General features: G+C 49.7%; 76 protein-coding genes and 1 pseudogene (1 of these 77 cut by a window edge). 33 read left to right on the top strand and 44 right to left on the bottom strand.

All coding sequences use genetic code 11. The features are described 5' to 3' along the window. From O4H47_RS00385 to O4H47_RS00375, 3 genes and pseudogenes are all read right to left on the bottom strand, one after another. Positions 1 to 739: the 5' portion of an SDR family NAD(P)-dependent oxidoreductase gene (locus O4H47_RS00385; protein WP_269391947.1), read on the bottom strand. The gene continues 35 nt to the left of window position 1, outside the view; 739 of the gene's 774 nt are visible here — the first part of the coding sequence; its start codon is at positions 737 to 739; its stop codon lies beyond the left edge, outside the window. After that, complete coding sequence (locus O4H47_RS00380; protein ID WP_269391946.1) at positions 739 to 2262, bottom strand: ArnT family glycosyltransferase; 1524 nt, start codon at positions 2260 to 2262, stop codon at positions 739 to 741. The genes O4H47_RS00385 and O4H47_RS00380 overlap by 1 nt, the downstream gene beginning before the upstream one ends. A 69-nt stretch (positions 2263 to 2331) precedes the next feature. Next, a pseudogene (locus O4H47_RS00375) lies at positions 2332 to 2796 on the bottom strand (NuoB/complex I 20 kDa subunit family protein); the annotation flags it as partial. Between the two features lie 150 nt (positions 2797 to 2946). On the opposite strand from O4H47_RS00375, the gene O4H47_RS00370 reads away from it, so the two are divergent. Beyond that, a complete protein-coding gene (locus O4H47_RS00370; protein ID WP_269391945.1) occupies positions 2947 to 3858 on the top strand; it encodes a helix-turn-helix domain-containing protein in 912 nt (303 codons plus the stop codon). Here the strand turns inward: O4H47_RS00370 and O4H47_RS00365 are convergent. The 22 genes from O4H47_RS00365 to O4H47_RS00260 all read right to left on the bottom strand — a co-directional run bounded on the left by O4H47_RS00365 (position 3852) and on the right by O4H47_RS00260 (position 18014). Further along, on the bottom strand, positions 3852 to 5342 hold the full coding sequence (locus tag O4H47_RS00365; RefSeq protein WP_269391944.1) for an ArnT family glycosyltransferase: 1491 nt from the start codon (positions 5340 to 5342) through the stop codon (positions 3852 to 3854). The two genes, O4H47_RS00370 and O4H47_RS00365, sit on opposite strands and share 7 nt — an antisense overlap. Positions 5343 to 5828: 486 nt before the next feature. Next, a complete protein-coding gene (locus O4H47_RS00360; protein WP_269391943.1) occupies positions 5829 to 6218 on the bottom strand; it encodes a hypothetical protein in 390 nt (129 codons plus the stop codon). Beyond that, positions 6215 to 6475, bottom strand: coding sequence for a hypothetical protein (locus tag O4H47_RS00355; RefSeq protein ID WP_269391942.1), 261 nt, complete (start codon positions 6473 to 6475; stop codon positions 6215 to 6217). Before O4H47_RS00355 ends, O4H47_RS00360 begins: the two co-directional genes overlap by 4 nt. A gap of 1 nt (position 6476) precedes the next feature. Then, the gene (locus O4H47_RS00350; protein WP_269391941.1) at positions 6477 to 6905 is read right to left on the bottom strand and encodes a hypothetical protein; all 429 of its coding nucleotides are present in this window, start codon (positions 6903 to 6905) and stop codon (positions 6477 to 6479) included. Beyond that, entirely contained in the window at positions 6898 to 7074 is a 177-nt protein-coding gene (locus O4H47_RS00345) for a hypothetical protein (protein WP_269391940.1), read from the bottom strand. The genes O4H47_RS00350 and O4H47_RS00345 overlap by 8 nt, the downstream gene beginning before the upstream one ends. Next, positions 7071 to 7673, bottom strand: a complete 603-nt coding sequence (locus O4H47_RS00340; protein WP_269391939.1) for a hypothetical protein — start codon at positions 7671 to 7673, stop codon at positions 7071 to 7073. Before O4H47_RS00340 ends, O4H47_RS00345 begins: the two co-directional genes overlap by 4 nt. A gap of 48 nt (positions 7674 to 7721) precedes the next feature. Beyond that, complete coding sequence (locus O4H47_RS00335) at positions 7722 to 8726, bottom strand: DUF5131 family protein (protein ID WP_269391938.1); 1005 nt, start codon at positions 8724 to 8726, stop codon at positions 7722 to 7724. Then, the gene (locus O4H47_RS00330) at positions 8726 to 10069 is read right to left on the bottom strand and encodes an AAA family ATPase (RefSeq protein WP_269391937.1); all 1344 of its coding nucleotides are present in this window, start codon (positions 10067 to 10069) and stop codon (positions 8726 to 8728) included. Before O4H47_RS00330 ends, O4H47_RS00335 begins: the two co-directional genes overlap by 1 nt. Next, positions 10062 to 10631, bottom strand: a complete 570-nt coding sequence (locus tag O4H47_RS00325) for a J domain-containing protein (RefSeq protein WP_269391936.1) — start codon at positions 10629 to 10631, stop codon at positions 10062 to 10064. The genes O4H47_RS00330 and O4H47_RS00325 overlap by 8 nt, the downstream gene beginning before the upstream one ends. A gap of 202 nt (positions 10632 to 10833) precedes the next feature. After that, positions 10834 to 11139 carry a hypothetical protein gene (locus O4H47_RS00320; RefSeq protein WP_269391935.1) on the bottom strand — a complete coding sequence of 102 codons (306 nt, stop codon included), beginning with the start codon at positions 11137 to 11139 and terminating at the stop codon, positions 10834 to 10836. Between the two features lie 132 nt (positions 11140 to 11271). Further along, positions 11272 to 11466, bottom strand: coding sequence for a hypothetical protein (locus tag O4H47_RS00315; protein ID WP_269391934.1), 195 nt, complete (start codon positions 11464 to 11466; stop codon positions 11272 to 11274). Continuing rightward, positions 11466 to 11744 carry a hypothetical protein gene (locus tag O4H47_RS00310; RefSeq protein WP_269391933.1) on the bottom strand — a complete coding sequence of 93 codons (279 nt, stop codon included), beginning with the start codon at positions 11742 to 11744 and terminating at the stop codon, positions 11466 to 11468. Before O4H47_RS00310 ends, O4H47_RS00315 begins: the two co-directional genes overlap by 1 nt. Continuing rightward, positions 11741 to 12037: a hypothetical protein gene (locus O4H47_RS00305; protein WP_269391932.1), complete on the bottom strand. Its 297-nt coding sequence runs from the start codon at positions 12035 to 12037 to the stop codon at positions 11741 to 11743. Before O4H47_RS00305 ends, O4H47_RS00310 begins: the two co-directional genes overlap by 4 nt. After that, a complete protein-coding gene (locus tag O4H47_RS00300; RefSeq protein ID WP_269391931.1) occupies positions 12034 to 12435 on the bottom strand; it encodes a hypothetical protein in 402 nt (133 codons plus the stop codon). The genes O4H47_RS00305 and O4H47_RS00300 overlap by 4 nt, the downstream gene beginning before the upstream one ends. Next, positions 12435 to 13532: an ATP-dependent DNA helicase gene (locus O4H47_RS00295; protein ID WP_269391930.1), complete on the bottom strand. Its 1098-nt coding sequence runs from the start codon at positions 13530 to 13532 to the stop codon at positions 12435 to 12437. Before O4H47_RS00295 ends, O4H47_RS00300 begins: the two co-directional genes overlap by 1 nt. Beyond that, the gene (locus tag O4H47_RS00290; RefSeq protein WP_269391929.1) at positions 13529 to 13999 is read right to left on the bottom strand and encodes an HNH endonuclease; all 471 of its coding nucleotides are present in this window, start codon (positions 13997 to 13999) and stop codon (positions 13529 to 13531) included. Before O4H47_RS00290 ends, O4H47_RS00295 begins: the two co-directional genes overlap by 4 nt. After that, a complete protein-coding gene (locus O4H47_RS00285; protein ID WP_269391928.1) occupies positions 13986 to 14198 on the bottom strand; it encodes a hypothetical protein in 213 nt (70 codons plus the stop codon). Before O4H47_RS00285 ends, O4H47_RS00290 begins: the two co-directional genes overlap by 14 nt. Beyond that, positions 14195 to 15085, bottom strand: coding sequence for a recombinase RecT (locus O4H47_RS00280; protein ID WP_269391927.1), 891 nt, complete (start codon positions 15083 to 15085; stop codon positions 14195 to 14197). The genes O4H47_RS00285 and O4H47_RS00280 overlap by 4 nt, the downstream gene beginning before the upstream one ends. Further along, on the bottom strand, positions 15082 to 16047 hold the full coding sequence (locus O4H47_RS00275; protein ID WP_269391926.1) for a PD-(D/E)XK nuclease-like domain-containing protein: 966 nt from the start codon (positions 16045 to 16047) through the stop codon (positions 15082 to 15084). The genes O4H47_RS00280 and O4H47_RS00275 overlap by 4 nt, the downstream gene beginning before the upstream one ends. After that, entirely contained in the window at positions 16047 to 17102 is a 1056-nt protein-coding gene (locus tag O4H47_RS00270) for a hypothetical protein (RefSeq protein ID WP_269391925.1), read from the bottom strand. The genes O4H47_RS00275 and O4H47_RS00270 overlap by 1 nt, the downstream gene beginning before the upstream one ends. 25 nt (positions 17103 to 17127) lie before the next feature. Beyond that, positions 17128 to 17691: a Rha family transcriptional regulator gene (locus O4H47_RS00265; protein WP_269391924.1), complete on the bottom strand. Its 564-nt coding sequence runs from the start codon at positions 17689 to 17691 to the stop codon at positions 17128 to 17130. Continuing rightward, entirely contained in the window at positions 17688 to 18014 is a 327-nt protein-coding gene (locus O4H47_RS00260) for a hypothetical protein (RefSeq protein WP_269391923.1), read from the bottom strand. Before O4H47_RS00260 ends, O4H47_RS00265 begins: the two co-directional genes overlap by 4 nt. Positions 18015 to 18448: 434 nt before the next feature. Here O4H47_RS00260 and O4H47_RS00255 point away from each other — a divergent pair, with 434 nt between their 5' ends. Then, on the top strand, positions 18449 to 18988 hold the full coding sequence (locus O4H47_RS00255; RefSeq protein ID WP_269391922.1) for a hypothetical protein: 540 nt from the start codon (positions 18449 to 18451) through the stop codon (positions 18986 to 18988). A 4-nt stretch (positions 18989 to 18992) separates the two neighbouring features. Here the strand turns inward: O4H47_RS00255 and O4H47_RS00250 are convergent, their stop codons facing one another. Next, positions 18993 to 19688, bottom strand: a complete 696-nt coding sequence (locus O4H47_RS00250) for an XRE family transcriptional regulator (protein WP_269391921.1) — start codon at positions 19686 to 19688, stop codon at positions 18993 to 18995. Positions 19689 to 19762: 74 nt separating this feature from the next. Here O4H47_RS00250 and O4H47_RS00245 point away from each other — a divergent pair, with 74 nt between their 5' ends. From O4H47_RS00245 to O4H47_RS00185, 13 genes are all read left to right on the top strand, one after another. Continuing rightward, positions 19763 to 19990: a YdaS family helix-turn-helix protein gene (locus tag O4H47_RS00245; RefSeq protein ID WP_269391920.1), complete on the top strand. Its 228-nt coding sequence runs from the start codon at positions 19763 to 19765 to the stop codon at positions 19988 to 19990. 81 nt (positions 19991 to 20071) lie between these two features. Continuing rightward, entirely contained in the window at positions 20072 to 20476 is a 405-nt protein-coding gene (locus O4H47_RS00240) for a hypothetical protein (RefSeq protein ID WP_269391919.1), read from the top strand. 24 nt (positions 20477 to 20500) lie between these two features. After that, positions 20501 to 20857: a hypothetical protein gene (locus tag O4H47_RS00235; protein ID WP_269391918.1), complete on the top strand. Its 357-nt coding sequence runs from the start codon at positions 20501 to 20503 to the stop codon at positions 20855 to 20857. Between the two features lie 11 nt (positions 20858 to 20868). Beyond that, the gene (locus tag O4H47_RS00230) at positions 20869 to 21279 is read left to right on the top strand and encodes a hypothetical protein (RefSeq protein ID WP_269391917.1); all 411 of its coding nucleotides are present in this window, start codon (positions 20869 to 20871) and stop codon (positions 21277 to 21279) included. Then, positions 21279 to 21890, top strand: coding sequence for a hypothetical protein (locus O4H47_RS00225; RefSeq protein ID WP_269391916.1), 612 nt, complete (start codon positions 21279 to 21281; stop codon positions 21888 to 21890). The genes O4H47_RS00230 and O4H47_RS00225 overlap by 1 nt, the downstream gene beginning before the upstream one ends. Beyond that, on the top strand, positions 21887 to 22183 hold the full coding sequence (locus O4H47_RS00220) for a hypothetical protein (RefSeq protein ID WP_269391915.1): 297 nt from the start codon (positions 21887 to 21889) through the stop codon (positions 22181 to 22183). The genes O4H47_RS00225 and O4H47_RS00220 overlap by 4 nt, the downstream gene beginning before the upstream one ends. Beyond that, positions 22183 to 23325 (top strand): hypothetical protein, encoded by a 1143-nt coding sequence (locus O4H47_RS00215; RefSeq protein WP_269391914.1) that lies wholly within the window; start codon positions 22183 to 22185, stop codon positions 23323 to 23325. The genes O4H47_RS00220 and O4H47_RS00215 overlap by 1 nt, the downstream gene beginning before the upstream one ends. Further along, on the top strand, positions 23325 to 23948 hold the full coding sequence (locus O4H47_RS00210) for an SAM-dependent methyltransferase (RefSeq protein ID WP_269391913.1): 624 nt from the start codon (positions 23325 to 23327) through the stop codon (positions 23946 to 23948). Before O4H47_RS00215 ends, O4H47_RS00210 begins: the two co-directional genes overlap by 1 nt. Further along, positions 23945 to 24232 (top strand): hypothetical protein, encoded by a 288-nt coding sequence (locus O4H47_RS00205; protein WP_269391912.1) that lies wholly within the window; start codon positions 23945 to 23947, stop codon positions 24230 to 24232. Before O4H47_RS00210 ends, O4H47_RS00205 begins: the two co-directional genes overlap by 4 nt. Continuing rightward, positions 24225 to 26579, top strand: coding sequence for an AAA family ATPase (locus O4H47_RS00200; protein WP_269391911.1), 2355 nt, complete (start codon positions 24225 to 24227; stop codon positions 26577 to 26579). The genes O4H47_RS00205 and O4H47_RS00200 overlap by 8 nt, the downstream gene beginning before the upstream one ends. Before the next feature lie 8 nt (positions 26580 to 26587). Further along, positions 26588 to 26938, top strand: coding sequence for a hypothetical protein (locus tag O4H47_RS00195; protein ID WP_269391910.1), 351 nt, complete (start codon positions 26588 to 26590; stop codon positions 26936 to 26938). A gap of 3 nt (positions 26939 to 26941) precedes the next feature. Continuing rightward, on the top strand, positions 26942 to 27460 hold the full coding sequence (locus O4H47_RS00190) for a hypothetical protein (RefSeq protein ID WP_269391909.1): 519 nt from the start codon (positions 26942 to 26944) through the stop codon (positions 27458 to 27460). Further along, positions 27460 to 27684 (top strand): hypothetical protein, encoded by a 225-nt coding sequence (locus O4H47_RS00185; RefSeq protein WP_269391908.1) that lies wholly within the window; start codon positions 27460 to 27462, stop codon positions 27682 to 27684. The genes O4H47_RS00190 and O4H47_RS00185 overlap by 1 nt, the downstream gene beginning before the upstream one ends. Here O4H47_RS00185 and O4H47_RS00180 read toward each other — a convergent pair. The 18 genes from O4H47_RS00180 to O4H47_RS00095 form a co-directional block, all read right to left on the bottom strand. Beyond that, positions 27635 to 29017: a helicase HerA-like domain-containing protein gene (locus tag O4H47_RS00180; protein ID WP_269391907.1), complete on the bottom strand. Its 1383-nt coding sequence runs from the start codon at positions 29015 to 29017 to the stop codon at positions 27635 to 27637. The genes O4H47_RS00185 and O4H47_RS00180 overlap by 50 nt on opposite strands. A 41-nt stretch (positions 29018 to 29058) precedes the next feature. Further along, the gene (locus O4H47_RS00175; RefSeq protein ID WP_269391906.1) at positions 29059 to 29529 is read right to left on the bottom strand and encodes a hypothetical protein; all 471 of its coding nucleotides are present in this window, start codon (positions 29527 to 29529) and stop codon (positions 29059 to 29061) included. 54 nt (positions 29530 to 29583) lie between these two features. Continuing rightward, complete coding sequence (locus tag O4H47_RS00170; protein WP_269391905.1) at positions 29584 to 29961, bottom strand: hypothetical protein; 378 nt, start codon at positions 29959 to 29961, stop codon at positions 29584 to 29586. A gap of 5 nt (positions 29962 to 29966) precedes the next feature. Continuing rightward, complete coding sequence (locus O4H47_RS00165; protein WP_269391904.1) at positions 29967 to 30248, bottom strand: hypothetical protein; 282 nt, start codon at positions 30246 to 30248, stop codon at positions 29967 to 29969. Next, the gene (locus tag O4H47_RS00160; protein WP_269391903.1) at positions 30245 to 30811 is read right to left on the bottom strand and encodes a hypothetical protein; all 567 of its coding nucleotides are present in this window, start codon (positions 30809 to 30811) and stop codon (positions 30245 to 30247) included. Before O4H47_RS00160 ends, O4H47_RS00165 begins: the two co-directional genes overlap by 4 nt. 76 nt (positions 30812 to 30887) lie before the next feature. Beyond that, positions 30888 to 32033, bottom strand: a complete 1146-nt coding sequence (dnaN, locus tag O4H47_RS00155) for a DNA polymerase III subunit beta (RefSeq protein WP_269391902.1) — start codon at positions 32031 to 32033, stop codon at positions 30888 to 30890. A 73-nt stretch (positions 32034 to 32106) separates the two neighbouring features. Continuing rightward, positions 32107 to 32358, bottom strand: a complete 252-nt coding sequence (locus tag O4H47_RS00150) for a hypothetical protein (protein ID WP_269391901.1) — start codon at positions 32356 to 32358, stop codon at positions 32107 to 32109. Then, positions 32358 to 32564, bottom strand: coding sequence for a hypothetical protein (locus tag O4H47_RS00145; protein ID WP_269391900.1), 207 nt, complete (start codon positions 32562 to 32564; stop codon positions 32358 to 32360). Before O4H47_RS00145 ends, O4H47_RS00150 begins: the two co-directional genes overlap by 1 nt. Continuing rightward, positions 32561 to 32719 (bottom strand): hypothetical protein, encoded by a 159-nt coding sequence (locus O4H47_RS00140; RefSeq protein ID WP_269391899.1) that lies wholly within the window; start codon positions 32717 to 32719, stop codon positions 32561 to 32563. Before O4H47_RS00140 ends, O4H47_RS00145 begins: the two co-directional genes overlap by 4 nt. Then, positions 32716 to 32913: a hypothetical protein gene (locus O4H47_RS00135; RefSeq protein ID WP_269391898.1), complete on the bottom strand. Its 198-nt coding sequence runs from the start codon at positions 32911 to 32913 to the stop codon at positions 32716 to 32718. Before O4H47_RS00135 ends, O4H47_RS00140 begins: the two co-directional genes overlap by 4 nt. Next, positions 32910 to 33149 carry a hypothetical protein gene (locus O4H47_RS00130; protein WP_269391897.1) on the bottom strand — a complete coding sequence of 80 codons (240 nt, stop codon included), beginning with the start codon at positions 33147 to 33149 and terminating at the stop codon, positions 32910 to 32912. The genes O4H47_RS00135 and O4H47_RS00130 overlap by 4 nt, the downstream gene beginning before the upstream one ends. Beyond that, positions 33146 to 33625, bottom strand: coding sequence for a hypothetical protein (locus tag O4H47_RS00125; protein ID WP_269391896.1), 480 nt, complete (start codon positions 33623 to 33625; stop codon positions 33146 to 33148). The genes O4H47_RS00130 and O4H47_RS00125 overlap by 4 nt, the downstream gene beginning before the upstream one ends. A gap of 34 nt (positions 33626 to 33659) precedes the next feature. After that, entirely contained in the window at positions 33660 to 33788 is a 129-nt protein-coding gene (locus O4H47_RS00120; protein ID WP_269391895.1) for a hypothetical protein, read from the bottom strand. Then, positions 33788 to 33946, bottom strand: coding sequence for a hypothetical protein (locus O4H47_RS00115; protein ID WP_269391894.1), 159 nt, complete (start codon positions 33944 to 33946; stop codon positions 33788 to 33790). The genes O4H47_RS00120 and O4H47_RS00115 overlap by 1 nt, the downstream gene beginning before the upstream one ends. Before the next feature lie 90 nt (positions 33947 to 34036). Continuing rightward, complete coding sequence (locus O4H47_RS00110; RefSeq protein WP_269391893.1) at positions 34037 to 34939, bottom strand: hypothetical protein; 903 nt, start codon at positions 34937 to 34939, stop codon at positions 34037 to 34039. A gap of 47 nt (positions 34940 to 34986) precedes the next feature. Further along, positions 34987 to 35184, bottom strand: a complete 198-nt coding sequence (locus O4H47_RS00105) for a hypothetical protein (protein ID WP_269391892.1) — start codon at positions 35182 to 35184, stop codon at positions 34987 to 34989. Then, positions 35181 to 35468 carry a hypothetical protein gene (locus O4H47_RS00100; RefSeq protein WP_269391891.1) on the bottom strand — a complete coding sequence of 96 codons (288 nt, stop codon included), beginning with the start codon at positions 35466 to 35468 and terminating at the stop codon, positions 35181 to 35183. Before O4H47_RS00100 ends, O4H47_RS00105 begins: the two co-directional genes overlap by 4 nt. Further along, entirely contained in the window at positions 35461 to 35772 is a 312-nt protein-coding gene (locus O4H47_RS00095; RefSeq protein WP_269391890.1) for a hypothetical protein, read from the bottom strand. Before O4H47_RS00095 ends, O4H47_RS00100 begins: the two co-directional genes overlap by 8 nt. A 664-nt stretch (positions 35773 to 36436) precedes the next feature. Between O4H47_RS00095 and O4H47_RS00090 the strand changes: the two genes are divergently transcribed. The 18 genes from O4H47_RS00090 to O4H47_RS00005 form a co-directional block, all read left to right on the top strand. Further along, a complete protein-coding gene (locus O4H47_RS00090) occupies positions 36437 to 37018 on the top strand; it encodes a hypothetical protein (protein ID WP_269391889.1) in 582 nt (193 codons plus the stop codon). A 294-nt stretch (positions 37019 to 37312) separates the two neighbouring features. Continuing rightward, positions 37313 to 37603: a hypothetical protein gene (locus O4H47_RS00085; protein ID WP_269391888.1), complete on the top strand. Its 291-nt coding sequence runs from the start codon at positions 37313 to 37315 to the stop codon at positions 37601 to 37603. A 75-nt stretch (positions 37604 to 37678) separates the two neighbouring features. Continuing rightward, positions 37679 to 37882: a hypothetical protein gene (locus O4H47_RS00080; protein ID WP_269391887.1), complete on the top strand. Its 204-nt coding sequence runs from the start codon at positions 37679 to 37681 to the stop codon at positions 37880 to 37882. Between the two features lie 3 nt (positions 37883 to 37885). Next, positions 37886 to 38473 carry a helix-turn-helix domain-containing protein gene (locus tag O4H47_RS00075; RefSeq protein ID WP_269391886.1) on the top strand — a complete coding sequence of 196 codons (588 nt, stop codon included), beginning with the start codon at positions 37886 to 37888 and terminating at the stop codon, positions 38471 to 38473. Beyond that, positions 38406 to 40256 carry a phage terminase large subunit family protein gene (locus O4H47_RS00070; RefSeq protein WP_269391885.1) on the top strand — a complete coding sequence of 617 codons (1851 nt, stop codon included), beginning with the start codon at positions 38406 to 38408 and terminating at the stop codon, positions 40254 to 40256. Before O4H47_RS00075 ends, O4H47_RS00070 begins: the two co-directional genes overlap by 68 nt. 4 nt (positions 40257 to 40260) lie before the next feature. After that, positions 40261 to 41994 (top strand): phage portal protein, encoded by a 1734-nt coding sequence (locus tag O4H47_RS00065; RefSeq protein ID WP_269391884.1) that lies wholly within the window; start codon positions 40261 to 40263, stop codon positions 41992 to 41994. Beyond that, positions 41994 to 42236, top strand: coding sequence for a hypothetical protein (locus O4H47_RS00060; RefSeq protein WP_269391883.1), 243 nt, complete (start codon positions 41994 to 41996; stop codon positions 42234 to 42236). Before O4H47_RS00065 ends, O4H47_RS00060 begins: the two co-directional genes overlap by 1 nt. Before the next feature lie 9 nt (positions 42237 to 42245). After that, positions 42246 to 43514, top strand: a complete 1269-nt coding sequence (locus O4H47_RS00055; RefSeq protein ID WP_269391882.1) for a S49 family peptidase — start codon at positions 42246 to 42248, stop codon at positions 43512 to 43514. Between the two features lie 24 nt (positions 43515 to 43538). Beyond that, entirely contained in the window at positions 43539 to 44207 is a 669-nt protein-coding gene (locus O4H47_RS00050; RefSeq protein ID WP_269391881.1) for a head decoration protein, read from the top strand. Positions 44208 to 44218: 11 nt separating this feature from the next. Continuing rightward, positions 44219 to 45241, top strand: coding sequence for a major capsid protein (locus tag O4H47_RS00045; RefSeq protein ID WP_269391880.1), 1023 nt, complete (start codon positions 44219 to 44221; stop codon positions 45239 to 45241). Beyond that, a complete protein-coding gene (locus O4H47_RS00040; RefSeq protein WP_269391879.1) occupies positions 45241 to 45627 on the top strand; it encodes a hypothetical protein in 387 nt (128 codons plus the stop codon). Before O4H47_RS00045 ends, O4H47_RS00040 begins: the two co-directional genes overlap by 1 nt. A 12-nt stretch (positions 45628 to 45639) precedes the next feature. Continuing rightward, positions 45640 to 46410, top strand: a complete 771-nt coding sequence (locus O4H47_RS00035) for a hypothetical protein (RefSeq protein ID WP_269391878.1) — start codon at positions 45640 to 45642, stop codon at positions 46408 to 46410. Next, a complete protein-coding gene (locus O4H47_RS00030; RefSeq protein WP_269391877.1) occupies positions 46403 to 46972 on the top strand; it encodes a phage baseplate assembly protein V in 570 nt (189 codons plus the stop codon). Before O4H47_RS00035 ends, O4H47_RS00030 begins: the two co-directional genes overlap by 8 nt. Before the next feature lie 10 nt (positions 46973 to 46982). After that, on the top strand, positions 46983 to 47180 hold the full coding sequence (locus O4H47_RS00025; RefSeq protein WP_269391876.1) for a hypothetical protein: 198 nt from the start codon (positions 46983 to 46985) through the stop codon (positions 47178 to 47180). Beyond that, the gene (locus O4H47_RS00020) at positions 47180 to 47560 is read left to right on the top strand and encodes a hypothetical protein (protein ID WP_269391875.1); all 381 of its coding nucleotides are present in this window, start codon (positions 47180 to 47182) and stop codon (positions 47558 to 47560) included. Before O4H47_RS00025 ends, O4H47_RS00020 begins: the two co-directional genes overlap by 1 nt. 15 nt (positions 47561 to 47575) lie before the next feature. Beyond that, positions 47576 to 48439, top strand: coding sequence for a baseplate assembly protein (locus O4H47_RS00015; protein ID WP_269391874.1), 864 nt, complete (start codon positions 47576 to 47578; stop codon positions 48437 to 48439). Beyond that, the gene (locus tag O4H47_RS00010) at positions 48429 to 49694 is read left to right on the top strand and encodes a phage tail protein I (protein WP_269391873.1); all 1266 of its coding nucleotides are present in this window, start codon (positions 48429 to 48431) and stop codon (positions 49692 to 49694) included. The genes O4H47_RS00015 and O4H47_RS00010 overlap by 11 nt, the downstream gene beginning before the upstream one ends. A gap of 9 nt (positions 49695 to 49703) precedes the next feature. After that, positions 49704 to 52039, top strand: a 2336-nt coding sequence (locus O4H47_RS00005) for a hypothetical protein (RefSeq protein WP_269391872.1), incomplete at its 3' end; no start/stop codon positions are given.

The following is a 52039-nucleotide window of genomic DNA, read 5'->3' as shown; positions in this document are numbered from 1 at the left end:
CCAGTTTTGACCAAAGACCTTGATAAATCCAGACAGGGAGTAAACCCAACAGTTTCATGGGCCAAATTAGACGTTTGGGAAAGGCAATCAAAAACCGCCGTGGTTTGCCAAGGCCGCGCCAAATGCGCGTAGTGGCTTCATCAACAGACATCAAAAATGGCATGGGAAATGTATTGCCTTGCGTCAGTTCTGTTTCAACGAAACCGGGCAAAATCAGCTGCACATCTATGTTGTGGGCCGCCAACTCGATTTTCATCAACTCCGCATAATAGTGCAATGCCGATTTCACCACGCCATACGAACGAGTACCGGGCAAGGCACGAAATCCAACTGGCGATCCGACCAAGGCGATATGCCCCGCCTTACGCGCCTTCATATGCTCAAGCACCGGTTCCAACGCAGCTGTTGCCCCTAACAGGCCAACAGCCATGCCATTTGCCATACTGAGATGGGCTGATTGGTCTGTGCTGGAGCGGACGGCGCAAAACACCACCAAATCCAATCGCTCAAATGTCGCAAGCACATCTGTGGCGCATTTTTGGGCGGCATTGGGATCAGCCACATCAAGTGGGAAAGGGGTCAGATCGGTATGCTGCTCAGCTAATTCATCTAACCGCTCAGCACGTCTTGCCGAAATGGCAACCCGATAGCCTTCGTTGGCCAAACGAACAGCAAGTGATGCGCCCAAACCAGAGCTCGCGCCAATGATCCACGCTGTTGGTTTTGCGCTCTTTTCCATTATTCTTTCACAAGCGTTGTGGCCCGCGGTTTGTAGTTCGTGCCCAGATATAATTCGTATTTCAAAAGCGGAAAACCAAACTGTTGAACCTCAAATTCGCCCACCTTTTCAAGTGAAGCAAATCGACTTTCCATTTCTTCTAAATGGCCAAATTCATCCTGCAAAATGAGCGCTGTTCCGCCCGCGATTTTGTTGCGATCCTCCCAAATATCAAATTGAGAGGGCCGCACCTCAATCGCAGTAATATCTGTTCGTTGCATGGCAAAAGACAGCTGCGAAGCAGATTGAAAACGCGTAGCGGCCAAAAAGGTTGGCTGATGCTCTTGCTCTGCTTCAGCAACAAACTCGGCAATACCCGACCAACCATAAACCGTTCCCGCTTCAATATCGCGCTGCCCCATCAAATTGGCGATTGGCACAACAGTGTAGTTAAAGCACACCAATGTCGCGACAATAACACCAAACCAAATGTGCGAAATTGCCAACCACTTGCGCATTGCTAGAACGGGCAGCATCACAAGCATCAAAATGTAGGAAAGGTCGCTCCAATACCAAAGGGTGAACGAAAACAAAGAGATGAACATGAAAGTGCTAGTCGACATGACTGTGACAAGGCGCGCAATCCAAATGCCCATGCCAATGAAATTGTCTTCAGTTTTGGTTCTGAACAGTCGAACAAAAGGCGGAATTAGGAACGGGCCGAAAAGCAACAATGTCACCAAAACAAAGTTGAAAAAGCTGTCCGGGTTGAACTGTGAAAGCCAGTGGGAATCATGTCGGCCATTTAGGTGAAATCCGAAAGAAGCAAAGTCGCGATTTAGATTCCAAATTAGAGTTGGCGCTTGCATTGCAGCGCTCAGACCACCCGCAATATAAATATGTGGCCGCAACAGCAAATCGCGCAACTTGGGGTGCGCCAACACCAGAATTGCAACCGCTAGCCCCATGAAAACGGCGCTATATTTGGTCAGCCCCGCCAATCCCAAGAACAATGCACCCAAATAAAGATGATGCAATTGTCCTGTACGATCCTTGGCTTCGTCACCCAAATAGCAGGTAAAAAAATACATGGCGGCGAGTGCAACAAAAATCAGCAAATGATCGTGATAGACAAGCGTTGACCAAACAAAAAGCGTTGGCGAAGCCGCAACCATGAGGGTGATGAACAAAAACACTGTTTTGCGCTGTTCTGGCAGGATGCGCTTAGCGTATAGCCACAAGAACCAAACTGAGCCAATGCTCGTTAGAACCGAGGCAATGCGCAACCCAAAGAGTGATGTGCCAAAAATGGCATCAGTCGCACCAAGCATCCAACCCGCAAGCCCCGGATGATCGAAATAGGATAGCGAGATATTTTGGCCCCAAAGCCAATAGTAAGCCTCGTCACCTAGTGGCTGCATAGAAAAACTGGCCAACAGTTTTAGAGCTGCAAAATAGATCAGCACTGCGACCATAAAGCGGTGCGACAGGCCCGCGCTCGGCGCAATTCTTGTCAGCGCACTCTGTTTTTCCAACTTTGCCATATTCGCCTCAACACAACGCCACGTTGGTGCTGTTCTATAAGGCGTTTTGAACCATAGAGCTAGTGCACTCTAGCGCTCGATTGTGCCGGTGCTGCGTATCTTTTTTTGTAACAACAACACAGCATACATCAGCGCTTCGGCAGTTGGTGGGCAGCCGGGAACGTAAATGTCGACAGGTATAATCCGATCGCACCCCCGCACGACGGAGTATGAATAATGGTAATAACCACCACCATTGGCACATGAACCCATTGAAATCACATAGCGCGGTTCCGGCATTTGGTCGTATATTTTTCGTAAAGCAGGTGCCATCTTGTTGGTCACGGTGCCCGCCACAATCATCAAGTCCGCCTGGCGAGGTGTGCCCGGAAATGCCATGCCCAGCCGTTCAAAGTCATAGCGGGGCGTAAGGAATTGCATCATTTCGACGGCGCAACACGCCAACCCAAAGCTGAGGAGATGAAGAGAGCCCGTTCGCGCCCAATTGATCAAGGCGGCGGAACTGGTGACCAAATGTCCTTTGTCCGCCAAGTGATCCGAAAAGTCTTGCAAGGGCGCTTGATATTGGTTTTTTGGCGACGCAAAATCAGGTGAAAGTAAACGCTGGTCAGTCATGTCGGTATCCCTTTAAATGATAACCGCACATTCAATATTTCAGCCAATTCAGTATAGAATAGATACGACATGAATGATGTGAGCATGATTTCAGAACAAGAAATTCCGCAAGAAATCCGTTCGAGAGCGCGTGCTGCGCTGTTGTTGCCAAGGCAAGAGTTAGCGTCTTGCATGCCCATTGGAATTGTGCGCGATACGAGAGGCGCAAACCTGATTGCTGGGAATCGTTACAACAATTTTTCAACATCGCCATACTGTGCACTTTCGTGGATCATCGAAGGCACTTGCCGGATGGCCGACAACCCAAATGAGAAAGATCCGCGGCTATGGCCGGCTTTTCCCAAATTTGCTGTTAGTGGGCCAACCACAGCGCCCACCCTGTCGTGGAACGACGGCGACGTTTATGCGATTACTGTTGGGTTCTTGCCCGACGCGTGGTTTGCGCTCACTGGCGTATCCGTAAAGGACATTGTGGACAAAAACATTGACGCCACCGAGCTGCTTTCAAGTGAGTTTCAGTGCTGCTTTGATTTGTTCGGTGCAAATAAGGACGCCACGCAGGAGTTCTTGAAGCTTCAGGATATACTTGAGCCCATTTGGGCGCAAAGGCGACCCAGCCATGCGATTTTGCCCAATGGACTTGTGGATTGGGCAAACCGGAGCCTATCTCAACTGGCCACAAAGGGCGTTGGTCGCAGCACGCGACAATTGCAACGGCGCATAAAACAATGGACAGGTTTGACACAACGAGAATTGGCCGCCCACGGACGCGGCGAAGAACTGTACAAGAACTACTTGGAAAAACGTGGGCAAGACGATTTTAGCATTTCGCAAATTGCGTTCGAAAACGGGTACGCAGACCAATCGCACCTTGGGCGCGACGTAAAGCGCATTACGGGATTATCACCTAAGCAGCTTGATGATTTGTTCGATCATGAAGAGAGGTTTTGGTTCTATCGCTTGCTGCGTGACTATTATTGATCGCCATCGGAGATAAAGCCTTCACCCAAATAGAACTCAAACTTATTTATATCAACGCCATGAGCAGTGTACACAAACGTCTCAATTTTGCTGAAGCGTTCAAACCGAGCAGCGGTTCCTTCTAAATTACCAAACTGATCATGTAAAATGACAGCGTCGGCGCCGGGCGCGATGGCTTTGCGTTCCACAAAGCTAAAATGTGAGGGGCGCGGGTCAAGATCATAGATGTCTGTTCTATCAAGTGTGTGCGCCAATTGGGCAGCGGTTGGATAGCCGGTTGTAGCAAGGTAAATTGGGCCATGTTTACGTTCAAGCTGAACCGCAAGTTCGCCAGCTTCGGGCCAGCCATAAACGCGTGCTACCTCAGAGCTTTGTCCACCAAGCAGTAGCTCAACTGGGGCGTAGCTATAGTTTACGGTCGCATAGACAACGAAAGTTAGCCCAAGAACGATGTGTACGCCATATAGCCACATATTCTTCAACAAAATGGGTAAAAACGGTAGCATCAAGGCGTAGGCAATTGCGCCCCAGTACCAATGTACCGCACCTCGGGTCGACAGGGCCGTAAAAGTCACAAACGTAAATGCAATCATGAGGCGTGCGATCCAGATGGTCATGTTGCCAAATTGATCAAGGTCGCGTTGCCTGAAAAAGATCGCGACGAGTGGAATCATCAAAACCGGACCAAAATAGATAAATGTGGACGCCAAATAACGAATAAAGGTGTCGGCTTTGAAGGAAGTGAACAGCGGTCGGTCATACCGGTCCACCAAATGCAATTCAAACGAAGCAAAATCGTGCTGGATGTTCCACAGCAATACCGGGGTAAGCATCAGCACACAAAGCAAACCTGCAACAAATATGTGCGGGCGCAACAACAGTGTACGCAGGCGAGGATGGGCAATGACTAGCGCGGCAATGCTGACGCCCAAGAATGCCGCATTGTATTTTGATAAGGCGGCAAGGCCCAAAAGCAAAGCGCCAGCATAAAGCGGCTTTGTTGACGTTCGTTCATCTGTTGAATAGGCGCTAAAATAGTCGGCGAACGCATATGTGGCCGCCAACGACAAAAAGATGAGCAGATGGTCGTTATAAACGATCGACGTCCAAGCAAACAAAGTTGGAGACGCCAAAAAGCCAATTGTTGTAAGTAAGAATGCTCTCTCAGGCGCTTTAGGGAAAAGTCGACACGCAAACAGCCAATAGACGTAAAGCGTGCCAGCGAACGTTAGAAACGTCGGCAAACGCATCGCAAATACATTGTTGTCAAAAAAAATGCTCGTGAGACCAATGAGCCATGCGTTTAACGGCGGGTGATCAAAATAGGAGAGGGCGAGATTTTCGCCCCAAACCCAGTAATAGGCTTCGTCCGCCGCAACGATCGTTATCAGTGCAAAAATGATTTTGGCAGCGATAAAAACAAGCGCGACAAGCACAAGCGGCAACAGGCGCTTTTGCACAATCGTTTGAACAAGCCGTTCCATTGCCGTTTATCCTTATCCGCTGCCAAGATAGTTGGACATTGGTTACAGGTTTTATTGGTAGCAATCTATACGGTCGTATAAATTCGCGCACAAAAAAACCGGCCATAAAGGCCGGTTTCTTGTTTCGCAAAACTCTTAAAGAGTTGGTGCGCCCTACGGGACTAGACGCTATTTTCATTGAATGAAAGAAAACTCTTGTTTTACAGAGGCTTATTCAGGAAATTTGAAGAAATTTTGTTCTTCTATTTTGATAAAAGTGCATCAAAAAGTGCATCAAAACGACATTCTACAAATGAAACCGGTCTTCTTTATCGTTCCGTCTGGCCATCTGCAACGCTCTATCTCGCGACGTTGCAGAGTTGCGAGCCTTCTCTATCTCCCGTTCCAACCGCTCAAAAATCGGCAGATAGCAATCTCCATGCGCGGCAATTAAGTCTGCGCATGCGTGCAACGATTCTTCGAGTTGATGGATGGAGATGCGGCTCATTACAGCAATTGCCCTTGCGTATCGCTTTCGGCCCAACCGGATTTCAGAAGGGCGGCTTTGGCTGCAGCCATGGTAAAACGTGCCTCAACGAAGCCATTAACCGCTTGCTCAATTGGATGCTCATGGCCAAGTTTTTCCAAAAGGGCGACCGCTTGCTGGTAGTCATCAAAGAACCGAAACCGTGACGAATGCTTGTTGTAGAAAGTGCGCTTTTCATCCTCCACATAGATGCGGCGGTTGGTTATCTTCGTAACGCGATAGAGCTTTGGAATATCTGCAGTTCCATCCAGATTATAGTTCTCCCCGACAATCACGATGAACGTGTTCTTGCGTGAAACTTTGTAGCGTGGGAAGCGGACAACATTTGCGGTGATCGGCGCGTCAGTCACTTGCTTTCTCCATTGGTGTTGGGAGTGGCGGGGCCAACTTCGTCGTTTGGCACTTTTTCAAGCTCAACATTTGCGCGAAGTTCTTTGCCCCACGGCCGTTCTGTGTCTACGCACCATGAAACAAACGCCACTTTCCACTGCTCTTGATTGATGTTGATATATTCACCTTGGCGGGGCACAACATAGCCTCGAAGCGCATCGATCATTCCCCCGCCTCGGTTGTAAAACTCGATACGGGTTGCTGGTGTTCCACCCATCTCACTTCACCTCGTTTGGAAGGTCTATAAGGCGGTAGGCGAGGATGCGCATATATAGCGGGTAGCTACTTGCGTAGTGTTCACCATTCAGCTTCCAATCGTTTCCTAGATCGGACCAGTAACAATCTTGGAACCGTCTCCTCAATCCGCTTTCCATTTCGACCCAAAAGTCATATTTAGTTCCATCCCGTTTGGCTTGGTCTACATCGAACTCCCACCCGTTCTCAGCCTTGCCAGCGTTGTAGGCGGATTGAACGTCCTGTGCAGTGTATAGAGCCTCGCGTTTTCCGCTCGACAATGTAGCTTCATCACTTGCTAAGATAGGATTGGTGAAAAGTATCCACCCATCTGCGAAGTCTTTAACCCGCCATGCGACAGCCAACGGGGGTTTATTCCCACCAAGGTCTAATTTGAAGTCTGGTTCAGTCATTAATCCCACTCTCATCATCAAACATTCCATTCTCAACATCGGCCCAATAATCTTTGCAATAGCTGCAATATTTCTCGCCATCGATAGCGAGTTCTCGGCACGTGGAGCATTGGCCAATATCATCTTGTTCGACTTCTAAAGTTGCCTCCTGGATAGGGATTTTGCTCATGTAAACTCCTGCTGTGTTGGAGGTGTTTGTTTCAACTTCGCGGAAATAGCTTCCGGTCTACTATCCAGCAAACCAATTGCCCATTGAGCGTGCGCTTCGTACCAGGTGTCGTCGAAGTACACCTTCCCTTCGACTTTTGAACGGTCAGCCGCATGTGAAATCAGGTCGATGTTGTGTGGAGGGATTGCGATCAACCTAATTGAGTTTGCCGAGTGATGGAGAGTTTTGGACTGGTCAAGGAATTGGTCGTAGCTTCTCTCGAACCATCGCAGCTGAGCTACCTTCGGGAAGACAACACAATCGTCCGGCCGAAGGATATTCATTAGGTTGGTCGAGCGGCCGCTTCTTGAGGCCAATAACGAATACGTCTCGAGCTGAGCCTTCAATCCACTGACCATAAACTCATGGCGTTTCTTGGTAATATCAGTCATATTCCCATTGCCTTTTCTGTTGCGATCCTCTTGCACTTGGCCCAGACCTTTTGACTTTCGCGTATCGCGGTTGCTTCGTCTTCTGCCTTGTTCACGGCGTTTTGTTTTCTCGTGTTTAATGCCTTCAACTTCGGCGGCACTGGTTTCCAGTGCACCGCGCAAACCCACTCAGGATGATCCTTTTTGGTGGTGCGGTCGCAGAAGGGTATGCAGCACTTAGTCATTGATTTCGGCCACCCCCGGGAACTCATGGAAGACTCCCCCATCAAGAAGCTTTCCAGCCTTCTTTTTACCGACCTTGGCAGCGATATAGCCGTCGCCCCAATCATGTACATGGGTTGGAGAATGAGGTGGCTCACCAAGCACCATGCCGCTTTTGGGACCGTTCGACGGGTCAAGCAACATTGTGTGTTGCGAAATCGAGTAGTGACCGGGAACCCATTCGCCCCATTGCTTAAAGAAGAATGCCACACCAGCTTCTGCGCATTGGTCGCGCAACGAGCGGTGCCAGTCGGGATGGGTAGGGCGCGCGCCTGGTCCGCTTTCGCCGCCAGAGATTACCCAGTCAATGCCCGGATCAATCCAATGCCCGCACGCTTGTTCATCACCATGTTCTCCATAGGCTTTGCCCGAAAACGCATCAAAGAAAACCGGGAACTCGCCATACTCATCTGACGACAGTCCAGCAATCTCGGTCAGTGACAATTCGCTCTGCAGCGGTTCGCACGAGAGAAAATGGATAGCAGCGTTGACGCGCAATAGGTGTGGTATACGACGCTCTGCCTCAGTCTGGTTCTCAACAGTCGTTCCAAGCCAAACATTTGGATAGCCCGTTCCCCAATCTGCTGGCAGATACTTCGCGATGTTCTGCGGGCGTTTGGTCAGCAAAAGGAAATCGAGGTTTGTGCATGACTTGATCAATTCCCACATTTCAGCACGCCATTCCGGCAAAATTGATTTGTGGTTGTCAAAAACGTCTGCAAGTGAGGCGACAAATACGCGTTCGCGTTTGCCAGTGCCTTCAATCGTTTTGTTCCACTTGATTGGAGATCCCCACGTTTTGGTGCGTTGACGATCTGCGTGCGGACCCCAAACAGGTCGTCCGGCCCGCTTTGCCCAGCCTTCTGCATAACAGTTATCGCAAGCGGCTGAGACTTTGGTACAGCCAACCCAAGGGTTCCAAGAATGGTCGCACCATTCAATTTTGGTGTTCTCAGCCATTAATTCATCCTCGACTTGCGCTTAGAGGTGATTTCCGTTTCAAATTCCCGCTTGAAATCGGCCAAGGCGAACGAATGGTCGAGGCCTTTGTTCTCATCAAAGAGCTCGTTTACCGACGATAGAACGTCGGCAGTGGTGATGCCGGTGGCTTTGCCCGAAGCCTTGTCGCGTGCAAAAGCCCTGCGCTTTGCACGGCCGGGGACTGATGCGGCCATCGCGCCCGAGACAATGTGTTCAAGCATGAAATTTTTCCCGCCAAAATCTGCGGCTTTCCCATCGGCACCAAGTCCAATTGCGTGGGCTTCTGCAATCACCTTGTGCGGGTCTTGAAACGCTTCGAGAGCAGCGAACACCAAGTCCTCTGTTGGTTCGGCAGCCAGCACATCTTTGAAGTTTTTGCGCAGAATGATTTCAAGTGCTTCGACAGTTGGGCGCTTCACAACAATTTTAAAATCGCAGCGCCCATCGCGTAGTACAGCTTGATCAATAACCTCTGGGCGATTGGTGGCCAGCAATACAAATGCACCACTTTCCTGCATGCCATCCATTTCAGCGAGGAAGGTCGCTACCTGCGACTCCTCCCACGGTGCGAGCCGTCGCACACGGCCCGTACGATCCGGCAATAGCACCTCCGCTTCGTCCATAAACACGAGCAAAGGCACATCGTGAAATCTCTTATACTCTCGGGCATAAGTGAAAATGGCTTTGATGCGGCCTTCAGTTTCCCCAACATACATTGACTGCAGTTCGGAGCCGGAAATTGAGATAAACTCTTGGCTATCGCCGTAAAGCTCTTTCATTTGAGAAGCGGCAGCACGCGCGAACATTGTTTTACCACAACCTGGCGGTCCTGATAGCAATGCTCCCTTTGGCATGGACATGCCATATGCCTCGTACAGATCCTTGTGCTCCACAGGAGCGGTGATTGCATCTTTAAGCAAGGCAAGGGCTTCGTCGTTGCCAACTATGTCATCAAAGGACTGGGTTGGCGCTTCTACAATGTAAGCTTCGACTTCTTTGCGTGCTTCTTTGTAGCTGGTTGGTGGGCTATCATTAATTTTGGTTGAAGCTGAAAGTGTGTCGGTTAAGGCCAAAAACAATCTTCGTTGCAGTTCCTCTTCAACTCGTCTACCAGCATACGATCCGGCAAAACTTGGCGCGCGCCGTTGGCCCCCACCGGTGCCAATCGCAGCACTTTCTGGATTGCAAACTGGGCAGTTCTTATCGGCACACCCACGAAGACGATGTTGTTCCCTTTCTGACATTTCCTGTGGTCGAGTTATTTTGTTTTGACCTTGGTAAGACGGGTCGAATGGGCTGCCAAATCGATCATTTTTAGACATTCTGAATTTCCTTCCTAGCCTCATCACGAGCAACATTGAGCTCGCGGAGTTTGTCTTCATTGCCTCCACTTTCCCTAGCCAACTCACGGTATTCTTCACTTAGTCGCTTTTCTGAAATCGTGGCCACGTCACTAAAGCCAAACACTTGCCGCCAACTGCGCTTGGTTGTGGGGGAGGGCAGCGCCTGCAGGCCACTGAGGGATGCTCTAAGCAATGCAAGCGTTCCATGCCGCAATTCTGTGCGACGGGCCTCTAGGACGTGGTGAATGGCCTGCAAATTGTCCTCGACCTTTTGGTAGCGGTCGACCGCAATGCAAAGGCGTAGGTTATCCCACTCAAACCATACGGCCACACCAGCGTCTTTAGGGCGTTGTTCGCCAAGGCTTGAGTTTGAAGAGATCACGATTGAACTTACGGACTTGCCGCTATCGTTCGAGAAGTCTTTCAGGGACTTTTTGACGTTGCCTAGTGCACCAGCAAGTGACGTGCGAAACTTCGACGTTGTGGGCGACCTGTGGCGCGGCAGGTTTTCTGGCCATGCCAGTGGATAAGGGACCGTCATTCGCCCCCCCTCATTCTGTGTCTGATTGCGCCAAAGAAAATCCCAATACAAAACAGACAAGAGCCAACCCACCAAGCAGGAAATATTGGCTGCCAAGTGATTGCCCAATAGATGAACGCGAGGATTGGTCCAAAAGTTAGCAACAATGCCATGCCCCTAAAAACCGTTGTGATGAAGTTATCGGGCTTTAGTTTTTCAGCCATCATTCATCCCCCAACAGATCAATCTCCATTTCATGGATTGACTGCTTTAGAAGACGGAGCCGCACGCGGTTGTCTTTGCGTTTGCCGTGAAGGTTGGCTTGCTCGCTTTGCAACGCCTCAACTTCGCGCCCGATTTGAGCTAGGCGAGTTGAATAATCAATCTCGACGCTTTCAAGCGCGATGACATCAAACTTCTTTTCCTCGACATCTTGGTCGATCGACCGTGAGGCAATTTCACGTCCGCGCGCAATTCTTGCTTCCACCGGGATGTCCGTGTGCTCAGATTTGAAAAGATTACTTCCCATCGTGTACGTCCTTTAAATGCTGTTTCATGCCCTTCTGGCCCTTGGTTTTGTGGCCGCATATTGGGCACTTGGGGCGAGGATCATGTTGTTCCGGCTCGTTGCGGATGATTTGCTTTTTCTTGCGCTTGTTGGTCATTGCTCACCACCGTTGGGATAGTGTTTTTTCATCCAGCGATTTCTGCTTTCGAGCGTCGACTTCGTGCCGAATAGATCGTCAAAGATCTCAGATTTATCTTGCTCTGAAATGTCGGTTGTGCTGTGCCCACTCGCTGGGAGATCGTCATCAAACAAAGCAAAAGCAAAAATAATTAGTAGTAAACCTTCCATCACTTTGTCTCCTTCGCTGCGCGCTTTGCAGCAGCAGTCCTCCAAGCGGCCAACTTCCGCTCTCGCTTTTCCTCACCCGATTGCCACCACTTAACGGCCATAGCAGAAACCTCTTCTTCAGTGGCGCCAACAAACCTACTTGGTAGAAACCCCTTCGGGTCGTTCGTCTCGCCATGATCGAGATTGCTTTTGGTTTTCTTTGGTTTTTCACCGACGATGTAGGCGATCCAGCAGATTTCGGGCCGAGCATTGGCGGAGTGATAGGTGATGATTTTCATGATATCGCCCCTGGATATTCGCGCCGTAGCTCATCCCATTTACGAGCGATTTCACGATCTAAGTTGCCGCTCAACCTACGAGGTTCGCCACTGTAGCCGGGCATGGAACCTTCAAGCTCACGACAGGCTTTAACATCACAACGCTCGGAGCAAACATGCCCGCCGTAGTGACAAGAGGGTGCCCTGATCAATCCATATTTGCGATGGTTCATGATCCATGCACTTTTCCCGGTATGGTAGGGGTGGCCTTCCAAAACACGGCCACAGCCACGGCAAGTCGCTTTCTCGCTCATAATGCTTCTCCAATATATCTAGCGTTTGAGATAACAATCGTTGCGGCTTCTTCGTCGCCCGAATGAAGCCAAAGCAGTGCTGCAACAAGCAGCGGGTTAATCCCTTGCTCACGCCAAAATTGTTTTTCATTCATGTTGTGCTGACGGTCGTGTACCGACCTATGCAAAGGCACCACCCAGCAATCGTCCGGCTTCTCCGCCCCGCCCACACCACGCTTTGCGAATAAGGGTTCCCGAAACTTGATGTGGGCGGGGTCAACTCGGCCTGTGCCTGGTATTAGAGAGGGCAGCGAGGCAACGAATTGCAGGTGTTTTTTGCAGGTCCGTTGTGGACGGCGAAATAAGCCGATGCGGTCGGTTGAAAATGCCGTGTCGGGACGTTTTACTTGTCCAGCCATCACACCACCACCACCGTAATTTTCTCAGCAGCGCGGGTCACCGCAGTGTATAAATGATTTTGAGCGCTATCTCTGAAGACACCACTTTCATCAAAAACAAATACATTATCCCACTGACTTCCTTGTGCTTTGTGAACCGTGATGACGTAGCCAAAATAGTATTCATCGAATTTTTTACGAACGCGCCAATCTAGGTTTTCTTCATCGCCAGCAAAGAATTGATTTGGGGTGTCAACTTTTACCGGATAGCGATGATCTTCGGGCAAAACCCTCATCGACTGACATTTAATTCCGGCAATAGTTTCCTCGGAAACATGTTCAACGGTTGCTATTTGACCATTAAAAATGTGCTTGGTTTTATTGTTTTTTAAGCAGATCAGACGGTCGCCGGTCACTGGTTCTCGGTGCGGTTTACCGTCTATTTTCCGAATGCGATCATTGTATTGAATACGGGTAAGATTTTTACCGCATAGAATTTGGTCACACTGCAACATTTCCTCGCGATCGAGATCACTGCGCGAGATTATTCGGCTGGCGCCATAGTTCCCAATCTGCAACCGCTTCCCTTCACGAATGTCGATCGATAATTGGACAATGGGGTTTTCAGCAGCTTGTCTATGGATTTCGGTCAGCATTACATCTGGATCGGCATTAATAAAAAAGCCTTCACCATTTACGGGTGGAAGTTGAAATGGATCGCCCAAGACCAGAATTTTGGTGCCGAAAGATAGTAAATCTTTTGCTAGGTCTTGCCCGACCATTGACACTTCATCAATGACGATAAGTTCGGCGGTCGCAGCAGGACTATCCTTATTAAGCTTGTAAGTTCTCTCACCGCTTTTCTTTTGCCCAACATTGTAGATCAGGCTGTGAATGGTAGACGCGTCATGACAACCGTTTTTCTTCATGACCAGTGCTGCTTTGCCTGTAAATGCTGCATAGCAAACAGATCTGGCACTTTGCGCCAAATGCCGCGCTAGGGTGCTTTTCCCGGTGCCCGCATACCCAAACAATCTGAAAATTTGAGGTGCCGTTGGGTCTATAAGCCACGCAGAGACAGCTTTCAGTGCGTCGTCTTGTTGAGGTGACCATTTCATAGCGTCACCTGCAAATTGTAACCAATTTGTTCGGCAAGCTGGTGCGTGCGTAGTGCTTTAAACTTGCCCATTAATTCGGTGTGCAAGCGACTCCCATCTTTGACTACCTTCAGCCGGTCAATGATTTCAACTATCCGAGGGTCTTCGTCCGCAGGCGGATCAATCCAAAGAGTGGCTTTGTGCTCTTCAACTGTTCGCTCTTCTCGCGAATGGTTGCAGATCGCGTGAGCGGCAACAATGTTGTCCCTGCAGTTCCCTCCGCCATCTGCCTTTCGCAATAGATGCTCGGCTGTAGACATTAAGAGTTTCAACTCTGTTCGGGTCACACCTAGCCGCGCCATGGCAGCTGTCTTGCTTTCCACCTCTCCTTCCCACATAGGCTTGTTGCAATAGAAGCAAAGTCCGCCTTGGCGAATGAAGGATTCTTGCCGACGCTTAATGATCAGTTTTCGGTTATTCGACGCCATTGCCGATCTCCTTAAACTTGCGAATTTGTTGATAGTGGAAGACATATGAACCAACCCATACGGTCTTAGGTTCGGGATGATGGACAACGCCAAAATGCGTTTTGAACTTCCCCCCAGTGAAGACCTCGACTTCGATCATTGCCTTGCCATTGGAAAGCTTGACGAAATCTTTGCGGTTGTAACGTTGAATGAAACTCATCCCTCACCACCGTCGACGTTGCCAACCTCGGCATCGTATGCCGCAAACCACACGTCTGCTTCTGGTTCGCCTTCGTCCCAAATGGGCGGCAATTCGCGCGGCTTGCCAGATGCAGCAGCTCTGCGCGCATCATCTTCAATCGCTGTATTTGGATCTACATCGGGCTGCTCATCGCCCAGTGTTTGGGCAACAGCATCGGCTTGGAAACCGGTTTGGGTTTGTCTTGAGTTGCGCGAGGTAAGGCGAGCAGCTAGACCAGAGTTTTCTCCGTGTTGCTTGGGTGTGATGTCCTTTGAGCCTTCAAGCTCATCGGCAGCGTATATGCCCAGAATTACATCTGGAAAATGCCGACGAGCCATTCCGCGCGCACCAAAATAGAACAACTGCTGATCTGGATCGTTTTTCCAAAGTGGAGAGTTTTGGGGCTTAATGTCCTTGATCTTTGGGCTGACATATTCAACCTCTTGTCCGTTCTTGAGCGTTGCCCAAATTCGGATTGATCTTTCTTGCCCGTCGCCAAAATACTCGCAGTTTGGACGGCCATCAATGGGCGCTCTGTTTAGAATAACAGCGTGCAACAGCTGGGCTTCGAATGCGAGCCTGTCATTAACCGAATAGCTTTTATTTGCCACGGCAAACGGGCTCATTTGCCACTCAAACGCTTGAATGACGATCGCTAGACATGCGCCGGGGTTTGCTCGCAAATGCTTTGGCACGGCCACGTCTGAAACCGCCATCATTTTGGCAAACTCCATGACCTGCGACATGTTCTCTACATCAACGCCGCCTGTGCGTGTCGAAAGGGCAAAGGACTTTGCCGCCTCTGGATCAACCTTGTTTGCAATTCGGGCTTCAATGTCGGTTGTGACAAGATGATTGTTGCTCATAGTCCGTAAGCTCCACGGAGTTCGTCCAAGCGGCGGCGAACGTCGTCGCGTTTCCACTGTGGAAGGGGTAAGTTTTGCGCGTCGTTTGCGCTTGCTGTTGAGGTTGGCCAAGTGTTACTGGTCAGGCACTTTTTGAAGATGCCAATCGCCACGAAGATCATGTCTTCGCCGAGAATGATGTCTTCTTGCTCTATGGTCTTTACGCTGGTGGCGTATTGCTCGTTAGACTGCACAAAAACCAAATGAAAGCCGTCCATAACGCGACCAAGAACGGCGGACGACCCCATGCCAACGGTTGCGCCTTGAACGAAGTATTCACGTTCTGCATTGGTGCTTGTCAGCTTGTGGTTGCCGATGCCAACACCGCTCGTTTTGAGGTCGGTATAGTCATTGCTGGCCAACGGAATGTTATCGGGTCTAGCCTTGAGCCAGACGCCATCATATTGCCAGATAAACGAGCACTCGATTTGCCCCTGCAGCATTCCAGTCTCATTGATCAATGGGGTATTTGCCAAACCACTATTTGGGCAGTTCTTTTGCCACGGCAGTAAGCCGGCCATTCCACGAATGGATTTGACTTGTTCAGGCGTAAGGACTGCCAAGCCCATCTCTTTTTGTTCGGCCAGCCATTCTTTGCAGGCGGTTCTATTGCTCTGCCAATTGGAACCATCCAACTTCGCAGGTCGTTCGACGAAGTGTTCCCTAAAGTTCTCTTCGCCCAGCAGTAGGTGGTGAGCAGCACGTCCAAGAATGAACGCCGCCTTTTCGGGTTGTTCTTCCCGATCAGGATTGAGAGGGCTGTGTTTCCAAAACTCGGCAGGGCTGCGCAGGATTTGGCGCAGACCAGAACTGCTCAATGAAGGGCCATCGCAGCATTGCTGGTGATACCATTCGATCGGAATGTCGTAGAAACCATTCTCGATGACAATTTCGCCATCTTCAATTGTGATTGGCTTATCCACTATACGAGCTCCATGTGTGGCACTTCGCCCTTGAAGAGCATTTCGCCAATGCGAATAGCGTCAAACATTTCCAACTCGCCGCGCGCGCAAAGGACAGCGATGATCTTGGTTAGGCGAGGGTCTTGAGCCTCTTCTGTGTCTTCGTCGGGGTCGCCAACTTCAAATTCAGTGGGAGATGTGTCAGCAGGGTCGATTTGCGAGTTCGCTGGTGCGGTTTCCTGTGCTTCAGGTGCGTAGGTGGCCTGATGCTGCCCAACAGCCACCTTCGCAGTCCGTTCTGGCTCGGGGGCGCTATCCTTTACTTCGGCAACAGGGTCGGCATTGGCAGCCTCTTCTTCAGCCTTACGTTTGGCCTTTTCAGCGCGAAGAGCTTCCAGCTCTTTTAGCTCTTCTTCGCGAATACGGTCGTCTTCTTTTTGCTTGGCCTTGAGGCGCAACAACTCTGCAGCTTTATCTTCGTGTTCTTTGACACGCAGGTAAGACGAGTTGAGAGAAGAGATGGAGTAATCACGACGCTCTTTGGCAGCGTCCAAAAAGTCGCCCATGTCCATAGCGTCCAGGTCCATGGCTTTTAGGGTCTTTAAACGATCCGCGATTTGATCCGAGGTGTCGTCCAATCCTGAATTGCCCAAGATTTTAATCTCAGCCAACGTCTTTTGGCGGCGATCGTCTTTTTCAGCTTCAGCAGCTTCCCAATCGGTGAGGGGTTTCTTCGCTTTGTCGCGAAGACCATTAATGCGTTCTGCGGCTCTCGCGATAAACGCATTGTTAGCGTCTCGCTTTTTGGCCAACTCTTGGTTGATCTCTTTACCGGCCTTATCAATTCCCACCCGGGTTTTGTTGATCTTGTTCGCAAAAGAGATGACGGCCCGACGTGACGTATCGGTGGATAGGTCATAATCAAACTCTTTGATTTCTTTCTCGATATGAGAAACCAATGGGTCCAATAAATCGGGTTTTTTGAACAAAAGGCTTGGCTCTCCGCCAATGATTTGTTGGATTTGTTGGACTTCGATGCTCTCATTTGAGACTGCTAGTTCTTGTGTATCGGTCATGTTGGGGCTTTCGTGAGTTTATTGATTAGTTCCAAGGGGTACTGTCGTCGTCGGATGGCTCATACGCATCACCAACAACTGTTTGAGGGTCTTGAAGCTGGTCCCAGCGTTCAAGCTGCTCTGGGGTTCCGCGCTTGTAATCCAAGCGTTTTGGCTTGCCCTTCGTGTAGGGCTTTTGCTTGAAGTCAGCGCCAAGGCTCTCGGTTGTCCGAATAGCGGAAGCCCAAATGTCTTTTTTGATTTGGGAAAAGCCGTTCTCGACTGCAGCCTTCAAAGTTTCAAACTCATGCCGAGACACACCGCCTGATTGCTCAAGTTCGTTTAGACGAACAACAACACGGTTGCGGAGCAAGATGCTGTAGCCTGTCACCAACGTCATGGTGAGGTCTTTATTGAGGTGATACTCGCGCTGCTCACGACCCTGTTTGTCGGTGTAGATGCGCTCAAATGTGAGCCGGTCTAGGCTCAACGCTTCGAACATAACTTCAATATCTCGAAGTACATTCTTGTGTTGTTTCTCACAAAGCTCTGCGATTTCTCGCGACGACATTGTGGTGATGTTTGATGGAATGTTTTGCAAGTCGTTCATGCTGCGCGTCCTGCTGGTATGTCGGCATCAATTGCCAAGTACCACTCGCCAAGAGTGCCGACCATTTTGTTGATTTGGAGGATTTCGGATAAGGGCAGGGTGCCGATTAGTCTCGTTGCCCGTCGCTCCCAGATACGCCGCTTTTGCTCGATAATGTCGAGCTGCACCGTCTTGGAGGTGACGTTGCACAAGCGTTGGAAGATATCAGTGAGCTCTTGGTCTAGGTAATCAGAACCAATCTGAATGAAGGGCAAAACACCATCGAGTTTGAACAGAGACGGCGTTGTACAGTTCTGCAAATAGGTAATAAAAATCGAGGTCATTTTTGACCTCGTGTTATGAGAGTTTCTAGTGATGGAACTTCTAGTTTCATGTTGTCAGCCCTGAAAGCGTCTTGCTTCGATGAAAGCAATGAAAGCATAACTTTCAGAGCTGTGCAAGTGAAATTGAAAGCACAACTTACATTTTTTGGTTGACAACATGAAAAATTTGGAAAATAACTCCCTTCTAGGGAACTTACGAAGTTGAGCGCAAGCGAAACTGAGGAAGTGACCGGCCCTCACGACGGGTATCGGCAAGCGCGCTCTGAAGAGCGCTTGATACACGGTAGGGAGTAAGAAATAATCTCTTATGGAAGTTGATTATTATGAATCCGTGTGCGCGCATTCTTTAGTTTTTTTCTCCTAAAAATTATTCGTCAAATTTGACAATTTGAGCTATTTTGCGTTCAAATTGTTAGATTGGTAGGCGGTATTTTATGAATTTGAGCGTTTCATCCTGTTTGGTTGTAGGTGTAACTTTAGGTGTCTTGATGAGCCCATCTGCATTTGCGACAACGCCCGGATCGTGTTCGGGTTTTAGGGAAAAGGTCGTGCAAGTCGCGTCTGAATATGGTTCTACCGTTACGCCTAGCGCCATTCCTTCGTGGTTCAAGTATGGGCCCATGGGGGATAGTGCGAATAGGGGTGGGAAGGCATATGGGGCGCTTGTTTGCGGGCCAGATGATACCGTTGTCGAGACGTTTGAGCTATGCGCGCGGCCTGCTTTCCCTGGCGCAGCAGATGAGTTTCAAGAATTACTTGGGATTGTGGGAAATCAGTTGGGCGTAGGATCTGATGTGGCTTTGGAATACTTCGCCAAGCTCTACACGAGGTTTTTGTCCGGCAGGGTTGCTGGTGATTTGGGTGGTGTGACTTCCACCAACGCCATAAACGGGTATGAATTTACCCTCAAAACCACCCCCGACGATGGGGTTGGCACATACCATCAAGTTTGTTTGTTTATCGCCAAAAAGTAGTGGTCTAAAAAAGCCGCCCACCCATCACCACATAGTCTACTGAAACCACATGGTCGTGATCGAACTGTAGTTGTTTGGTTGGGTTGAATTGTTCCAAGATCAGCTCTGCCGAGTTGTGGCGGACAAACTTCTTGATGTACGCGCAAATGGGTCCATCTTCCTCAGTTTGTATTTGCGCCACCACGTAGTCGCCCTTTGAAACGCGCTTTTGTGGATCGATAAATAGGGTTTCACCATCCTCATAACGAGGTTCCATTGAATCGCCAGCCACGGTTACAGCGTAAGCCCCGCGTATGCCCGAAAGGACAGGCGGGGCTGATATATCATCGAGTTTATTACCATTCAGCACAAATTCACCATCTGCGCCACCAACTGCGTGCCCATACAATGGGATCTTGATTGTGGGGGTTGTTTCGACAGAGCCCACAATAGTCGCGTTGGATGGCGGTTCCAATTGACTTAAAATATTACTTTGGCCACTCGGGGGGAGCCCCTGACCAGTGATTAGCCAGTCAACACTAGTATCAAATGTGCTGCTGATAATTTCAATGCTTTTCCGTCCGATTGGTTTATTTCGCTCCCAATTACCCACGGCCCCTCGGGAAACACGTAGGCGCTCAGCAAACTGTTCCTGAGTGAGTTTCAAAATGTTTTCTCGCAAATGTGTGATGCGGCTGCCAATTGATTCCATAGCTTTCATTATTTAACTTTCCTTTCTTTCAATCACTGAAACTTTTGCTTGCATTGTTCTGTAAGCTGTGCTTTCAATGACGCATGAGCAAAGAAACAACATTTGACCTTCAAAAAGCGATCAAGGCCGCTGGCGGCCCTGTAAAGCTTTCCCGCTTTCTTGGTTGCATCTCGTCACAAGCCATTTCAGCCTGGGTAACGTGCCCACCAGCCCGTGTTCCGAGAGTTTCTCGGTTCATTGGAGTGCCAATGGAGACAATACGCCCAGATTTATACGACGAGTTAGAAACAGAACCCGCGAACGCTGAATAACAGCTTTCATTGAAGGTGGGTAAATCACTTGTTGCTCTCGTTAACTGAACACTAACAAACCCACAAACCAGGAGGTCGGATATGTTTGACGGAAAAACGGATAATCCAGCTGACGAGATGAGTGGACTTGTTCGGTTGCTGGCAAAAGGGATGCCAGAAGGTTCGAAGCAAGACAGAATTTTCCCATACATCGCACGCAAGCTCAGAGTAACGAGCCGTAGGGCCAAGGGCTTTTGGCAATCCGAATCCGATTGCATTCGCTCTCAAGAAATGGACAGAGCGCGCGCACTTTCAGACATCGCGGTTTTGGATGGAGCAATACATGCGCTTGAAGAAGCAGAACAACACCATTTGCGTCGGGCTGAGTTCTATCGCGCTCAACGCGAAGCTATTCGCGGCAGAACAGTGGCATCGCCACGCCGCCAAACTTATCGGGCTGATCCAGACTTTATTCAAAGCGGTGCGGGGCAAGTAGGCCACGCATAGGTCAGTCCACATCTAGGTGGACCAATGACAGAGATTACCAAATTTCCTAAACCAAAACGCGCACCTGAACCCGATGGGCATGAGCGTCGGCTAAGCGATTTAGAGCCAATCACCCGCGAACAGCTGGCAGAGGCTTTAGGGCATCTTGGTGATGCCGCCACATTGATCGGCAGAAATGTCGTTCACTACAAGGAGCTGACCATAATTTCACATCTTAAAGACATCGAAGAAACGCTCCTTGAAACACTACCAGGTGGGGAGCTCTTCGAAAGGTGTGAAGCATGCGCCACGCCGCTCGGCCCCCACGACAACTTCACCACTTACCAAGATGGCGTCTACGTCTGTTGCGAGTGTGAACCAACCAATCCCCAACCCAAATAGGAGATGCTCAGATGAGCAACACGTACGACGAGTCCGATTTAGACCAGATCTTTGAAGAACTATCTGCGGAAGACGACAAACTGGCCGCAGCCAAGGAACTTCACAAAAAGAATACAAAGCAAATCAAGGTCCGGGCAAAGAACCTTGGCGTCCCAACCGGCGCTTTGAACGGCACAATTGCGACCATCAAAAAACTACGTAGCGCTGTCGATCAAATGGACAAAGTTCGCGACAAGGATCGTGAAGACTTTAACGACATGCTGAAAACGCGGATTGCCAAGGACAAAGGGCTCAGCGGCACGCCGTTGGGCGATGTTCTTGAACGTCGAGCAGATGACAAGCTCGACGAGCAAAATGCTCGCGATGATCAAGAACAGCGCGAAGGTGCAGAAGCCCTCAACAGCTTGTCCGTGGTGCAATAATGAGCACGCTCCTCTCCCTAGATATTGCCACAAATATTGGTTTCGCCTTTGGCCTAGTGGGTGAGGGGCGCAAGCCAATGAAAAGTGGCACCCATCGGTTTGATGGGGAAAGTGCCATCATTAAATGCGCAAACGCATTGGTGTGGACCTCAAAGATGATGGACGAACTTCAACCAGATCAGGTTGTGCTTGAATTGCCATTTCTTACCCCAGATGCAAAAGGCAACTCCAATCCAAACACGATGAAACTCACTATTGGATTACATGCCAATATTTCAACCGCTGTATTTCTTAAGTCTCGCAAAGAGCCGGTCGGTTATTACCCGTCGACTGTGCGTAAGCTCTTTATCGGGAAGGGCACGCCACCAAGAGCAACAGCAAAGCCCTTGGTGCATTCTCGTTGTTGCGAACTTGGCTGGGCAGACGACGAAACTGGCTTTGACGAAACCGACGCGCAGGCGATTTGGGCTGCAAGAGCTTGTGAAGTTTCAATTCCATTTCGCCAGTCATTTGTTTCTCGGATGCCGGAAAACGCAGACGCGATTATGCGCGAAGTTAAAGCCAAGCTTGATGACCAAAAAGCCCGTCGAAAAGCGAGGGCAGCAAAGTGAGCCAGACTGTAAAAGACGCATATGAAGCTGGCACTTTGGATGCTGCAAATATCTGCTGCAATTTCCTAAACAAGCACGGTTATGAAGACGCTTGTGCAGCGTTTGTGGCTCACTGGAACCAGTTGGCAGACCCTGTGGCCAAAGATGCCGATGGGGCCAAACAGCAACGCGCGCAAGCGCAAATGCAGGGCTACACAGGCGATGCCTGCTCCGAATGCGGCAACATGACAATGGTTAGAAATGGAACATGCCTCAAGTGCCAAACTTGCGGTTCGACAACGGGGTGCAGCTAATGTCTCTTAACACCAAAATCGAAGTTTTAAATCGGATTGCATTGGTTGATGAGCTTCTAGGGCAGCGCAAATACAACATCGAATTGCTTGCGGGAAAACTGGACCTTGAACATGCTGCATTGGGCAAGTTGCGCGATCAACGTCAAAAACTAGACCAATATGTTGCACACCTGAACGAAATTCAAGAAATGCTCGGCACTGATCCTGCCGACATGGCCCCGCCGCCAAATCCCTCCTCCGATGTTCCTCCTCCCTCATCGGTTGGTGGCGGGGAACCAATTGCGATTGAAGTCAATCATGCAGCTTCGATTGCCAAAATTACAGATGTGGAAGCTTCCGTCCCATCGGTTTTACCCAGCACTGAGGCAATCGCGGAAGTGAGCGAAGAAAGCCTTAACGCCAACACAGGAGGCGAAAATGTAGACGATGTTAAGTCGACAGAAAGTCGCGATGTGGCTGTCGTTAAAAATGAGGCCGACAGCCACATTCCAAACAAGGGGAAAAAGCCAAAAAAACACAACAAGGTGACAGTCGAAGACCGAATTGTTCTGTACTTAAAAGACAACCCAGGGGCGGATCTGGATGGTGTTATGCAGGCCGTCAAATGTACAGCATCTTATGTTAGCCGAGTATGCAGAATACACGGAATTAGGATGAAACGACGGCCATATAGAGGGGGTGTCGAACTACCGCCAAAAACAGACCATGAGCGTCGAGCTAGTGTTGACCCGGATAGTATTCGTGGTCGCATAATATCGATGATTGAGTGTTCCCCCGATATGTCAGTTGGGGACATAGCATCAAGTTTGAGCGTTCGGAATGTTTACGTTAGCCAAACGTTGCATGAATTTGGACTAAAGGCAGGCAAGGGCATTGCAGTAGCGAAGCGCGAGCGAACAGCGCTTCGCAAGAGACCACTCGTTCAACCGCGAAAATCAACTTCAGCTTTGTTTTATATTGCATCCTGCGAAGACCCAGAGATGTTTCTTCAACAGAACATCTTGGCCATGAAGAAGATGAATAAGCTGTCTTTTACCGATAGCCGCCAACACGCTTGGCGTGGTTCTGAAGCTCAGGCGGGTGGTTGCATAAATTACCTTGGCGAGATCGGCGTGGGCATCGAACCAGTCGAGGCAATATAGTGGCACAAAACACATCTTCTGCTGTGATGGCCCAACGCCACGACAAAGACGACAAAACCGATTACTACCCAACTCCTTTGTGGGCAACGCGCGCTTTCTGCAATTGGCTCGAAGGTAATGTTGGCTGTTTGGATAAACTCAGCTGCACAGAGCCTGCGTGTGGCGAGGGCCATATGTCTCGAGCATTGAGTGAGTATTTTTCTTCGGTCGCCAGCTCGGATCTAGTGGATCGAGGGTTCGGTCAAGTTCAAGATTATCTGATAGGGTATGAAGGTAAGTCGGACTGGGTGATCACCAATCCACCATTCGCTTTTGCCAAAGAGTTCATCCTAAAATCGTTTGAAGTTGCGAGCCATGGTGTAGCCATGTTGGTGAGGACTTCATTCCTTGAAAGCGAAGATCGGTATCTGCAGCTTTTCAAACCTTTTCCTCCGTCGTTCGTAGCTCAATACGTTGAACGTGTGCCCATGTTCAAAGGTCGCATAGATTCATCAGGTGGCACTGCCACCTCCTATTGTTGGGTTGTTTGGCTCAAAGAGGATTTTAATGGCGGCGGCCACACGCGCCTGCATTGGATCCCAAAAAGCAAGAACAAGTTTGTACGAATGGGAGATTGGGATTGATGATTTTCCAACTCACCAGCAAATCACTCGAAGATCCCGAAATCTTCAATTCGGTCTGTCAATTGCCAGATTTCATGGAAATGCATCAATTCAATTATGACCATGCGATGCGCCTTCAGCAGTGGCACGATAGCCAGCTTGAGCGTGGTTTGATCATTAAGCCAAGTGTGAAGATGTTGCGCGAGGCGCATGTGTTTATGAAGAGCGCAAGCGCGTTCGCTGTCATGCACAAAGACCCCGATAGGTTTTTAAAACTTATGGCGGAGGTCAACAAGCGTGGCTGATATTGATTTCGCCAGCATGATATTGCCGATCGCCAAAGAATTTTGGGGTGACCCGTCTGACGAACGCGGCAATAAGGTGCGTTGGGGTAACGGTGGCTCCCGAGTGGTCAACACCGACAAGGGCGTCTGGAAGGACTTTGAAAGCGACTTGGGCGGTGGCGTCATTGAGCTGATAAAATGCGAAGAGGGGTTATCTCATCATGCCGACGCCATGAAATGGCTCGAAGAGCATGGTTATATTGTTGGCGACCCTAAATACACTAAAGGAAAGTCCGATCAGCGCGCGCCAGATTATGACGCGCCTGCCAATGACCCTGAGCCCGAGCCTGAAAAGAAGCCCAAGGGCAAGTTCACGATCGTAAATCGTTACGACTATTTCGATGGCGACAGGCTGATCTATCAAGTCAGACGCATACAATTCAAAATGCCTGACGGAAGTTGGGAACTCAACAAGTCGGGTAAGGTTGACAAGAGATTTGCCCAATGCCGCCCATCTGGAAAATCAGATGGTTCATTCGTTTGGTCGCTGGAACCGGGCAAATACATGCGGCCTAAGGGCAATGGGGATTGGAAGAAGTTTGATCAAGAGACCTTTGATGCTCTGACAAACGGCGAGACAGTTGAGCTTACTGGCGAAGTGACGCACAGCCTTTACCGCAGGAACGAAATTGAGCTCGCTGGCGAAGCCGGCAAAACTATCTTTGTTGTTGAGGGCGAGAAGGCTGTTGATGCCTCCGTTGCCCTTGGGATTGAAGCCACCTGCAATAGCGGTGGTGCGAATAAGTTCCATGATGATTTGTTGAGCTCGTTTCGCGGCTCAAATGTTGTCATTATCCCTGACAACGACCCGCAAGCAGTTAATCCAAAAACTGGTCAGCTTAGATTTCATCCAGATGGTCGACCAGTTATCCCTGGCTTAGACCACGCCAACTTTGTTGCACGCAAACTGCGGCACATTGCTGCCTCTGTAAAAGTCCTAATCCTCCCAGATTTGCCATTGAAGGGTGATATTGTTGAGTGGATCGAAGCTGGGGGAACACTAGAAGAGCTAAACAGGCTTGTCGCTGAATCCCCTATTTGGGCACCGCATTCCTGTTTTGGCGCAGTCCAAATGAGTGAAGTTGCTGGTCGCAAAGTCAAGCACGATTGGTTGATCAGGGACATCGTTGAGCGACACGCTGTATTTATGTTGGCAGGGGAGTCTCAAGCCGGAAAAACATTTGTGGCCATTGATATGGGCATGCGGATTGCTTTGGGACAAGATTTTGCCAAACAAAAGACACGGCAAGGCTTGGTGATTTATCAAGCTGGGGAGGATGCCAACGGCGTTCTGCTTCGCCTTGAAGGCTTCCGTCGAGATAAAGGTATTCCTGAAAATGCGGACATTCCGTTCGTGGTTTTGACGGGAAAACTCTTTTTGAACGACCAAGCAAGTGTGGATGCGTTCATTGCTGAGTGTAATGTCTGGTCAGAATACTATGGCCAAAAAATTGAGGCCATTTTCATTGATACGTTCAAGAAAGCGACCACAGGTTTAGATGATATTTCCGGCAAAGAAGTTGGGGCTGTCATGGCGCGGTTGGAAGCAATTTCAGCCCAGTGCAACACCACTGTAGGGGTTGTTCAGCATATGACAAAGGACGGGTCCAAGATGATTGGTCACTCGTCGCTTTACAACGATGCGCAGAACGTCATCTTTGTTAACAAACTGCGCGAGCAATCAAAAAGTCGTTTCAACACGCCTGATTTTATTAAAGATGAAAATGGAGACGAGGTTCGTAAGGTTCGCTTAGACAAATTGAAAAACGGCAACCCGCGCGACCTGTTTTGCTTCATAACCCGAGAGTTAAAAGTTGGGGTTGATGACGAGGGCCATGACATCACAACTTGTGTTCTCGATAATCCCGCCAAACATCGCGAAGTCAACGAAGAGCGACCAGATCGCTTATCCGACTATCATATTTTGATCATGGAAGCCCTGCGAATGGCGACTGAAGAGAGCGGTGTACCAACACCATCTGGCATGACAATCGGCCCTCAAATCAAAAGAGTTTGCCCTCAAAAAAGCTTAGTAGGTGCGGTGCGGCGAACTTGGGAGTTTTCAGCGCCCGAGGACGACGCTGAAGCACGTAAGAAGGAATTGGCAGGAGTTCTGAAGCGCAACGTCACTGCGCTTGTCTCCAAGGGCTACATTGGCCGTGATAACGACAAGGGGGTGATATGGGCCATCAAATCACCCCATGAGCGCAAGCCTCCACCAATGGCGCAGGAAGAAGACCCGCCAGATCCGTTGCCCGACGATGTTCAGCGAGAATACGGCTTAGACCCAGACAACCCACCATTTTAGGACTTCAGATGCGGCGAAAAACAACAAATATCCGACGTAAGAGATCGCGGAGTGTAAAGGGCAAGGTCGCCGCTTTTGTTGGCTACCAAAAGGGCAGGGGCACGACCTCAAACGACATTTCAAGAATGCTTGGCGGTAGGTTTGGCGCACCCAATATTCGCCGCATGTGTTCGCGTTGGGGGTTGCCCGAAGATGACCGCAATTCAAAAGTTATTCCGGTGAGGGTTTCCAATGCGCGTGCAGCTCAGTTAAAGGTGTTGGCAGGTCGTCGAAATATGGCGGTCGAAGATTGGGCTGGTCGCGTTCTTGAGGTTTGCATCAAGGACGACATGTACAACGCTGTTGTTGACGAGGACTAGTTAGTGATCATTCCAGATTATGCCAAGGGCAATCAAGAATTGTGGACGCCAAAGCTCGTCAAAGAAGCTTTGGTGAGCGCCGTTGTGGTGATCGAGTTGACTGCAGGGCGCGTTGGCCCAGGCGGTGTGAAATGCGCTTGGCCTGAGTTCACAAGGGAATTTCTGACCAAAGACGAATTGGCATTTGAGCATATTCAAGCAAAGAACGATCGGCCACGGCACCGCCGAATTGGTTCAAGGCAAATTCAGCGCGCAGAGCTGGTCATGTTTGGCGGTAAGACCCCAAAAGGGCCGATGAAGGCTTGGCTGGCTGGTCCAATGATTGGTCATCCAGACCTACAGCGCAAACTCACCATTTGGTGCTTGAACGAAATGAAGAAAGAACTGGGTAGGCGGTCCACCCCAATTCGTCAGATTTGCATTCGGAAAAAGTGGGCCTATTCAACATTTAATTATCAACGCGATAAGGCTGCCGGCATGATTGCCGAGCGGCTTAACAGGCATGAAGTGGGAGTTTGGTGATGGCAAATTTAATGGATAAAGTCCGAGAATTGGACAAGTTGCGTCAGAATATCAAGCAATGGAACGACCAATACAAATTCAGTACGTCCTCCGCTGGACCCGCGCTACGTGAAAAGATTTCGGAACTAAACTCGCAAGAGCGCAAGCTTCTTGAAGAAATTGATGGATTGGTTTCTACACCAACTGCGCAAGCCAAAACAGAAGGCCAGCAACCACCAGCATAATCAGGCCATCTCTCAGATTGTTTGAAGGTTTTCCAACATCGGGCGACTTCCTTATTTCCGCCTCAAATTGTGCAAGCACTTCGTCAACATCGGCGGAGTGCTTTTCTTCATCCTGAATCGGTTCAAGCGGCTTGAGATTGTCCTTCACCCGCATACGGTTGCGGAAATTGAAATGCGCCTGTTCCATACCAACATCAACACTTAGTTTAAGCATTGCTTTTCGTTCATCGGCAGTAATTGGCCCGACCTGCGAGGTTGGCAAGTTCATTTTCACCCGCTCAACTGGCATTGGAACACCATCGTCGAGCAAGGTAGAGACAAGCGCTTCACCAACGCCCATTTCCAACACTGATGCTTGAACATCGATGTCAGGATTTGGCCTAAAGGCCGAAGCCGCTGCTTTGACCAAACGCTGTTCCTTTGGCGTATAGGCGCGAAGGGCGTGCTGGATGCGGTTGCCAAGCTGCGCGAGGATGCGATCTGGTACGTCGCTAGGCGATTGTGTGACGAAATAGACACCAACCCCCTTGGACCGGATTAAACGCACCACACGCTCAACAGCTTCAATTAGGTGCTTTGGCGCATCTCTGAATAGCAGGTGCGCCTCATCAAAGAAAAACACCAGCTTTGGTTTGTCGGCGTCTCCCACCTCTGGCAAACGTTTGAGCAATTCATTCAACAGCCAAAAAATTATGGCGCCATAGAGCTTGGGCGTGTGCATGAGCTGGTCGGCGTGCAAAAGGTTGATATTGCCCAATCCATCTGTGGTTTGCATGAATTGTTCGATGTCAAAAGGCGGCTCACCAAACAACGCGCCACCGTCTTGGCTTTCAAGGGCCATGATATTGCGTTGGATGGCATTGATTGAGCTAGCGGTGACATTGCCATAGGTCGAGCAGACAGTTTCGCGCTCTTCGCCCATGTCCTGCAATTGCCACCTTAAATCATCCAGCCCCAGCATATAGTCGTGCTGGTCGCGTGCGCGTTTAAGCGCAATCTCTATGGTGCCCGATTGCGTCGGGTTGGCATTGAACATATTGGACAGAACTAGACCACCCATCTCTTGGATGCTGGTTTTGATCGGCTGGCCATGCTGGCCAAAAACGTCCCAAAACACCGTTGGCATTGGCTTGGCAATACCGGACAAGTCGCCTTTGATGTCGGCGGCAAATACTGGCACCCCAGCTTTAGAGAATTGTTCGGCCATTGTTTGCAGGGAGACGGTTTTGCCTGTACCTGTCGCACCGCACACAAGGCCATGACGGTTTGCTAGTCGGAGCGGTAGACCAATCTCTTTTCCATCGGCAGTTTTGCCAAGTTTGATTGTTTTCATTGGTGTGTCCTTTGCTGTTGCCAATTGGCGTTGCTATGGATTTAGCGTTCGTCATCCTCAACAATACGCGACTTAGTGATCTCTTCCATTGTGTCAAGTGTGGCTTGATCTACGCCTAGCTGAGACAACAAAAAGGCATGGTGCGGAATTACCATTGATCCATCAAGCCAGCCTAAGACTGTTCGTGGCCGCGCGCCGGTCAACCAAGAGAAGAATTGGGGAGAAATGTCCGCATTGTCCAAGGCTTCTGACAATTCATTGGCGCTGGCCAATTGGTATTTGTCGCGCAATTCTGGGGCATCAATTCGGTTTTGTAAAACTTCAATAAGGACTTTCTGCGCGGTGAATGTGGCCTCAAATTCTGTGTTAAATTTTTGTCGCTGGCCACCTACCATCACATATCCAGGCACAAGCCCTGGCGCTGCATATTGGGCATGGAACCCGCCGCCATTTGCGGGCATTGCCTTTGCGAAAAATCGCTTTGCGGGCTTGCCCGATAGTTTGTTTTGCATGTGTTTGCTTTCATTTGGGAATCGGTTTGCAGATATTACATTGCAAGGGCAGGGCTAGTCACCCTTTGCAGGAGCGTCGACATCGGCCAATTGTTTTCTGAGGTCGCTGTAAACGTCAGAATTATAGGCGGTGCCGCTTTCTATGGCTGTGATAAGTTCGCGGACTTGATTGGTTGATAAACACGTATGACCAGTGATATTCAACGTATCTTCAATCTCATGGTCAATGTGATGGTGCTCGTCGTCTTCATCGGTTGCACTAATGATATTGATGTTAAGCGGCATGTCAAAATCTGAGTGCTCAACGTGAACGCCACCATTCTGAATTATGCCCCGGTAGTCAACGCTTTCCAGCTCATCGATGTCATTTGCTTCAAGTTCAATTGTCGCATAGGCGCGGCTGTCAAATCCTATTGAAACTTCGAATTTCATTGTGCTTACTCCTCGCTCCATTCGGGAAATTCAACAGCATCGGCAATTGGGCCGCCGTCGACATCTCTCGGGTTAATTTCACATTGGTAATGCGTGTTAGAGGAGCTAACGAGATCATCAAAATCCAGCTTCTTAGCATCGCAAAAATGGCGCAGGTCGATGAGCATATCCTTGACTTCATCGCCGCTGATTACGTCGCCTTGCTTCCCTACAGTGATCTGATACACCTTTAGCGGCTCGACTATGCGTTGGGCGCGGTCGTTGTTTGTTGGGTCATCGTTGCTCATGCGGCTTGCTCCTTGCGACGTTCAATCTCCAAAAGCAAATGCAGAACGAACGGTTTCACCTCAACAAGTTCACCCCGTCCGTAATAGTAGGGCAGCGCGTCAGTTGTTTCCAAAAGATCGACAAACCACGGCACAAAATCATAATCGAACGGCACAAATAGCTCTCGCTCGTCGTCGGTCATGTGATCATTGTAGAGCGTGTGAAGCGCTGGTGTTAATTTGATCAGTAGGTCGCGCAATTCAGCGATCCCTATGTCGCTTCGCAGTCGGTTGATGTTTGGATATTTGGTTTCGTGCTCAGTCAAAGTGCAATCGCTCACAATTTCAAAGAGGCACAAAAGGTCAAACGATTGGCTTTCGTTCAGTATGATTGGGGTCTTGAACGGCTTGCCTGTATCAACCTGTACTGGATCAATATCAGCCTCGCAATTGTCACAATACGCGCCCTCAAGATTGTTCCCCGGTTCCATGCATTGGTTGGCTTTGTCCCATTTGACTGTAGCGCCCCAAACAATCTCTTCGCCGCCGCACGTTCGGCATTTAAACTCTATTGCATTGGTCATGTTCGTTTGTCCTGTTCTGTTGTCAAGTTGACGGGGTAGGGGCATTGCTGCCCCATTGTTAGGCGGTGGCGAGCGTTTAGACCTGGATTGGCATTACAACGCCCTGCCAGCCCTCAGCGCCTTCAGCAGTGATCAGACAAGGTGAGCGCTCGTCTTCAGCGCGATAGGTAATCGAGCCAGCACCGCACACGGTCAAAAGGTCCGCCAAATATGTTGAATTATACCCGCATTTGTAAGGCAAATCGCCTTGAGCGTTGATGTTTGTCGTTGAGATTGAACCGTTGATGATTGTCTTTAATGATAGGCCATCCTCGGTGTTTTCAACGACAATCGCCTTACCTGATTTACCAGTTGCCAAGATAGTTACATCTTTGATTGCTTGCAAAAACTCAGCTTGTTCAATTTCCAATTCAGCTTCCGGTTTGGAATAGTCAAAATTGGGTTTTACACGGTGGTAATCTGGAAATGTGCCTTCAACCAACTTTGAACGAATTGTCACGTCACCAACGCGCACCACAAGGCGGTTTTCGCTCACGTCAATTGAAATTGGGCAGGTTTGGCCCTTTAATATCTTTTCGAGCATTTTGATTGTGTCGCTTGAGATAATGACCCCGGGCATGTCTTGCGCATTTTGTGCATATTGTTGAACATATAGGCGGTGCCCGTCAGTGGCCGCGAACTTCAAAAACCCGTCCTCATGGTGCATGTAAACGCCATTGAGGTAATAGCGGGTTTCATCGGTTGAAATTGCGCCCTTGACCCGTTGGATTGCTTGAAAAAGGGTTTGCGCTGGCATTACTAGGGTTGATTGGGCGTCGATACGTCGCAAGCTTGGGAATTGGTCCAAATCTTCCATTGGCAAGGTGTAAGAGCGCTTCCCATCGCCAAGCGTGGCATTGTCGCCAATTTCCAAGCTGAATTGATCAGATTTTAGCTTGGTTAGCAGCTTTTCAAAGTCTTTTGCATTGATCACCGCTGCGCCTGAATTATCGCACTCCGTGGCAAATTGCGCCTCAATTTCAACATCAAGATTGTGGCAAGTAATTGTGCCAATACCATTGGCAAATTCAAGTTTGGCGCTGCCCAAAATTGGCACTGTTGATCTAGCATCTGAGGCAAGAATTGCCGCCTTCATTGCCGCTAGGGCGCTGGTGCGCTCAAATGTTACGTTTTGTGCAATTTGTACGTTCTCAATGGTTTGGATTTGTGTTGCTGTGTTCATGGTATTAGTTCCTTTTCAGTTGCCATGTCGGCGGGTTTTGTTGGTCTTTTGGTCTAAATGGTTTGGTTTGCGATCAATTCAATTTTTTGCGCATTGCATCCATTGCAAGGCCGATTATATCGGCGCGTTTGACCGTGTTTTGATTGTCAAAATCACCATCATCTGAATTGGCATAAAGCACTTCTAAATGTGGTGGCCCTTCGTGATAGATTGACAAAACCCATTGGCGACGTGTGGACATACTGCCGTTGTCGTCTAAAAAGACATCAATCCCAAAATCATGACCGTTGGTGTGAGAAATAAAAAACTTTGTTATGTCGTGCATTAGCGTGTTGTTCCTTTTGCTGGTGTGCAAGCTGCGTCCAGTTCACGCGCTGGCCCGTCAAAATCTGTAAAGACTAAGCGTGATGGTTGTTGATCAATTCTGGTGACGATTGCTCGGCATTGCTCCCACGTCATTGGGCCACCAAATTGGAAGTAAATGTGACTTTCCGGTGAGAAGTGAAAAAGCATTATGAGGGCGTATTTCATTGTTCAATATCCCACCAGCCGCGCTGATCTTCTCGGATTATTTCACCACTCGTAAACCCTTCCCGCACCATGCCAGCTATTCGCTCCATCTCGTCTGCAAGTTGGTCGTCGTTTAATGGTGTATCAAACATCGAAATTGAAAGGGTGTGTCTCATTGGGCTTCACCCCGCGAAATTGTCCGCTTCGCAATTTCAACAAACAATGAAGTTGCTAAACTCAATTCAATTGTTAGAGCGTCGTTTTGCTCACTGGGCAAGACGATGCCGTAGCTTTCGCAAATGTCGCAAAATTCCTCAATCATTCTGTCGTTGATCTCGCTGGCCAAGGTGTCCATATTGAATTTGTTCATGCCACCAACTCCATAAACTCAACGGTTTCACGCGCCAATTCTTCGGGATCGTCGCCCCATAGCAACCAACCTTGTTCGTCGCTACTTGGATCAAATAGGACATAAAGCAGGCGTGTTAGCTTGTTGCCGATTGACCTTTCGATCAATGGATCAAAAAGGGGGCCGCGCTTTGCCATAAATTGCTCGCGGGGTAAGATTTCAAAGCCGTATTTTTTAACGATTTCAATGTTGTTCACTTCACCAACTCCGCATGGATTTGTTGAATTACATAATCTTGGCTAATGGCTTGGCCGCTCGTGGTCCTTGCCCAAACGGTTAGACCTGCAAAATCATTGTCAACGCGCTGGCCTTTAGCTTCAAGCTGTTCGGCAAGCCAATTTGAGACAATCCAGTGCTCTAGAATTTCTGTTTCGTGGGGTTCAATGTCATCTATTGCACAAGCGTTTTCAGCAGTCGACGCCAATTCTAGGCCGTTGGCGTTGGACGTTTCTACGCGCCACCAATGGCCCTCTTTTTCGTCAAACTCCCAGTTAGCTTCTCGAGCGGCGCTTTCATAGTCATAGAGTGGTGTAAAGAGGCCGTGCGCTTGCCCAAGCAAAATATTGAGTGGGTCATCACCATGACCCGCGCTGGAGCTAGCCAGCGTATGAACTAGCGAACTTACGCAGTAGTGAACTTCCCGACTAACAAGTTGATCCGGTGTGATTGTCATTTCAAAATTCCTGTTCTGTTGCCAAATGGCGGGTTTAGTGAATTAAAGCGGCCAATATATCGGCCCAGGTGATTAAGGCGGTGGCAAAGGCCGCAATAGCGGCCAATGCCATTATGTCGCGCAACCAATCGCCAAGCGTTGGTTTAGGTTCTGGCTGGTGCATTAGTGCAAGAGCCAAGAACGTTTTTGTGCAATGCGTGCAAGGCGTGTTGCGCGGCGTTCGCGCTTGCCCTCTTTGCGGTCGCGTTGGACCCGCTCCGAACGTGGATCAATCAAATGTGGCGGGAAATAAATTGAAGTATTATGGTCAAGGGTTTTCATAACTCGTTTTCCTTTTCTGTTGTCATATTGACGGGTTTTTGGGGTTAATCCCCAGTGCTACCCATTGCGAACAATGGGCAGGGCTTGGAATTAAAGAAATTTCGCAAGTTCAACTTGCCTGACGTGTAAAGGCACATGGTTTTTGATTAGTTCTGCAAGCCGTGCTGATTTGGCTTTGAAAGTGCGCTTTCTATGGCTTTCAATTCCCCCTTCAATCTCTTTAATGAGATAGGCAAAATTCTTTTCAAGTGGGAAATAGTCGCTAGATCCTGAAGGATAAAAGCCCCAACAAGAATTGACCTCTTCAACCTCTTGCAATTCGTTGGCGTCATAGTCGCCGCGCTCAATATCTTGAGGATCTAGCAAATCGAGTTTATAGCCAATCACTCCGCCCCATGCCCAAGCGCCATAGGTATTTGCGTCGCCTTCAAAAGTTGAACCGCATTGCTTGACGTATGATTTGACCGATTTAAACCCAATTTCTTTGATCCAATCAGGGTGAGCAACAAACAACAATTCGACATAATCGCCCTGCGAGTAACCATTGCTAGACGTGCATTGCGCTGGTATGCCCTGCATTTCCCAAAGTGCTGCGATTGCCTCAAATCGGTCGCTTGCGTTCATACCGCCTAGCGCCTCAATAAATTCATCGCGCCGATAGTCCGCAAGATTGCCTGCCCCATATTCTTTGCATTCATCTTCAAACGCTTCAAAAGCTTGATCAATATCCAAAAGGTCAAATATGGCTTTGCGATTGCGTGAAACATAGGCCGTTGTCATGTTCCCAATAGGGTTCAAAATGTCATGACCGCTTGTATATTCTTTGATTGTTGAACTTGAACCATATCCAAAGGATAGGACCGCAAGAGGGGTTGAGCCTTCCCAGTCTTCCCAAGGGTTTTGCGGATCGTTATCAACAATGAATTGCACGCGATAAGAGGCTTGCCCCTTTTGGGTGTAAACAAGTGTTTCGTCATTGATTAGATAGGTCATTTTGGTTTTTCCTGTCGAAGTTGCCACGTTGGCGGGGTAGTTGATTTTTAGTCCTTAATCGGTATGCAAGCGGCGTCTAGTGACCACGCAGGCCCGGCCTCATCTTCATAAACTACCGGGTAGTCAAGATCCCAGATTTGCCGTTCCAAATGAATGCACTCTTCCAAGCTCAAATGCTGGTGCAAAGCCGTTTCAGTGAAGTGACCAGACGCAAAGTGCATAATGATGATTAGCGTATAGGTCATGCGCTTGCCCCCAGCTTGGCCATGCGTCGCGCGTCTCTTTCTTCCCGTTGGCGTTGGTTGAATTTGCTTTTGTAGTGTTTGAGCAAATAAGCGTTGGCAACGCGCACTTGCTTAAATGCCTTGTTCCAAGCCGCCAAATCTTTGCGATACGGGGCCGAAAATTTGACGCCTTCAGGGGTTAAGCCAAGCGGCCCTTTTTGGTATTTAGCCAATGCAGCGCCTGCAATGTCTCGGGCGTCCATGGCTTGTTGGTGCATCTCATATGCTTGATCAAAACTAAGCATTTTGCACCGCCTCAAACGCGCCATCACATTCGGCTATGTAGCTTTCTGGCACGCCTAACCAGTTTTCGTCGCTGGTGGACGTCGCAAACATGTAGCGCCTTGTGTTGTCCTCTTGCCGCCTAATAGTGACAAGCAACCCGTCGCGCTTGCGAATAAATACGCGTTCGTTTTGTTGCATATCGGACAAGATAACGCCGCCGCGTGTTTTCTTATAGAAGCCGTTGCAAGTGCCTTCAGGGTTAAACAGTGAGTTTGTAAACTCGGTTTTTGTTTTGGCGTATGTTTTGCCGTATAGGGTGAGCATAGTCTTTGATCCTGTCGTCGTTGCCAAATGGCGGGTTTTATAAGATGGGCAGAAGGTCCGCCCATCTTGAGCTTGAAGTCCTGTTAAGTTGCCAATAGGCGGGTACTTCTTACACTTCAAATATAAGGAAAAACCCCGGAAAATACAAGGGAAAAACACAAATAAAAACGGAAAAAGCACAAATAAAACAAAGAGGTTAGCCAAAACCTAAAGCGGTTTTTGGAATCATGGCCAAGGTTGCCCTAGTTAGCAAATCACCCCATAAACAGCCTTGTTAGTTGGTAAGTTGGAAAACTACGCCTCAAGGCTAACTCCCAATGGATAAGCCCTTGCCCTAGCCCTCAGCCCGTTAGGCGCAAGGGCTTTCCATATGTAAGGCCATAGCCTTGGCCCTTGCCCCTCTTGCCCATGCCCTTAGCCATATGCCCGACCCTATGCACTGCCCAATGTGGGTGGCGTGCGATGCGTGGCGATAGATGCAGCGTGAGCGTGAGTGATGGTGTTTAGGCTATGGGGGTGGCGTGATGTGCGCGCATGGCGCTGTGCGCTGCTTAGAATGGCAGGAATAGCATGTTTAGGGACCGTACAACCTAGCTGCGCACCGTGGGGCCACCGGACCCCTTTTGAATAGAGATTGAGATTTTTTTTGTAGGGGTTCGTCACCATGGTCGCAAAGATCCAGGCAACCTTCCACAAAAAGGCTGAGATAAGCCGATTTTTGTCGTCGCTTGCGAACGCTTCGCCCAAGGCCATGGCCGCTGGGCTGAATGAGCACGCTGAAGAAACCCGCCGTCAATCGGTGGTGCGAATGGCTGGTGTGACGAAAGTTCCAGCCGGTCGTATTCGAGGTGTTACAACCGTCAAAAAGGCCCGTCCAGTGGGCGTTATGGCCGCAGAAGTTCGGACGGCAGACAAAGCAATCGGGCTTGAAGAATACGGAAACCCTGAGTGGGTGAGGGATCTCAACCCCATGGCTGGCGGTAACCGTGGCGGTCCTGTCAGCTCAATGCCTGGTGTTCTGGCTACCGGCTGGGGCAATAGACGCTATCACCGTGGCACTTTCTTCGCGAAAGGCAAGGTTTGGAAGCGCGAAAAGAGCGGCAAACTTCGCAAGATTTACTCGACAGTTTTGGCAAACGAGCTGGCAACGCCAGATTGGACCAACGTTAAAGGCGCTGCAAAGTTCATGCAATTGGATCTTGAAAAACGTGTCGTGAGGCACATTCAGCGCCAATTGGGAATTTAGCGCGCAAATTCAGAGCGCTTTACCATCTGTTTAATTGTTTAAACCCCGCAAAATTGGAGCCAATGCATGTTTGTTGGAGGCTGTTTCCGGCATTCTTTGTACGGTCTATGCCACGTAAGGGGATTTGTGGACGAACAAGTCGTGTTCAAGTGCTGGCAGAAATCAAAGGCTCGTTGGCAATACCATGTCGAACCGCGCTGGGTTGTGGAGCGAGACGAGCAATTTCGTGTCTCACAATGCTAAACGAATTACCTCTGGCACAGTGTTGGAGGGTGAACCCCGAAAGGAAAAACCATGATCCGAAAACAAATGCTTGTCTTTGGCTCTTTGGTTGCTGCTGTCGCTCTGAGTTTTCTCACTGCGCTGGTGGCGCCAGTCATTAAATTTACAACCTTCGGCCTACGATCGCTATTCACGCTTGATGTGCGAATTGAGCAATCGCTTGCCGGCATTGTCCAGTCATTGAAGACCAGCTTTGGCAACCGATGGCGGAGCGCAAAGGCGTTCTTAGAAAAAGCATTGACGCACGACAAATACAACGGTTCTCAGTTTGACGATATCTGCTCCCCTTCTATGCAGTGTTAGCAGTCCCAATCGTTGGATCATCATAAATTTGCCCCTGTTCGAGCAATTGAGCAGGGGTTTTTGTTGGAGCCCCCCATGAATGAACCTAAAAAAGAAAAAATTTGCCTACGAGTTGTCCGCCAACCTGGTCATCAAATGCTTGCAACTATTCAAGTTGGTGAAAATACGATCGATAATTCAGCGCTCTTAGACGTTCGGTATGACCGAGATAAGGTTGCGATCGTGTTGGATGCTTCGAAGGTAGACGTTCAAGTTACTTGTATCGACCCGGACGATTGATAAATGGCAGTAAAGTCCACGAACGACGCCGAGTTCCTTCCCCAAACCTGCAAGGTGACAGACCTTGCCGAGATGCTTGGGGTAAACAAGCGAACTATCCAAAATCTTGCTCAATCTGGGATTATCAAACGGGCACCGAGACAGCGAGGCGTCTACCTGACGCTTGAATCTCTGAACAACTGTTTTGAGCATTACCGAAAAATAGCCGCGGGCCGAACTGACGACGATGAGTTGGCAGATTTGAAACTGCGCGCACAGCTTGCGGACACTGAAACCAAAGAGCTGAAGCGCGACGAGCTGAAAGGCAATGTCCTTTCTGTCGACGAGGTTTCAAATGCTTGGACGGCGGTTTGCATGTCGTTCAAGCGCAAATTGCTCACGACACCATCGAAATTGCGCGGGTTAATCCCGCATCTGACCACTCACGACCAAGAGACTGTCCGCGTGTTTATGACCGAATTGCTCATTGAATTGGGCGAAGAGGTCGAGCAGGGCGTCATTGGCGCAAATCCAGAGCCGTTGCATGTCAAAGCCACTAAGCGCAAAGCAACGCCTCGCAAGCGCGCTAAGAAAGTCACTCACACCACCTGAGCGATTGATTTTCTCTGAGTGGGCAAAACAGAATTTTCGTTTGAATGAAAGCAGCGCCGCAGCCGGTAAATATCGGCCATGGAAAAAGCAGCGCGGTATTTTGGACACAATGGGCGACCCGTTGGTGCCCATCGTAACAGTCCGCAAAGCCACACGGACGGGTTACACAACCTGCATGACCGCGGCCATTGGCGCGCAAGCGGCTTCAGACCCGTGTCCGATGCTGCTGTATATGCCTACCGACGAAGATGCTCGGGAGATCATGGTCGATGATATTGACCCTGCATTTCAGAGTTCGCCATCGCTCCAAGGGTTGATGCCCAAGGGGCGGATGGACGCGAAAAACACTCTAACGCGGCGCCATTTTGTTGGCGGTGGTAGGTTGTTCGCCTTGGGGGCGGCAACGCCCAAGAATTTTAGGCGGCACACTGGTCGCGTGATCTACATTGATGAAATCGACGGCTTTAAAATGTCTGTCGAAGGCGATTCAATCAAGATCATCGAGAAGCGGGCGCTATCGTACGCAGACTCCAAGTTTATTTACGGCTCAACGCCGACGCTCGAAGACACTTCGATCATTCAAAAGCTCTATTTGCGTGGTGATCAGCGCGTCTTTGAGATGATGTGCCCACATTGCGAAGATCGTTCGCATTTCTTGTTTGAGCATCTTGGTCCATCGGCGGACGATCCTGAAAATATCGTTGCTAACTGCCCTTCGTGTGGCTGTGAAATCGACGAAAAACACAAGCCGTGGATGGAAGAAAACGGCGATTGGCGCGCAACAGTTCCTGAGAACTCAAAAAACTCTGCAAGTTTTTGGGATAGCGCGATTAGTTCGCTGCATCCAAAAGCGACATGGGCCTACCTGGTCAAAGAGTTCAAAGAGGCGGAAGCACTCGGGCCATTTGATTTAATGGTGTTTTACAACACCCTGCTTGGCCTGCCGTGGTCCGGCAAACTTGGTAGCGTCAGTGAGGAAATTCTGCTTTCTCGCCGCGAAACTTTCGGCCTGACTTATCTTGAGGATGAGTCTAGGTGGAGAGAGGAAATCCCACGAGAGGTCATGTACATCACTTGCGGTATTGACGTGCAGGGTGACCGTGTTGAGGCTGTTTTGGTTGGCTGGTCAGACAATAAACAGCGCTATTTCCTCGGGCACCATGTCATTTATGGCTTGGCAAACGATGATAGCCTTTGGGAAGAAGTTGACGCTTTTCTCAGCACCCGTTGGCGCCACCCTTTGGGCGGCACAATTGGTATTGATGCGACCGCGATAGATTCAGGAAACGGCAATCACACGCAATATGTGTACGATTTTTGTTTCCCGCGTTTTCATCGCAGGATTTACGCAATCAAAGGCGATGACGGCTTTAGCCGACCATTCATTGAAATGTCAAAACGTAAAGGGCAGCCGCTCTTCATCGTTGGTGCCGATAGTGTGAAGCTCGACATCTCTTTGTCCCTGCCAAATGAGTTCATGGGTGAGGCAGGCAGTCTAACGCCCGGAGCATTCCGCTACTCGGATAGTCTAAATGAAGAATGGTTTCGCCAATTCAATTCGGAGCGCCGATCGATAGAGTACGTAAAAGGGCGAGCCAAAGAAAAGTTTGTTCGGATTGAAAACCGACAAGCCGAAGCTCTTGACGCCGCCGTTTACGCAATCGCCGTCAAAAACCTTTTGAAAATTGACTTTCCTGCGCGCTTGAAAAGCTTGCTCCCGACCACCTCGAAAAAAGAGGGGGGCTTTGATTTCGGTGAGTATGGCGCAAACCTAAACGGATGATTTTATGAGCACTGATAAACCTCGCATCCGTGTTGAAGCGGGTGACGTAACAGGTGCGACCGCGCGCGATATGTTTTACACGCACGGCAGAAGTGACTATGAGCCGGACATCTTGGCGGGGTTTCTTCCAAATCTGCGAGAACCTGCAGATGAGGTTGATCAAAATCTCTACAAACAGGTCAGCCGCATTCTGAGCTTGCAGCAATCAAGTGGTTTCTTCCGAAATGTTGTCGAGATTAGTGTTTCTCAGGTTGTTGGCTGCGGATTGCGCATGTCATCCCGTCCGAATGCAGATCGTTTGGGTTGGAGCGATAAAGAGGCTGAAAAATTCTCTACCGAGTTCGAAACTGCGTTCAGAACTTGGGCACAGAATCCTTATTCTTGCGATGCTAGTGGTCAATTCACTTTTGGTGGGCTTCAGCAAGCCTATTTGGCCAGCGCGGCAAGCTATGGCGAGGGATTGTCGCTGATTGTCAATGAGAAGCGCCCAGGCGTCAAAAATACGACAAAAGTGAAGTTGCTGCCTCCGTCTCGAATTGTCGACCGGTCAGATGGTATTGATCTTGTCCAAGGTGTGCGAACAAACAAATGGGGTTTGCCCATTTCGTACCTGATTACTGAGAAGTTCTCAGATGGGACTATCGGCGAGCGGGAAATCCGCGTGCGTGATCGCGACGGTCGGCAAACACTTGTGCACCGATTCATGCCGAACATTGCTGTAACTCGCGGCATGCCTACATTGGGTGCTGGTATGAAGTCATATCGCCAATTTGACCAGTACGGTGACGCTAACCTTACGCAGAAAATGGTTCGCTCCATTTTTGGGGCGATCATACACAGCCAAGTCAATGGCATGGAAGCTTTTCGTGGATTGATGACGCAGCAAGAGAATGTTGCGGCTGATGCATCTGGTGCGAGCAACTTCGATTGGCAAGGCTACGTTCAGCAACACCAGAAGTTCTATAAAAATTCAAAGCTGGATTTAACTCAGCATGGTCGCATTGGGCAGCTTTTCCCAGGCGACAAGATGGAGTTTGTAGAATCCAAAGCTGCAAACGACGAATTTGACCCGATTGCGCGTTGGTTGATGTTGGAGTTTGCAGCATCCGCGGGGCTTTCATACGAAAGCGCAACGGGCGATTATCGTGGTGCCACATATTCTTCAATCCGCATGGCGGGTGCTAAAGAATGGCAGGGCGTTTTGCGGAAGCGCAACGAGTTGGTCGCTCCATTCAACAGCGCAGTTGCCACTGCGTTTTTGGAAGAAGAAATTTTCACTGGTCGGATCAAACTGCCTGGTGGGAAGGATTTCAAGTTCTTCCTCGACAACCGCGAAGACATCGCACGCACAACTTGGAATGGCCCAGCTCAACCGCAGGCGGATGAGTTTAAGGCTGCTCGCGCTGCCCAAGTTCGGATCGATAGCGGCATTGCTTCAGTACAGGAAGTGTCTGACGAATACGGCACAAACTACGATGAGACTGTGGTGCAACAGGGCCGTGAAAATGAAGCTGCCAAACGTGAGGGCGTGCCGCCACCACATGGCCGCGCCGATGGCTTCTTTGACGAGCCGGAGGGGGAAGATCTGAACGCTCCCGCTACGGCGGATAAGGGTGACAGGAAAAAGCCGAAGAAAACCAGCCGCAATCGTCGCGGCGGTGGCCGTGACGTTCCTGATCGTGAGCCCAAGGACGCCTTGGACACGGAACTTGAAGTCGGATTACTGAAGGACGAATAATGTCAGATAAAATTCCTTATGACGTGCTGTTCGCTCCGGGCGCAGATCCAAAGGTCACCTACGAAACGCTGTACCCCAAATATATGGAGGTGCGGCTAAGTCGCAGCCCTGAGAAAATCAAGTTTCGCGACCGCGAGCTTTGGTTCCGCCCTGACAATTTGGAAGAGTGGGCCAAGGTTATGGCCGAATTGAAGGCCGCAGCAGGCATTCAGAGCAACCTGTTTGCCATCACAGCTGGTTAGGAAATCAACATGTCAATTTATCAGTTGGCCCTCGCGGAAGCTTGGGCCATGTCGCAGGATCGTGTCGAAACGATCTTGAGCATTGCTGCGCGCGAAAATGAAGTTTCGAAAGAGCAAATTGAAGAGCTAAAAGCTCTCGAAAAGCAAAAATCGGACATGTACGACGGGTCTTATCGCCTTCGTGTGATCGATGATGTTGCAGTGCTTGATATCGAAGGTCCGCTCTTCAAAAAAGCTAACATGTTTCAGGCGATGTCTGGTGCTTGCTCGTATGAAATGCTGGCCAAAGACTTCAACTCTGCATTCGAAGCATCGGAAATTAACGGCATTATTCTCAATGAAGACACGCCAGGTGGAACGGTTGCGGGATGCGATGAGTTCGCCCAGATGATCTATGAAGCGCGCGGCAAGAAACCGATCATTTCGTACGTTTCCGGCATGGCTTGCTCTGCCGGTTATTGGATTGGCAGTGCTGCCGATGAGATCGTTGTTTCTGAGGCCAGCCAAGTTGGCTCGATCGGCGTTGTCATCGGTATTGAAGACAATGCGGAACGCCGGAAAGCCCAAGGCATTAAATCATACGAATTTGTGTCGTCAAATGCCCCAAACAAACGACCTGATTACGACACCGACAAAGGCAAGGCCGAGGTCCAGCGTCGAGCTGACGATCTCGAAGCTGTGTTCCTTTCCAACGTTGCAAAACATCGCGACACAACTGTCGAAAACATCATCAAGAATTTTGGCGCCGGTGGCGTCGAAGTAGGGGCAAACGCGGTCGAAAAAGGGATGGCTGATGTTGTCGCCTCTTTTGACTATGTGCTGTCCCAACTATCGAAAAGCGGCAGCCGCCGCACTTCAAATCGTTCTACAAAAGGAAAAACGATGAAAAATACAGAAGGCGCGGTGGACGGCCAAGAACCCGCTGCAATTACACAGGCTGACGTGGACAAGGCGACAAATGACGCCAAGGCCCAAGCCAAGGCCGACACCAAAGAGCGCATGACAATGATCCTGCAATCTGAAGACGGCAAAGCCAACCCAACATTGGCGAGCGCGTTGTTTGATGACGACGATATTTCGACGGCCAAGGCTGTGGAAATGCTGAAAGCGGCGTCTGCGGATAAGGCTTCGGGCACTTCTGAAATTGATGCAACAGATGAATTTCTGAAGCGCAAAGCTGAAGCTGGTGGCCTCGGTACGCCGGACCCTGTTGGTGGTAGCAATGCTCCCAACCCAATGATGGCTGCTGCTGAGAAGGCTAACGCCCGCAGCTCGTAACCCAACCTTCTCTCGGAGAAAATGATGACTATTTTTAAAGAAGGCGGCCATGCCGCCGCTGCAGTTATGTCCGAAGGAAACTCCGGCATTTCACGCGATAACTTGTTGATCCCCGCGGAAACAACAATCCTTCCAAACCAACTGTTGGGGCTTCAAACGCTTGACGCCGGTACGACTTTAACTGTCGTTCCCGGCGACGGGTTGACAGGCGACGGTGTTCTAACACTTTCAGACCCAGCTACGAACAAGAACGCCAAGCAAGGTCGCTATGTGTTGATGATCACAGAAGCAGCTGCGGATGGCGGTAAATTTGAAGTCGAAGGCCCTGACGGCAAGTCGATCGGTATCGGCGACGTAGGGACGCTTTTCAACAAAGAAATCAAGTTTACGCTGGCCGATGGTGCAACGGATTTTGTCGAAGGTGACTTGATCTACATCGATGTGGATTCAAACCCTGCCACCGGCGAACAATTTGTTCCTTGGGATCCAGATGGTGCCGATGGTGCAGAGCGAGCGGTAGCTATGTCACTTTACCTCATTTCGACAGGCGCGGGCCAAACAGCTCGCGTTGCGGGCATCACTCGCCTAGCTGAGCTCAACGGCAAAGTAATCGAATGGCCAGATGGCGTCACCGAGGCACAAAAGTCCGCTGCGGCTGACTCCTTGGCCAAGCAAATGATCATCGTCCGCTAAGGGGAACCAACATGGACCACATTCTCAATATTTTTAATGATGACGCGTTCTCGACTACATCGCTGACCGATGCCATCAATACTCGCACATACAAGCCTGGCCGTATTGGCAAGCTCGGACTGTTCACGCCAACCTCTACCGATACCACTAGCGTTGCGGTCGAGCAAAAAGGTGACACCATCATTGTTGTTCCACCTACCGCTCGCGGTGGTCCGGGTACAACTGTTGGGAAAAAAGGCCGGTCGCTTTTGCAAATGAGCGTGCCGCATTTCGAAATCAACGATCACGTCATGGCTGAAGAAATCCAAAACGTAACTCGTTTTGGCAAACCCCAACAGCTGGAAATCTTGTCTGCAAAATTGACCGAGCGTGCCTCTATTCACGTTAGCTCAATGGCGGTCACACAAGAAAAGAGCCGCTTGGGAGCAGTGCAGGGTGTCGTCGTCTATCAAGACGGAACCCAGCTGGACCTTTATCAAACGTTTGGCGTAACCAAATTGTCCCAGCTGAATTTCAATTTGGCCACCAATATCGACGGCAAATTGCGCAAGTTCACAACTGGTCTGAAGCGCGTCATGGATGACGAACTGGGTAGCATCCCTTATGACGAAATCCATGTGTTCTGCGGCGACAACTTCTTTGATGGCTTGATGGAAAACAAAGAGTTCCGTGAAAGCCATTTGGGTTGGACAGATGCCGCAATCTTGCGGGACAGCTATCTCGGCAAAAAGCGCGATTCTTCCGATATCGTCAAATTTGGCGGCATCGTTTTTGAGAATTATCGCGGTTCCAGCAACTTGGGCGTTCAAGTACCTACAGATGAGTGTGCTTTGTTCCCAACGGGCGTCGATAATTTGTTCCGCACAGTTTATGCACCGGCAGATTATGTCGACACTGTGAACACGATGGGTGAGCGTCTTTACAATCACCAATATGTGATGCCAAACAAAAAGGGTATTCACTTCGATGTTCAAATGAATGCGCTAGAGTATTGCACTCGTCCTCGCGTTCTAATGAGCGGTAAGCGCGCCTAATGTCAGTGTTCGCAGACCTTGAAGATCTTGTTTCCGACAGTGTTGATGAATACTTCGGAAATGAGATCACCGTGCTGCCGCAGCATAAAGTTAGCGATTACGGAAGTGCTGCGGACAACGACCGGCCAACATTCACGGTTTTGGGGGTGATTGATTTCATCCCCGAAACCATCAAAGCCAAGGGTAAAGAGGGAAACGATGGTTTTCTTCCAAACCTCACTGGCAAAGTAGCTCACGTTTCCATTCGAGACGAAGAGCTTCAATCCAAGGGCATGCCAAAGCAGGGCGACGTTTTTACGGCGACCCTGAAAGATGGCCCTGTTTCATTGAAGATTTCAGCGATCCATCCTGACAAATTGGGGCGCACTGTTTTTGTCTGCACGTAAGGTGGTGTTGAAATGAGCTTGGTTTCATTCGCAGTCCGTCACATCGTGTCCAGATTGATTGTAGGGCAGACCTGGGCGGGCTCCCACATTCATAACAGCCCTGTAGACCCTCTGCCAGATTGGGAGGGTGCGGAAGGCGACGATACCCCGCGGATATCTATCTATACGACTGAGCGCGACTTGGACGTGGTTGGTAAGCAAACGCAGGGGCGGAGCACGTCGCTCTCCATAGCGTTCAATATCATTGTGCCTCCAAAAGTTGTGGTGCTGGATGGCGAAACACCTCAAATCGAGTTCGACACGCGCACAGCTGGCGGGGCGGCGTCCACTGAATTTGTAGCGCGCCAAATTGAGCGCGCATTGCATTTCGGCAACCCTGAATGGTTGGCCATTTGGCACCTATTTGTCACAAAGATCGATGCGGTTAAAAACCGCCCATTGGTCTACCAAATTGGTTCTGAAACGGAAGTTCCCGTCCTATCAGTTGCCTACGATTTGAATTGCATTCCAGAGCCATTTTTTGGCGAACAGGGAATGACCCCAGGTTGGCAAGCTTTGTACGACGCGATGGCTGCAGATTCAGCCACGGAAAGTCTTGCAGAGGTCATTCGCAGTCTGATTGTCGCGCCTGAAGGTTTATCTAATTGGGAGCAAGCCCGTCACCAAATGGGATGGACGGTTGAAGATGCGCGTGTTGCAGGTATTGCACCGGCTGACCCAACGACAACGGACGATGCTGCCATTCTGACCGAAATCACAACATCGGATATTGAAGATGAGTGATATTGACGAGATTTACCGGATGCTGGGCGCGTTGCTCACTCGCGTGGTGGAGACAGATCGTAAAGTCGCAGGGCAAAGTTTTCGCGGCACAGTAAAAGAAGTTGACGGAGCCAAGCAAGCGGTTCGGTTGATCATAGGGCAAACGCCTGAAGGTGATGATGTTCTTGGACCTTGGGTTAAGGTGGGGCAGACAGCCGGCTCAATGAGCGTCCACGACCTCCCAAGCATTGGGCAGCAGTGCGAAATAACGTGCTCAAATGGCGACATCGAACAAGGAACGGTTAGACCACTGCATTGGTCAGACGATAACCCGGCAATTTCGGAAGATGTAGCGGCCAAGAAGCTGACACTTGGCGCAGTGACAATCGATCTCACAGGTGACGGCATGCAGGTCAGTGTCGGAGGCTCGTATATCTTAATAACAGCAGATGGCATTTGGCTCAATGGCGCCAAAGTGGAAGCACTTGGTGCTGAACTGTTGCACAATAACGTCAATGTTGGAGATGAACACAAACACAAAGATGTAACCCCAGGTTTAGAAAAGACGGGGTTCCCAGTTTAAGGAGATGGTGATGAAAACGACATTCTATGTAACTGAGCTTGCTGGTCGGGACGTTGCAGGTCAAAGAAATCCAGGTGTGGGAAAGCCGATTGAGCTGACCGAAAATCAGGCAGCGCAGCCACTTCGTCAAGGCTATATTGTTGATGAAAAGCCTTCAACCAAGCCAGTGCAGAAGTCAGTTACCACTCAGATTAAGGCCAAAAAGTAATGGTTGGCATCAACGCGGCAACCGGCAAAGTTCTATCCGGTTTTCCGCACGTCGAGCAGTGTCTTCAAAAGCTGTTTGATACCGGATTGGCCCAACGCATTATGCGAGAATGGGTAGGCAACCCCGGCACCAAACTTATTGGCGAGAACGCCACAGAGCGAAATATTTTAAGTTGGGCAACAATTGTCTGGACGTTGGTGGAAATCTACGAACCCCGCTATCGAATACTGCGTTTTGAACCAAACAGCGTCGACAGATCAGGCACATTTGATGTGACCCTCGTAGGCGAGCACCGGCCCTACGGCCATAAGAACTGGCAGCAGTCCAACGTGTTTGTCTCAGTGGTTGACGATGTGGTGACCGTAAAACAAGCAGCCTAATCAATAGGATTTTCAATGTCACGATACACTGCAGAAACGCTGGACCTCTCAAGGTTCCCTGCGCCTTTAGCCATTCGTGGCGTCGATTATGAGGCCATTCTGGCCGATAGAATGACGCGGCTTGTTGCGTTGTTCGATGATCGAGATATTGATTATGATGTTGCCGAGCTTGAAACAGATCCTGGCAAGATATTGCAAGAAACCGATGCTTATCGGGAAATGTTGGTAAAGTCTGAAATCAACGATGCCATTAAGGCGGTGATGAAAGCCTTTGCTGTTGGCTCAGACCTCGATCATCTAGCGTTGCCGCTCATGCGGCTTGAAGGGGAACTGGATGAAGCTTTCCGACGTCGTGTTCTTTTGGAGCCGGAAGCTGCTGGAATAGGCACTCTTGGTGGATATATCTTCCACGCTTTAGCTGCGCATGAAGATGTTGCCAACGTTGATGTGTGGTCACCCGGCGATGGGGTATCGCAGATTGCTGTGCAAGCAAAAGGGGCGGACGGGGTTGCTTCTGCCGAACTTGTTGAATTTGTGCGTTCTTATCTGCACAAGGACGACATCAAGCCATTCACTGATACGGTCTATGTCGGGTCTGTAACGCAGTTCGACTATATCATTGATGTTGAGGTGTTTGTGCTGCCTGGACCAGATCCGTTGTCGGTCAAAGCATTAGTTGAAGAAAGCTTGGCCAAAATGGCCGCATCTCGATTTACACCGGCGCGCGATATTCCACCTTCTGCCATTCATGCTGCCGCAACGGTTGGCCCTGTTGATCGTGTTGTGATCAATCAACCCGCTGGCCACATAGCGCGACTTGAGGGGGAGCTGGGGCGTTGTTTAGGCATTACTGTGAAGGTCTCAACCCATGACGGCTGATTTCCAAACCATTTTGCCACCCAATTCCACACAGTGGGAAAGGGCCGTTGAGCGGGTTTCTGGTGAACGTTGGGATACTATTGACCCCGATGTTATTCGTCGGTTCAAGAATGCCTGGGATTGCCCACCGGAATTGCTCAATTTTCTGGCGCACGAACTGTCAGTTGATATTTGGGATGAAGGTTGGGACGAATATAAGAAACGTTCTGTTTGCGCCCAATCGCTGGAAAACCATCGCCTGAAGGGCACCAAAGAAGGGCATAGGCGTTATCTGAATATCGTTGATGCGGATCTTGTTGACACCAAAACAGGGCCGCAGGGGTTTGCTTTGTCCGGGCCTGTCGATAAGAAAAGCTGGGATGCCTACATAAAGCGGATGCCAAGCGTGCGCATTAGCCTAGAGAACAGGCAAGGCGAATGGCAACCACCGAACGGGTTCTTTATCGGTTCTAGCGCGTTGGATGACGACCATTTCAGCGTGGAAACAGGCTTGGAATTGCTCGGTCGGCGCGCTTATTATAAACCAACTGATGCGGTTGATGAGGTCGAAGTTAGTGTTGATCATATCGGCGGCAATTCGCTTGGTGATGGTTATGAACAAGTGTCCTTGCACGACGCCAACGCTGGCGGATTTTACATTGGTGAAAGCCCGTTAGACGACACGAGTTTAGCAGCTGAGCTTTCGGCGCAGTCGATATTTTCGTTTCGCCTGAATAGTGGATTGAACAGTGAAATAGACAACCTGCCGCTTGATAGCTTGGGCGCAAGTCTTGAGCCGATGAGCCCCAGGTTTGAACGTGTTTCTGCATATGATTTTGGTTTGGGGCAATTCTTTTTGGACGCCGACTTTTTAGACGATGGCGCTTTGCGTGAAAACAATGGCGCTGCCCTGATTTCTGATGTGGTTTATCTCCACGATCCTGACATAGCGGTGCCGGTGGTGGACGCCCTGGCTGTTTTGGGCGTTTCCCGCTTGGGCTTCCCAACGCACACAGCTGAAATGCTGGTACGCGCTGAAGACAAATTGTTGCCGAGTGACGGTTTTGTTTTGGGGCAAACCTTCATTGGCGAAGACGCGATGAACGGGTCAAAACTGAAAAAGGTCGACAGCGCTCTCGACGCAATCGTCGCTTCAAAACGGTTTACTGACCGCTTGCTAGTCGACTTTCAAACAACAACATCTCCAAGCCTAAGCACTGGCTTGCATCTCGATCAAACCACGCCATTAGACGCGCGTGTACCTGCTATTCTTTAGGAGACTTCTATGTCTGAGAAAATTGTTACCGCTGCGCAAAACCAGATTGTCACTGTTGATGACTTTAACAATATCGGTTTGTTTGGCCGTGACGCGATGGATCACATTGTAAAAGATGCTGTGACCGACCTTGCAGGCTATATAAAGCTTGCCGTGGTTCAGAGCGGCCCCGCAGAAGTCACGGTCAGTGGTGGTCGTTTGTATCGCGATGGGAAGGTTTATTCTCGCGATGACGATAACAGCGCAACCATTGACTTGGTTTCGTTACTTCCAGCCGTTACAAAGCGGATCGTTACCGTGGTGGTCTGGGGCAATGCTGTTGATGCTGAAACCGAGGCGCGCACGTTCTTGCTTGACGCGGTGACCCGCACGACTGAAGCACGGATCGTTTCAACAGAAAACCATCGTGTTGCCAATATCGATCGCGTTGCAGGTACGGAAAACGTTGATCCACAACCACCTGCGCTTGATGCGAATGTTTTGGGCGTCGCATATGTCACCTTGAACACGACCGGCATTGAAAAGATCGAGATGATTGAGGCCAATCGGCTGATTTCATTGAAGTCGCTCAATACGCGCTTAACGATAGTTGAAAAACGTTTGGATTTGGCAGGGTCTCAAATTGATACTTTGCGCACGGACCTATCTGGTCTGGCACTTGCTACGCGCGGCAAAGCCCCAATGGAAATGGTGGTCAACCTTGCTGGTGATTTTGCGCGTGTGAAACGTCTAAGCGAATTGCCAGATAACTACACCAATTGGAGTGCGGACAATTTTGCCAATGAGGGGCAAAGTGATACAGCGCACGGTGAATACGATTGTAAAGTAAAGAACGGCTTATTCTTCAAAGACGCCGCGCGCAGTGTAGCAGGTCTAGCGTTGGTAAACCCGTTGGATGAGCGGATTACCGTCATCGACAATATGGTTATGCCGCGCCATGATTTGATCAAGCGGCTCTCTGTAAGTGGCAATGATGGTGAAGTTGCTTTGGCGACCTTCACAAGCAGCTCAACAGATGTTGTAAAGCTATCCCGCTCGCGCAGTGAATGGGAGATGGTTGATTTCCAACTTGCGGACGATTTTACTCCGCAGCTCAACGATGGTACGTGGCGAGAAAGCACACAGCATTTCGACTACTTTGGGAATGATGTTGTGCGCACCTTGGAACGGATTGATCCCGTTACTGAGGATGTCGTTGAAACTTGGGAATACAATTGGGCCGAGAACCACCAGCTCAACATGGGACCATCTGGGCAAACAATGTCCAAGGTACGCACTTATCATTGGACACACCGAAAGCTTCGCACTTTTGATGAACCCTATTTTGATAAGGTAACGAGCCAAGAAACTGTCCAAGGCTTTCAGATTGGGTCGACCTTCCTAAATGCACAAGAAGGCGCATTGGGGCGGGTCAATCTGTTCTTTACACGCAAAGCCGAAAGCGGCGACGTTCATGTCTATTTGACAGAAACTGATGCATCCGGTCGTCCGGATCCGACACGTGTTCTGCACAAGATCACGAAAACACCAGCTGAACTAAATGCAGATCTCTCTGGTTTAACCCCAACGTCTTTTGATGTAGAAGCTGCTTCGCTTGTCAAAGGTCGCTTATACGGCATCTGGGTGGTTTCTCAGGGGTCACATTTTCTATCAACGGTGTCTGGCAATAAGTATGCTCAAGGCGCGTTCTTCCAACGTAATGGCGCGGATTGGGTGCCTGCAGCTGCTGATGTCGATTTGGCGATGGAGCTGTGGTTCAACGGTTATCGTCATACGCGCGTTGAAGTGCAATTGGACGCCTGTGAGCTTGCTGGTGGTATCGAGCAGTTGTTGATCAACTGTGATACCTCAGTGCCCGATGGCACGACCATTGTTATCGAAGGCTTAATCGGTGGAACGTGGAAAGTCTTGTCTGGCGGCAATCCAACTCTAGCAAGTGCGCTTTCAACCCGCCCAAGCATTGTGCAGCTTAAAGCAGTTTTGGTCGGTACGACCGATGCAATGCCTGCATTTGGGATCGGAAATTCGCGCTCAAGCATGATTGCAGCTCGTGGCGACACTAATTTGGATCATATTTCCGGTGTTCGTACGCTCACTGCACCATGTGACACGGTTGAAGTGGTTCTTCGTGCAAAGCACTGGGATGATGACGACCATACACTGACATGCAAAATCTTAGTCGGTGGATCATATGACACCGTTGAAGCAGTTGATGTGACAACGGACCTTGAAGAGCCGGAGACTTTGGACAAGCTAAAATCGAAAAAATTTGTATTCAATTTGGCCGCGCCGGTGTCGTCGTACAAAATTCAGATTGATGGCGATACGACCGACGTTCTCAATCA

The organism is Maritalea porphyrae, assembly GCF_027213965.1.
GTDB classification, from domain to species: domain Bacteria; phylum Pseudomonadota; class Alphaproteobacteria; order Rhizobiales; family Devosiaceae; genus Maritalea; species Maritalea porphyrae_A.
This window is presented reverse-complemented; position numbering and strand designations above follow the sequence as displayed.

Coding starts and splice junctions, on each gene's coding strand:
- O4H47_RS00045 (WP_269391880.1), top strand. CDS start 44,219: ATGGACCACATTCTCAATATTTTTAATGATGACGCGTTCTCGACTACA.
- O4H47_RS00350 (WP_269391941.1), bottom strand. CDS start 6,905: ATGACTGAACCAGACTTCAAATTAGACCTTGGTGGGAATAAACCCCCG.
- O4H47_RS00035 (WP_269391878.1), top strand. CDS start 45,640: ATGAGCTTGGTTTCATTCGCAGTCCGTCACATCGTGTCCAGATTGATT.
- O4H47_RS00330 (WP_269391937.1), bottom strand. CDS start 10,069: ATGTCTAAAAATGATCGATTTGGCAGCCCATTCGACCCGTCTTACCAA.
- O4H47_RS00225 (WP_269391916.1), top strand. CDS start 21,279: ATGAGCACGCTCCTCTCCCTAGATATTGCCACAAATATTGGTTTCGCC.
- O4H47_RS00020 (WP_269391875.1), top strand. CDS start 47,180: ATGGTTGGCATCAACGCGGCAACCGGCAAAGTTCTATCCGGTTTTCCG.
- O4H47_RS00010 (WP_269391873.1), top strand. CDS start 48,429: ATGACGGCTGATTTCCAAACCATTTTGCCACCCAATTCCACACAGTGG.
- O4H47_RS00240 (WP_269391919.1), top strand. CDS start 20,072: ATGTTTGACGGAAAAACGGATAATCCAGCTGACGAGATGAGTGGACTT.
- O4H47_RS00140 (WP_269391899.1), bottom strand. CDS start 32,719: ATGAGACACACCCTTTCAATTTCGATGTTTGATACACCATTAAACGAC.
- O4H47_RS00015 (WP_269391874.1), top strand. CDS start 47,576: ATGTCACGATACACTGCAGAAACGCTGGACCTCTCAAGGTTCCCTGCG.
- O4H47_RS00055 (WP_269391882.1), top strand. CDS start 42,246: ATGTCAATTTATCAGTTGGCCCTCGCGGAAGCTTGGGCCATGTCGCAG.
- O4H47_RS00305 (WP_269391932.1), bottom strand. CDS start 12,037: ATGAGCGAGAAAGCGACTTGCCGTGGCTGTGGCCGTGTTTTGGAAGGC.
- O4H47_RS00080 (WP_269391887.1), top strand. CDS start 37,679: ATGAATGAACCTAAAAAAGAAAAAATTTGCCTACGAGTTGTCCGCCAA.
- O4H47_RS00315 (WP_269391934.1), bottom strand. CDS start 11,466: ATGGAAGGTTTACTACTAATTATTTTTGCTTTTGCTTTGTTTGATGAC.
- O4H47_RS00365 (WP_269391944.1), bottom strand. CDS start 5,342: ATGGAACGGCTTGTTCAAACGATTGTGCAAAAGCGCCTGTTGCCGCTT.
- O4H47_RS00165 (WP_269391904.1), bottom strand. CDS start 30,248: ATGAGCAACGATGACCCAACAAACAACGACCGCGCCCAACGCATAGTC.
- O4H47_RS00370 (WP_269391945.1), top strand. CDS start 2,947: ATGAATGATGTGAGCATGATTTCAGAACAAGAAATTCCGCAAGAAATC.
- O4H47_RS00090 (WP_269391889.1), top strand. CDS start 36,437: ATGGTCGCAAAGATCCAGGCAACCTTCCACAAAAAGGCTGAGATAAGC.
- O4H47_RS00300 (WP_269391931.1), bottom strand. CDS start 12,435: ATGGCTGGACAAGTAAAACGTCCCGACACGGCATTTTCAACCGACCGC.
- O4H47_RS00105 (WP_269391892.1), bottom strand. CDS start 35,184: ATGACCTATACGCTAATCATCATTATGCACTTTGCGTCTGGTCACTTC.
- O4H47_RS00260 (WP_269391923.1), bottom strand. CDS start 18,014: ATGACCTCGATTTTTATTACCTATTTGCAGAACTGTACAACGCCGTCT.
- dnaN (WP_269391902.1), bottom strand. CDS start 32,033: ATGAACACAGCAACACAAATCCAAACCATTGAGAACGTACAAATTGCA.
- O4H47_RS00180 (WP_269391907.1), bottom strand. CDS start 29,017: ATGAAAACAATCAAACTTGGCAAAACTGCCGATGGAAAAGAGATTGGT.
- O4H47_RS00265 (WP_269391924.1), bottom strand. CDS start 17,691: ATGAACGACTTGCAAAACATTCCATCAAACATCACCACAATGTCGTCG.
- O4H47_RS00060 (WP_269391883.1), top strand. CDS start 41,994: ATGTCAGATAAAATTCCTTATGACGTGCTGTTCGCTCCGGGCGCAGAT.
- O4H47_RS00065 (WP_269391884.1), top strand. CDS start 40,261: ATGAGCACTGATAAACCTCGCATCCGTGTTGAAGCGGGTGACGTAACA.
- O4H47_RS00270 (WP_269391925.1), bottom strand. CDS start 17,102: ATGACCGATACACAAGAACTAGCAGTCTCAAATGAGAGCATCGAAGTC.
- O4H47_RS00320 (WP_269391935.1), bottom strand. CDS start 11,139: ATGGGAAGTAATCTTTTCAAATCTGAGCACACGGACATCCCGGTGGAA.
- O4H47_RS00145 (WP_269391900.1), bottom strand. CDS start 32,564: ATGAAATACGCCCTCATAATGCTTTTTCACTTCTCACCGGAAAGTCAC.
- O4H47_RS00085 (WP_269391888.1), top strand. CDS start 37,313: ATGATCCGAAAACAAATGCTTGTCTTTGGCTCTTTGGTTGCTGCTGTC.
- O4H47_RS00250 (WP_269391921.1), bottom strand. CDS start 19,688: ATGAAAGCTATGGAATCAATTGGCAGCCGCATCACACATTTGCGAGAA.
- O4H47_RS00025 (WP_269391876.1), top strand. CDS start 46,983: ATGAAAACGACATTCTATGTAACTGAGCTTGCTGGTCGGGACGTTGCA.
- O4H47_RS00325 (WP_269391936.1), bottom strand. CDS start 10,631: ATGACGGTCCCTTATCCACTGGCATGGCCAGAAAACCTGCCGCGCCAC.
- O4H47_RS00235 (WP_269391918.1), top strand. CDS start 20,501: ATGACAGAGATTACCAAATTTCCTAAACCAAAACGCGCACCTGAACCC.
- O4H47_RS00230 (WP_269391917.1), top strand. CDS start 20,869: ATGAGCAACACGTACGACGAGTCCGATTTAGACCAGATCTTTGAAGAA.
- O4H47_RS00280 (WP_269391927.1), bottom strand. CDS start 15,085: ATGAGCAACAATCATCTTGTCACAACCGACATTGAAGCCCGAATTGCA.
- O4H47_RS00335 (WP_269391938.1), bottom strand. CDS start 8,726: ATGGCTGAGAACACCAAAATTGAATGGTGCGACCATTCTTGGAACCCT.
- O4H47_RS00120 (WP_269391895.1), bottom strand. CDS start 33,788: ATGCACCAGCCAGAACCTAAACCAACGCTTGGCGATTGGTTGCGCGAC.
- O4H47_RS00195 (WP_269391910.1), top strand. CDS start 26,588: ATGCGGCGAAAAACAACAAATATCCGACGTAAGAGATCGCGGAGTGTA.
- O4H47_RS00115 (WP_269391894.1), bottom strand. CDS start 33,946: ATGAAAACCCTTGACCATAATACTTCAATTTATTTCCCGCCACATTTG.
- O4H47_RS00170 (WP_269391905.1), bottom strand. CDS start 29,961: ATGAAATTCGAAGTTTCAATAGGATTTGACAGCCGCGCCTATGCGACA.
- O4H47_RS00185 (WP_269391908.1), top strand. CDS start 27,460: ATGGCAAATTTAATGGATAAAGTCCGAGAATTGGACAAGTTGCGTCAG.
- O4H47_RS00070 (WP_269391885.1), top strand. CDS start 38,406: ATGTCAAAGCCACTAAGCGCAAAGCAACGCCTCGCAAGCGCGCTAAGA.
- O4H47_RS00150 (WP_269391901.1), bottom strand. CDS start 32,358: ATGCACGACATAACAAAGTTTTTTATTTCTCACACCAACGGTCATGAT.
- O4H47_RS00255 (WP_269391922.1), top strand. CDS start 18,449: ATGAATTTGAGCGTTTCATCCTGTTTGGTTGTAGGTGTAACTTTAGGT.
- O4H47_RS00030 (WP_269391877.1), top strand. CDS start 46,403: ATGAGTGATATTGACGAGATTTACCGGATGCTGGGCGCGTTGCTCACT.
- O4H47_RS00095 (WP_269391890.1), bottom strand. CDS start 35,772: ATGCTCACCCTATACGGCAAAACATACGCCAAAACAAAAACCGAGTTT.
- O4H47_RS00285 (WP_269391928.1), bottom strand. CDS start 14,198: ATGAGTTTCATTCAACGTTACAACCGCAAAGATTTCGTCAAGCTTTCC.
- O4H47_RS00215 (WP_269391914.1), top strand. CDS start 22,183: ATGTCTCTTAACACCAAAATCGAAGTTTTAAATCGGATTGCATTGGTT.
- O4H47_RS00290 (WP_269391929.1), bottom strand. CDS start 13,999: ATGGCGTCGAATAACCGAAAACTGATCATTAAGCGTCGGCAAGAATCC.
- O4H47_RS00160 (WP_269391903.1), bottom strand. CDS start 30,811: ATGACCAATGCAATAGAGTTTAAATGCCGAACGTGCGGCGGCGAAGAG.
- O4H47_RS00125 (WP_269391896.1), bottom strand. CDS start 33,625: ATGACAATCACACCGGATCAACTTGTTAGTCGGGAAGTTCACTACTGC.
- O4H47_RS00295 (WP_269391930.1), bottom strand. CDS start 13,532: ATGAAATGGTCACCTCAACAAGACGACGCACTGAAAGCTGTCTCTGCG.
- O4H47_RS00050 (WP_269391881.1), top strand. CDS start 43,539: ATGACTATTTTTAAAGAAGGCGGCCATGCCGCCGCTGCAGTTATGTCC.
- O4H47_RS00380 (WP_269391946.1), bottom strand. CDS start 2,262: ATGGCAAAGTTGGAAAAACAGAGTGCGCTGACAAGAATTGCGCCGAGC.
- O4H47_RS00310 (WP_269391933.1), bottom strand. CDS start 11,744: ATGAAAATCATCACCTATCACTCCGCCAATGCTCGGCCCGAAATCTGC.
- O4H47_RS00245 (WP_269391920.1), top strand. CDS start 19,763: ATGAGCAAAGAAACAACATTTGACCTTCAAAAAGCGATCAAGGCCGCT.
- O4H47_RS00040 (WP_269391879.1), top strand. CDS start 45,241: ATGTCAGTGTTCGCAGACCTTGAAGATCTTGTTTCCGACAGTGTTGAT.
- O4H47_RS00355 (WP_269391942.1), bottom strand. CDS start 6,475: ATGGGTGGAACACCAGCAACCCGTATCGAGTTTTACAACCGAGGCGGG.
- O4H47_RS00345 (WP_269391940.1), bottom strand. CDS start 7,074: ATGAGCAAAATCCCTATCCAGGAGGCAACTTTAGAAGTCGAACAAGAT.
- O4H47_RS00100 (WP_269391891.1), bottom strand. CDS start 35,468: ATGCTTAGTTTTGATCAAGCATATGAGATGCACCAACAAGCCATGGAC.
- O4H47_RS00135 (WP_269391898.1), bottom strand. CDS start 32,913: ATGAACAAATTCAATATGGACACCTTGGCCAGCGAGATCAACGACAGA.
- O4H47_RS00175 (WP_269391906.1), bottom strand. CDS start 29,529: ATGCAAAACAAACTATCGGGCAAGCCCGCAAAGCGATTTTTCGCAAAG.
- O4H47_RS00110 (WP_269391893.1), bottom strand. CDS start 34,939: ATGACCTATCTAATCAATGACGAAACACTTGTTTACACCCAAAAGGGG.
- O4H47_RS00075 (WP_269391886.1), top strand. CDS start 37,886: ATGGCAGTAAAGTCCACGAACGACGCCGAGTTCCTTCCCCAAACCTGC.